Genomic DNA, 57,671 nt, shown 5'->3' with positions numbered 1-57,671 from the left:
CAGCTCAGCCCCCACCGCTCGGCGGGAACGCTCCGCGTCGACTCACCCGTACGAACCGCGTCTCCCTCATGGACACCCCGCCTCGTGGCCGTCTTACCCGCGCTCCAGAGATGAGCGTCACGCGGCGCCACCGGTAGGACTCGCCTTCACCGCGCCCCCGCGCTCCGGCCCCTCTCCGCAGGACGGTCACGCCGGCCGAGCCACACGCGGGCCGGGTCCTCCTCCCCGGACCGGCGGTCCGCCCACCCGCCATCACCCGCCGTTCCCTAGGAATCCACGCCCATGCTCGTCAGGCATTGCCTGACATCACCCCCCATAGGAGTCTTCCGTGCCCAGCAAGCGCCGATACGCGGCGAGCGCTCCGGCGATGTCCCGGCGGTCGAAGGCAGTCCCGCTCGCGACCGTCGGCATGCTGCTCAGCGCCGCCCTCGTTCCCGCGGGCGGTGTGGCCAGTGCCGCCACCGCGTGGTCGCCGAAGCCGTCGTACACCTCGACCGACAAGGGCGACGGCACCTACACCGTGCCGATCACCAACGCCGACGTGCCCGACATCAGCGTGGAGCGCGTCCCCGCCGCCGAGAACAAGGAGCACCGGGACGTCTACTACATGATCAGCACGACGATGCACCTGAGCCCGGGCGCGCCGATCATGAAGTCGTACGATCTCGTCAACTGGCAGATCGTCAACTACGTGTTCGACCGGGCGGACATCGGCGACGCGTTCTCGCTGCGCAACGGGCAGAACTCCTACGGCCAGGGCCAGTGGGCATCGTCCCTGCGCTACCACGACGGCAAGTTCTACGTGGTCTTCAACACCAACAACCTCGGCGGCGCCTACCTCTACAGCACCGACGACGTCGAGAACGGCACATGGAAGCGCACGCCCCTCGGCCGCGGCCTGCACGACCCGTCGCTGTTCTTCGACGACGACGGCACGGCGTACATCTTCTACGGCTCCGGCAGCACGAGCGCCGTACGCCTCAAGTCCGACATGTCGGGCATCGACAAGGACTTTCCGAGCATCTTCGCGGCGAGCGACTACGCCGGCAAGCCGTTCATCGGCGGCCTGTTCGAGGGCGCCCAGGTCTTCCACATCAACGGCTACTACTACGTGGTCATCATCACCTGGCCGTCCGGGCAGGGACGCCAGGTCGTCATGTTCCGGTCCAAGGACCTGCTCGGGCGCTACACCTCGGCGGACGGCACGAACACCTACGAGGCGCGCGGGGTGCTCAACTCCAACGGGTTCGCCCAGGGCAGCCTCGTGCCGATCTCGCGCGAGGGCGGCGCCACCGACTGGTACGGCATGTTCTTCCGCGACAACTTCCCGATCGGGCGCACTCCGGCGCTCATCCCCGCCACATGGCAGGACGGCTGGCCGACCTTCGGCACCAACGGAGTCGTGCCCGTGGGCGGCGCGTTCGCCAAGCCGATCACGCTGAGCCCGGCGGAGGAGACGTTCGAACAGCAGAAGAGCCTCGTCGCCTCCGACGACTTCGCCAACGACGCCCCGCACAGGCCGTACATGGACGAGCAGTGGACGATTCCGCAGCCGCCCAAGTACGACGACTCGCTCATCGGCGTCGAGCTGCTGCAGAACCCCGGGTTCGAGTCCGCCGATGTCTCGCCGTGGGGCACGCAGTACGGTGCGACGATCAGCCGCGACACGACCGGCCCGGCCGCGGGCTCGGCGGCGCTGAAGGTGAGCAACCGCACGCTCAACGGATCCGGGCCGAACCAGAACCTGAACGGGAAGGTGCAGCGCGGTCTGACCTACACCGTGTCGGCGAAGATCAAGTACACCTCCGGCCCGAGCAGCATCCGGTTCAACCTGGTGGCCGACTGGGGTGCGGGCGTCCAGACGATGGCGTCGGGGAACGTCCCCGCCGGGCAGTGGACGACGGTCACGGGCCAGTACACGATCCCGGCGACGGCGAACGTCGACAACTTCAAGTTCGCGGTGGAGACGCCGTGGGCCAACCCGCAGCCGGCGTCGTCGAGCGTGGAGTACCTGATCGACGACGTCTCGGTCGTCGGGCAGCCGGTGACGACCGAGAGCCCGGCCGAGGAGGAGATCGCCCCCAACGGGTCTCGCCTCGACCCGGTGTGGGAGTGGAACCACGCCCCCGACAACCGCTACTGGTCGCTCACGGACCGGGAGGGATGGCTGCGGCTGACGACCGGCAAGGTGGTCACCGGCAAGTACGTCTACGGCAAGCTCTCCGGCCGGGACGAGCTGACCTGGTTCGAGGAGGCGCGGAACACGCTGTCGCAGCGTACGTTCGGGCCGCGGCAGTCCGTCGAGACCAGGATGGACATCTCCGGCATGAAGAACGGCGACGTCGCCGGCCTTGCCGCCTACAACCGCGGGTTCTCCTACGTCGCGGTCAAGCGCGTCGACGGGCAGAACACGCTCGGCGTCGTCAACCGGGCACAGCCGTTCGCGGTCGACATCGACCAGGCGGCGGTGGAGAACTTCGTGCCGGGCACGACGGTGTCGCTGGGAGACGCGACCCAGGTGTACGTGAAGGCGGACCTCGACTTCGCGTCGCCGAGCGGGCAGCTGTGGACCACGTTCTACTACAGCCTCGACGGGCTGACGTGGACCAAGCTGGGCGACCGCGTCGGCCCGCAGACGCTGGACGGCAGCCTCTCGCACTTCATGGGGCACCGCGTCGGCCTGTTCGACTACGCGACGAAGGAGAAGGGCGGGCACGTCGACTTCGACTACTACTCGCTCAGCGACACGCTGACCGCGCAGAACAAGCCGCTCGACACGAGCGCGCTCGACGCGGCCGTCGCGTACGCGGAGACGCTCGACGAGCGCGACTACCCGGCCGGGGCCTGGACGGCGATGCGGGACGCGCTCGCCGACGCGAAGGCGGCGCGGGCCGGGCAGTTCGGCAGCCAGAACCAGATCGACGCGCCGGAGCGGGCGCTCAGCTACCAGCTGGCCCGGCTCGGCACGCTCAAGGCGGCCGCGCCGGAGGTCAAGCTGACCGTCACCGCCTCCTCCCGCTGCATCGGCACCTCGGCGTACGTCGCGGTGACGGCCGTCAACGACTCGGACGCGCCGGCGACGGTGACGCTGAACACCCCGTACGGCACCAAGACGGTGGCCGACGTGGCCCCGGGCAAGCAGGCCTACCAGTCCTTCAACACCCGGGCCGCCCAGATCGACGCCGGCACAGTCACCGTGAAGGGCACCGCCACGATCGACGGCAAGCAGGTCACCTCGACCTACGACGCCGCCTACCCCGCGGCCTCCTGCCGCTGAGCCGCACACACCGCGGCCGGCGGTGACCACGGTCCCCACCACGAGGACACCCGTTCAGCACAACCGGGGCCGGCCAGCCGGCCGGCCCCCCATGACACGTCGTTCGGATCGCCAGAGCGGGCGGCCGCCCATCCCCATCCGAGGGTGAGCCGACCCGCCCGGGACCGTCCGTTCATCCCCGGAAAAGTCTGAGGTCAAGGAGGATATTTCGTGTTGAAGCGCGTTGGAAGGGCGGCCCGGCGACGGGTCGCCGCCGCGGCCGTCGCCGGCGCCCTGCTGGCCGCGGCGGTCGCCGCGACGGCGGGGCCGGTCCAGGCCGCCGGCCCGAACATCATCGTGAACGGCGGGTTCGAGGACGGCCTCACCAGCTGGTTCGTCAACAACGGGAACTCGACCGACGGCGCCACGCTGTCGGCCACGACGGACGCCTACGCCGGATCGAGCGCCGTGCTCGTCACCGGCAGGAAGACGACCGGCTCCGGTCCGATGCAGGACCTGTCCGGCAAGGTGCAGGCCGGCAAGACGTACGCGATCACGGCGCGGGTCAAGTACGAGAACCCGAACAGCCCGGCGACCAAGCAGTTCTTCGCCACCATGCACTACGGCGGTTCGACGTACACGAACGTCGGCACGGTGACGGTGGCGCGCGGGCAGTGGGGGCTCATCCAGGGCACGTTCACGATCCCCGCGAGCCAGAGCGTCGCGACCGCCAGGCTCTTCATCGAGACGCCCTGGACGTCGAACCCGGCGAGTGACCCGAACACTCACCTGATGGACTTCAAGGTCGACGACGTGTCCGTCTCCGAGTTCGTGCCGTCGACGACCATCGAGGCGCTCGGCAAGAACCCCGGCGAGGGCAACCCGCTCATCTCGCACAAGTTCGGCGCGGACGGCAACGCCTTCGTCCACAACGGCCGCGTGTACATCTACATGACCAACGACACGCAGGAGTACAAGCCGGGTCCCACCGGGGTCTCCTCCACCAACACCTATGCCAGCATCAACACGATCACGGTCATCTCGTCCGACGACCTCGTGAACTGGGTCGACCACGGCGAGATCCCCGTCGCGGGCCCGAACGGGGTCGCCCGCTACGCGAACAACTCGTGGGCCCCCGCCATGGAGAGCAAGGTCGTCGGCGGCAAGGAGAAGTTCTTCCTCTACTTCGCCAACAACGGCGGCGGCTCGGGCGTCATCGTCGGCGACTCGCCGGTCGGCCCCTGGCACGACGAGCGCGGCAACCTGCTCATCACGAGCGCGACGCCGGGCGCGTCCAACGGCATCAACTGGTTGTTCGATCCGGGCGTGTTCATCGACGACGACGGTCAGGGCTACCTCGTCTTCGGCGGTGGCGGCGACGACGGGTCGCGCAGCGCCGAGAACACCAACCACCCGAAGTCCACCCGCGTGATCAGGCTCGGCGACGACATGATCAGCACGAAGGGCTCGGCGGAGGTCATCGACGCGCCGCTCGTGTTCGAGGCCGGCCACCTGTTCAAGCGCGAGGGCAAGTACTACTACTCGTACTCGTCGAACTTCGGGTTCGGCGGCCCCGTCGACCCCAACGGCCCGCCGACCGGCGCGATCGCCTACCTCATGGCCGACAGCCCGATGGGCCCCTGGACGCCCGAGACGTACAAGGGCATCATCTTCAAGAACCCCGGCACCTACTTCGGCGCCGGCGGCAACAACCACCAGTCGGTGTTCAAGCTCGGCGACCAGTACTACTTCACCTACCACGCCCAGACGCTCAACAGCCGCATCACGGGCGGCGCCACCCAGGGCTTCCGCAGCCCCCACCTCGCCAAGCTCGACTTCAACGCGGACGGCACGATCAAGGAGGTGAAGGGCGACTACAAGGGCGTCGAGCAGGTCCGCAACCTCAACCCCTACCGCGTGATCGAGGCCGAGACGATCGCCTGGCAGCAGGGCATCGCGACGAAGAAGGTCGACGGCGCCTCCGAGGAGTTCGGCGCGCAGGCTCCGAACCTCGTGGTGCACGACATCGACAACGGCGACTGGACTTCGCTCGCGAAGGTCGACTTCGGCACGGCCGGCGCCACCGGCGTCACCGCGAAGGTGCGCCCGCTCGTGGCCGGCGGCAAGATCCAGGTCCGCCTGGACGGCCGCACCTCGCCCGTGGTCGCGACCATCCCCGTCGACGCGCCGCTCGGCGAGTGGACGAAGCTGACCGCCGCGCTCGACGGCGTCACCGGCGTGCACGACGTGTACTTCACCTACGCCGGGCCCGAGGGCGCGGACCTCTTCGAGATCGACTCGTGGTCCTTCGCCACCACCTCGCAGGAGGTCAAGCTGACCGTGACGGCCGCGCCGCGCTGCATCGGCAGCTCGGTGTACCTCGCCGTGACGGCCGTCAACGACGGCGACGCGCCGGCCACGATCGAGCTGAACACCCCGTTCGGCAAGAAGACCGTGGCCGACGTTGCTCCGGGCAAGCAGGCCTACCAGTCCTTCAACACCCGGACCGCCCAGATCGACGCCGGCAAGGTCACCGTGACCGGCACCGCGACGATCGACGGCAAGCAGGTCACCACGTCCTACGACGCCAACTACACCGCGGCCTCCTGCCGCTGAGCCGCACACACCGCGGTCAGCTGACGCTGAGCTGCTCACACGGCGGTCGGCTGACGCTGACCGCGCCGGCGGTGACCACGGTCCCCACGACGAGGACACCGCCGAGGTGTGTCTGACAAATCAGCCCGCTGCTCGCGTGGCCGGCATTTCGCCAGACACGCGCCGCCACAACCGGGGCCGGCCGATGAGCCGGCCGGCCCCGCCCCCCATAAATGGAGCGAACATGAGGATCAACAGGACCACGCAGCTGCTCGCCGCGTCGGTGCTTGGCGTCACGCTCGTCGGCGCCGCCATGACGAGTCCGGCGCTGGCCGACGACAATCCCGGCAGCGGTATCGACGTGTCGGTGAAGATCGAGCCCACGACCACGCCCGGTCAGCTGTCGATGACGGTGGCCGACAACAACGGGGTGTCCCTGACGGAGAACGGCTCGGATGCCGCCGCCCGTCAGTTCACCGGCACCCTGCCGACGGTGACGGTGTCCGACACCCGCAACCCCGAGGACATCCCCGCCGGTGAGTTCTGGGCGGTCGTGGGCCAGTCGAGCCAGTTCGTCGCGGCCGACGACCCGGCCAAGACCATCGGCCCGCAGTACCTGGGATGGAAGCCGCGTCTGCTGAGCGACTCCTCCACCGGGGCGGTGTCGGCCGGTGAGCCGGTCTCCAGTGTCATCTCCGACGGCACCGGAGCCCCGGAGGTGGGTCTGCAGGGTCAGGAGCTGCTGGTGTCGACCGCCAACTCCTCCGACGAGATCGGCACCTCGAAGGTCAACGCCGACCTCGCCCTGCGCACCCCGGTCGACGTCGCCGCCGGCGAGTACCACTCGACCCTGACCCTCTCGCTGTTCAACCAGACCTGACCCGAAGGCAGGACGCCACCGCCTACTGTGGGCGTCCGGGACGCGTGCCAGACTCGCCCGTGTCCCGGACACCCACAATGAGACAGGAGACACCTTCGTTGACCAAGAGCCGTTCACGGGGCGCTCTCGTCCTGCTCGCCGTTCTTCAGGCTGTCGGCGCGACCGTACTGGTCGCCTTGGTCGCGTTAGCCACCCCCGCAAGCGCCGACGTCACCTGGTCGGTCGTGCCCGCCGACGCGAACGGCCCCGACGGCCGCCGCGTCATCGACGTCGAACTCGCCGCCGGGCAGCAGGCCGATGAGCACATCGCCGTCATCAACCGCTCCACCGAGCCGGTCGACTTCGCGATCGACGCCAACGACGGCTACCTGACCTCCAAGGGCTACTTCGACATGCGGCCCTCGGACGCCAAACCCGTCGACGGCGGCTCCTGGATCACCATCCCCGACAAGGTGACCATCGCCGCCGGAGCCACCGCCGTCGTGCCCGTGAAGGTCTCCATCCCGCAGAACGCGACGCCGGGCGACCACCCCGCGGGCGTGACCGCCTCCGTGGACACCGTCTCCGGGCAGGTGCGGGTCCAAAACCGGGTCGGCGTCCGCCTGAACATCCGGGTGAGCGGCGCTTATGCGGCCAAGGTCGCCGTGAGCGACGTGCACGCCGCCTACACCTGGTCGTGGAACCCCTTCGCGCCGGGATCGGTCGAGGTGACCTACACCCTCGCCAACGCCGGCAACGTCCGCCTGGCCCCCGACTCCCGGATCCTGACCTCCACCTTCGTCGGCGAAAGCGACTGGAACGACAAATCCGACGCCAAGGCCAGGGAGATCATGCCGGGCGGCAAACGCACGTTCACCGCACGGGTGAGCGGCGCCTGGCCGATGGGAGTGATCACCACCACGGTGATGGCGATCCCCGCGCCCGCGGGCCGGCCGCTCCCCGGCGTCACCGCCGAGCGGGTGTCGATCGACACCTCCGTCTGGGCACTGCCCTGGCCGCAACTGGCTGTCCTCGCGCTGCTCGTCCTCGCCTTCCTCGCCTTCCGGCTGACCGCTTCCCGCCGCCGCAAGCGCATCGAGAAACTCATCCTCAACAGCCGGGGCACACCCCTCGGGGCCTGAGCACGTCAGTGCTTGTCAGGAGCGGCTCTCCGGGTGCTCGTGGGTCGCGGCCCGGCTTGCGAGCATCCGCAGGGCGTCGTCGCTGCTGGAGCCCGCTTCTGCGGTGTGGGCCGGCAGCACGAGACCAGACTCTTCTGTCGTCCCGGGAAGCAGGCTCTCGGTGCGGAGCCCGTGCACCCGATTACTCCGCGGGCTCCGTCGCCGCGGAAGGCCTGGCCGTCCAGGCACTACGAGTGCACCCCGGGACCGCGTCGCTGCCGGCTCGCGCACCCACGACGCGGACCGGGAACGAGGCGGTCTTCGTCGTGTCCGCCACCGTGTAGGAGACGGTCACCGCCTGGGTCCCCGGTTTCGCCGGGTCGTATCCCGACACGGAGCAACCGCCGTACCCCTCGGCCAGGACCTCGTCCTTCACGCCGTCCGTGTAGTCGGCCGTGACCACGAGGCCCGACAGGTCGAGTGGCTCGCCGACGGCGTAGACGGTCCTGGCCGGAGGCGTCCTCACCGAGACCGACGACAGGTCCGCGCCGCGCAGGGCGGCGTGTTCCGCCTGGGTCAGCGCGAAGACGTTCCCGTGGCGGATGACGCCGTCGGCCAGGTCGTAGTCCGGCGTCTGCCAGGTGATGGGAGTCCATTCGCCCGACGCGAGGTCCCTGGCCCAGTAAGGGCTGAGCTGCTGCTCCATGGGGTTGCCCGCGGGTGCGCCGGCCCACTTCTGGTCCGCCCAGAGGTAGTAGCCCTTCCCGCGTACGTCGCCGGGGTTCGCCTTGACCACCATCGGCGCCTCGGCGTAGGTCGTGTTCATCGTGTCGTGGGTGATGCAGCCCCTGACGACCGTCCAGTCCTCGGGCGGCGCGAGCACGGACGTCGCCCGCTCCTGGTAGATGTCCTCCGAGGCGCACCCGGAGACGTACGTGGTGACCCCGACGCCGGTGGAGACGCGGTCGCTGACGAACCGGTGGTACGACCCGTCCTCGTCGTCCCTGATGATGACGGCGTCGAGCGTCCCGTGGCCGGGCCTGCCGCTCATCACCTTCGCCGGCGTGAACGTCACGAAGTCGCGCGTCGTGCTGTAAAGGGTCTGGTTCCTCGTCAGCGGATAGCGGCCGTTCGGGTCGTCGCGGTCGGGTGTGTAGTACGTCCCGGGGGGATACATGGACGACGTCCAGTAGACGACGTAGGCGCCGATCGCCTCGTCCCAGATCGCCTCCGGGGCGAACGCCATCCCCGCCTCGTCCGGGGCCACGCGGACGTGCCGCTGCTCCGACCAGGTCCGCAGGTCGTCGGACTCCCAGACCTCGATGTGGCGGCCGGCGCCGCTCTGCGCCCAGTCCCACCCCTTCCACCCGTACGCCGTGCCGTCGACGTTCAGATCGGTGGCGATGAGATAGAACCTGTCCCCCTCCGGGGACCGGACGACGGACGGATCGCGTACGGCGTGCATCCCCTTGGTGGACTGGAGCACCATCCGCCCGTCGTTCACGGCCACCCAGCGGGTCGGGTCGTCGCCGACGCTCGTGGCCATGTAGATCTGCTGTCCCGCCTGGCAGTTCGACCTGGCGAAGTTCGCCATGCCGTACCGCGTGAACGGGGCGAGACGCACCGCGGGCCGTACGGTCAGGACGAAGGCGCGGCACGCCTCGGCGCCGTCGACGGTGACGCGCGCCGTCAGGGTCACCTCGGCCGGGCCGGCGCCGGCCGGCGGGCGCGTCACCACGCCCGCCGCGATCGCGCCGTCCGCCTCGTCGGACACGATGTCCGGGTCCGACGACGTCCAGCTGACCACCGCGCCCGGCGCCGCCGCCACCGTGGTCGGCAGCGTCACACTCCCGCGCACGTCGTCGGCGTGAGGGATTGTGATCCCGGCCAGTGCCCGCTCAGCGGGCCCGGTGACCCTGGTCGCCCCAGTCGACGTGGTGCCTTCGGTGCCTGCCATCCGGCCTCCCGTCACCCGGCCACGCATCGCCCAATGCCCTGATCAGCGGTAGCCGGCGGCGACCACGTCGGCCTGGACCGCGTTGTCGGTGGCGTCGGAGGGGTAGCCCGAGACGATGGCTCCCTCGTAGAAGGTGCCCTGACTCAGGTTGGTGTTGGTGGCACAGCAGTCGCCGCCGCTGCCGAGGATGATCGCACCCTGCTTCTTCATCGGACTGTAACCGCGGGGAAGCGATCCGTCCCACAACGTGGTCATGCCGCCGGTCTGCGCGTTGCCGCCCTTGATGGCGAAGCGCGACGTGCCGTTGTTCTTCAGCATCGCGGTGACGAACTTGCTGGTGAAGGCCCTCTGGTTGGGGTTCCAGGAACTGCTGCCGCCGGGGTAGAGGCCGTATTCGAGGTCGGCCTGCACCCACGGACCGGAGCCCGAGCAGCCGCCGAACCAGCAGCTCGTGCCGAAGTAGATGGCGTCCATCGCGCCGGCCCCGTCGGCCTTGCGGGTGGTCTCGCTGTTGCCGTAGTCGAAGCAGCAGCCGCCGTTGACGTGGGTGCCGCTGGTCACCATGTACACACCCTCCGGCGCGCTGCCGGTCGGCACGCCGGTCGCATGACCATCACGCCAGTAGCTGTTGCCGGGCCTGATGTACAGCGAGTACGCCTTGCCGCCCCCGACCGTCAGCGACTCCGACGTCGCGGTCGCGGGGGTGTCCTTGCCGCCGGCCCCGCCCGGTCCCTGGTACCAGACGTCGTTGCCCCGCCCGGACTGGTCGTACACGACGGTGATTACACAGGTGGTGCCGGCGCAGAAGGAGTCCTGCGCCGCGGCGTTGGCGACACCGCCCGCGCTCAGCACGCCGATGTTCCTGGTCGCGTTGTCCGACGACCGCCTGACCTGGTAGAGGTTGCCGCTGTAGGACCGGTAGAGCGCGCGCGTGGTGCTGTGCGCGGCCACGCAGGGCGTGCCGCCCGAGGCGTAGATGTCACAGGGCTTGCTCGATGTGGCCGGGGAAGACGGGCTGGCCGAAGGACTCGGGGAAGGGCTCGTGGCCGGGCTGGGCGAAGCGGTGACGCCGCCGGTGCAGGCCGTGCCGTTGAGCGTGAAGCTCGCCGGCGCCGGGTTGGTGCCGCTGTAGGCGCCGTTGAAGCCGAAGGACGTGCTCGCGCCGGTGGCCAGTGTCCCGTTGTAGCCGGCGTCGGCGACCGTGACCTGGGCGCCCGACTGCGTCATCGTGCCGTTCCACAGCTGCGTGATCGTCTGCCCCGCGGAGAACGACCAGCTCAGCCGCCACCCGTTGATCGGGTCACCGAGGTTGGTGATGCTCACGTTCGCGCCGAAGCCGCCCGGCCACTGGTTCGTCACCGAGTAGTCCACGCGGCAGCCCGCGGCCGCGTGCGCGGCGGGCGCGGTCAGCGCACCGGCTGCGCCGGCCATGGCGACGAGCCCGGTGGCAAGCCACAGCCGCAGGCGAGGGATCTTCATCCGTACTCCCGGGGTTCGTTTCACGTCTGTATGCGGTCGGCGACAGCACGGGCGGCTCGGGGTTCTCGTGAGCCGACAAAGGTGATGGATCGTGCTGTTAGCGCTAACAATTCATCTACGAAACTGGCTTCTTCTCCGTCGGAGCATGTGTGGTGGTGGTGCGGCGGAGCAAACACGACGCGAGGGAGCCGCGTCAAGGTCCGGGCGCTTCTCCGCGCCTGCCCTCACCCGCCGGGGCCTGTCCCAGCTGCTCTCACCAGGTCGGAGTCCGGTCGCTCGCGAAGTGCGAGTGTTGGAAGTTTCATGGAAATCTTGTCGTAATGTTCTAAGCATTATCGCCCGGATATCGGCCGAAGTGGCGCCCCAGATCTTGGTGCGGAAACGTTCTCCAATCGCCTTGTTTACTGACGCAGGCCAGAGAGATGGGCTTCCAGGCGTCCGAGCGAAATATTTTCGAGATCCCCTTGACAGGTTTCTTCACCGTTTCCACACTGAGTGCCGAAGCGGCCTCCTGCCGGGGTCGGTGGTGCGCGGCAGGGGTTCCCGGTTGCGACGCGTGAACGTCGAAACCGCAGTCGGATCAGGTCGCGATTTCGCCGGATCTGGCTTCCACTTGCCCTCGTGAACGCCGATGGAGCGCCGGTCGGCCTGAGTTCCCCACAGCCGGCATCACCGCATGCGGCGGCGTAAGTCGCCGTGTTCTTCCCCTGGAGTGTGAATGAGCACGTCCGCACGATTTCGCACCGTGTTGTTCGCCGCCTCGGCTGCCGGGATGGTTCTCGCGGCCGCCCCGGCCGGCAGCGCGTCCGCCGGCACCGTCCTGAGCGCGCTTCCGGGCGCGGCCCCGGCGGTCGCCCTGCGGCTGGCCGCCTGGCCGTCCCCGGCCGGTCAGCAGGCGGTCGGCGCCACCATCAACGTCTCGGGCACCCTCGACGGAGGGATGAAGCGCTACTACGGCACCGGCGCCCTGGGCAGCGGCAGCCAGAGCGAAAGTCAGCCGCCCATCTTCAAACTGGCCAACGGCGCGGTGCTGAAGAACGTCGTCATCGGCGCTCCCGCGGCCGACGGCGTCCACTGCATGGGCACGTGCACCCTGCAGAACGTGTGGTGGGAGGACGTCGGCGAGGACGCGGCCACGTTCAAGGGCACCTCGTCGTCGCAGACGATGACCATCGACGGCGGCGGCGCCAGGGCGGCCAGCGACAAGGTCTTCCAGCACAACGGCCCCGGCACCATGGTCATCAAGAACTTCCAGGTGCAGAACTTCGGCAAGCTCTACCGCTCCTGCGGCAACTGCTCGACCCAGTACAAGCGCAACGTCGTCATCCAGAACGTCACGGCGACCACGCCCGGCAAGGTCCTGGCCGGTATCAACACCAACTACGGCGACACGGCGCGGTTCTCGCAGATCACGATCGTCAACGACCCGAGTAAGAAGGTCGTCGTCTGTGACAAGTACAAGGGCGTGACCAGCGGCGAGCCGACGAGGATCGGCAGCGGCGCCGACGGCGTCAACTGCGTCTACTCGTCGTCCGCCATCACCTATCGGTAGACCCGCACCCGGCGCTCACCCACAAGATCTCGCGCATGTCCCGTGTGCGGCGGCCAGAAGTGATCCCTCTCGGCCGCCGCACCGGACTCGCGACCCACACACATTCGTCTACTCACTTCAAGGAGGATCCTTGCGAAAGGTGAAAGCTCTCCTCGCGGCCGGAATTCTCGCGACCGTCCCGATCGCCCTGCAGGACCAGGCGGTCGCCCTGGAGAACGGCGTGGCGCGCACGCCTCCCATGGGCTGGAACAGCTGGAACACGTTCGGCTGCAACATCTCAGAGACGTTGATCAAGCAGATGGCCGACGCGATCGTCAACTCAGGCCTGCGCGACCTCGGCTACCAGTACGTCGTGGTCGACGACTGCTGGATGAATTCGACCCGCGACTCCGCCGGGAATCTGCAGGCCAACGCGTCGCGCTTCCCCAGCGGGATGAAGGCGCTCGGCGACTACCTGCACGGCAAGGGGCTGAAGTTCGGCATCTACCAGGCGCCGCTGGACAAGACCTGTGCCCAGTACTTCAACAGCTACCCCGGCGCGACCGGCGCCCAGGGACACGAGGCCCAGGACGCCCGGCAGTTCGCCGCCTGGGGCGTCGACTATCTCAAGTACGACTGGTGCTCCCCCAGCGGCACCATCGACGACCAGGTCCGGACGTTCGCGAAGATGCGCGACGCGCTGGCGGCGACCGGGCGGCCGATCGTCTACAGCATCAACTCGAACAGCGTCCACTCGAAAACGGGGCCGCAACGCAACTGGGGCGACGTCGCCAACATGTGGCGGACGACCGAGGACATCACCAACAAGTGGGACACCGGTCAGACCAACGGATACCCGATGGGCATCCAGAACATCGTCAACGTGACCGTCCCGCTCGCGTCGTACGCGAAACCGGGAGCGTTCAACGACCCGGACATGATGGAGGTCGGCCGGGGCGGCATGACCGACACCGAGATGCGCAGCCACTTCGCCCTCTGGGCGACGATGGCCTCGCCGCTGATCCTCGGTAACGACGTACGCAACATGGACGCGGCGACACAGACGATCCTGAAGAACCAGAACCTGGTCGCCATCAACCAGGACTCGCTCGGCCAGCAGGCACGCCAGATCAGCAACGACGGGACCCGGCGCGTTCTGGCCAAGAAGCTCAGCAACGGCGACGTCGCGGTCGCCCTGTTCAACCAGGGCGGCAGCACCACCACGATCAGCACCACCGCGTCCGCGATCGGGATGTCCGGCGGCTCGTTCATCCTGCGTGACGCATGGACGAACACCCTCAGCGGCACCAACGGCACCATCTCGGCCAGCGTGCCGGCCCACGGCACCGTCGTGTACCGGGTCAGCGGCGACACGACCCCGTCGCCGAGCCCCACGCCACCGCAGTCCCCCACGCCGTCACCGAGCCTCACGCCCTCCCCGAGCCCCACGCCGTCGCCGAGCGCGCGGCCGGGCGGCTGTACGGCGACGTACCGGCTGGTCAACGACTGGGGAACCGGCTTCCAGGGCGAGGTGACCGTCGCCAACGCCGGATCGTCGGCGATCAACGGCTGGACCGTCACGATGACCCTGGCCGGAGGCCAGACCATCTCGAGCCTCTGGAACGGCGTGAACACCGGCACAAGTGGCGCGATCACCGTCAAGAACGCCGCCTACAACGGCACCGTCGCCGGCAACGGGTCGACGACGTTCGGTTTCACCGCCAGCGGCAGCGGCTCGGCCGCCCCCACCGGCGTCACCTGCACGAGCCCGTGACACGGAACGCGGGCCGAGCGGTATCGGCCCCGCGTGTCCGCGAGCAGGAGGTCCCGCTCGCGGAGCACGCCCATCTCGAGGAAGGCAAGCACCTGTGCGACATGTGAGCTCTTCTCGCCGGCGGCTCAGACTGTCGGCTGCGGCCGTCGCCGCGCTGCTGGCGGCCGGCGCCGGCATGGCCGCGACGCACGCCGCGTCGGCGGCCGCGGCCGGATGCCAGGTCACCTATACGGTGGCCAGTGAATGGCCGGGCGGCTTCAACGCCAATGTGAGCGTTAACAACCTCGGGGATCCGATCAACGGCTGGAAGCTGACCTGGTCGTTCCCCGCCGGGCAGACCGTCACCCAGCTGTGGAACGGCACCTACACCCAGTCGGGCTCCCAGGTGACGGTGACCAACGTCTCCTACAACGGCAGCATCCCGACCGGCGGCAGCACCGGCTTCGGGTTCAACGGATCGTTCAACGGCTCCAACCCGATGCCGTCGAGCTTCGCGTTGAACGGCGTGACCTGCACGGGCGGAGTCACCTCCCCCTCCCCCGGTGTCTCGCCCACGGTGTCACCCAGCGTGTCGCCCTCCACGTCACCCTCACCGCCGCCGCCGTCCAGGCAGCCCTGTGACATCTACGCGGCGGGCGGCACGCCGTGCGTGGCGGCGCACAGCACGACCCGCGCCCTGTACGCGACCTACAACGGCCCGCTCTACCAGGTGCGCCGCTCCTCGGACAACACCACCCGCGACATCGGCGTGCTGAGCCCGGGCGGAGCCGCCAACGCCGCCGCGCAGGACTCGTTCTGCGCGAACACCACCTGCCTCATCACGATCATCTACGACCAGTCCGGCCGCAACAACCGCCTCACCCAGGCGCCTCCCGGCGGCTTCGCCGGGCCGGCCGCCGGCGGCTACGACAACCTGGCCACCGCGACCAAGGCACCGACCACGGTCTACGGCCACAAGGCCTACGGCGTCTACGTCGATCCCGGCGTCGGCTACCGCAACAACACCACCAACGGTGTGGCCAAGGGCGACCAGCCCGAGGGCATGTACGCCATCTTCGACGGCACCCACTACAACGGCGGCTGCTGCTTCGACTACGGCAATGCCGAGACCAACAGCCGTGACAACGGCAACGGCACGATGGAGGCCATCTACTTCGGCAACATCAAGGTCTGGGGCTACGGCGCGGGCAACGGCCCCTGGATCATGGCCGACCTGGAGAACGGCCTGTTCTCCGGCGTGAACCAGCACTACAACGCCAATGACCCGAGCATCAACCACCGCTACCTGACCGCCATCATCAAGGGTGAGCCCAACCACTGGGCCATCCGCGGCGGCAACGCCCAGTCGGGCGCCCTGTCGACCTTCTACAACGGGGTGCGGCCCAACGTCGCGGGCTACAACCCGATGAAGAAGGAAGGCGCCATCATCCTCGGCATCGGCGGCGACAACAGCCACGGTGCCGCCGGCACCTTCTACGAGGGCGTCATGACCTCCGGTTATCCGTCGGACGCCACCGAGAACGCCGTCCAGGCCAACATCGTCGCCGCCGGATACAAGTAGAGGCAGAAGGGAAACCGGGACGACCGAGCCGCCCCCGGCGTGGACCGGGGGCGGCCGGGTCGTTCATGACGTCGTCGCGGGCGCGAGGATTTCCGGCGGCCGGTCGCCGCGCTCGATCGCCCGCGCCAGGCCGACGACGTCGACGACGTCTCCGTCCGGCCCGGCGAGTTCCCGGTGGCGCAGCGCGTTGACGTACCTGTAGCCCCGCAGCCGCAATGCGCGGTGAAGCACCGGGAAGAGCGCGCAGACTCCGGGCGACGGGTGGGTGCACGACTCCTCCCTGTGCTCCCACTCGAGCTCCGCGCCGCGCCCGGCGGCCACGATCTCCATCAGGTCGGCGAGCGCAGGGTCGGGTCTGCCGGACAGGTGGGCGACGGCCCGCAGGACGCTGTCGTGGCCCTGTTCGATCACCGCGTCCCAGGCCGCGAAGGGGATCTCGGCGAACGTGACGTACCAGTGCACCGTCTGGCCTTCGGTGCGGGGACTGAGCAGCCAGCGGGCGAACCGATCTTCGACGGCCGGGTCGAGCGCCCGCACGATCGGGTCGTCCGCCGGTCGGAGCGGCTCCTGCGGAGCGACGCCGAGCTCGCCGATCCGGTCGATCACGAACCCGTATCCGGCCGGGTCGGCCGCGTACCGCTGCAGATAGGGGGACATTAGCCGGGCCGGCAGGTCGTCCTCGTACACCTTCCAGCGCCAGCCCTGGTAGAGATCCACGGCGAACAGCCCGCGGCCGGGCAGGTGTGCAGCGTGGCGGCGGGCGAACCAGTCCAGCGAATGGCTCAGGAGCGCACCGCGAAGAAGCGCGGTCGCCATGGTTCGCCGGTCGCCCACCCGGCAACTGGCCTCGTCGGCCTGCCGTACGAGAGCCCTGACGGCGGCGGCGACCTCGGGCCGGACGGCCTGCTTCCTTACCGCCCCCGCGGTCCATAGCTCCACCAGCGCGGCGAGGGACCATGCCCGGCACGCCTCCAGGAGGGCGAGTTCGAAGGCGATGACCCCGCGTAGCTCCGCCCGGTCGAAGCCCATGGCGTACGGCAGGCCGATCCACAGCGCGGTGCGCCGCGGGCCGAGCCGGGTGGCCCCCGACTCCGCGATGGGCGTGAAACACACCCGTGACGGACGCCGGACCCCCAGCGTCGCGGCCACCTCGTCGACCATCGCATGAAGCTCCGGGTGATCCGCTCGCCGGGCGACATGCGCCTGGCGCGCACGCCTCGGCCAGGCGAGGGGAATCACCCGTACGGCGATCATCACGACGACGGCGGTCACCACCGGCGCCGGCTCCCCGTGCCCGTGGCGCCAGGCGGCGGCCCCGGCGATCACGCCTGCCGCCACCGGGAGAGCCGCGTTGTTCAGCCACCACGGAAGGAGTGCCCAGCGCCACACTCTCCGCCGTGCCGGCAGGGGTGGCCACCAGCCGCTTCTGAACCACAAGGGGATGAACGCCCGGGGGCGATGAACCAGCACATGCCAGGCCACCCGTCTCCGGGTGATGCCTCCTGGTATCACGGACGATTTCCTCCCAAGGCCGGTCACCGCGCCCGGAGCGCCGTGGCTCGCCGCTGCGGCGGGGGCTCGCCGCTGCGACGGCGTGCCGGCGAGCGGTGTGATCCGGCGAAGGGCGGCCCGCCGCACCGGTTCGGCAGAAGCTTAGGGGCCGCCTCCCCCACTTTCATGGCGTCGTGCCGGATAAATCCGATGGCCCGGCCGAGGCCGCCTGTGGCACGGTGTGGACGTGTCCGAGCAGATCTTCCTGCCTCGCACCGTGGACGAGGCGATCGCCGCGGAGCAGGTGGGCCGTGCCCTTCGCTACCTGTACTTCTGGGGCCACCGGCCCGCCCGGGACGGAGGCGCCGGTCCCGGCTGCCTGTCGCAGTGGTGGCCGGCCGACTTCGCCGAGGACGGCCGGACCTTCGCCTCCGCCGAGCATTACATGATGGCGCATAAGGCCTGGCTGTTCGGCGACACCCAGACCGCCGAGCGGATTCTCGCCGCCGGTCACCCGGGTGAGGCCAAGAAGCTCGGCCGGGCCGTACGCGACTTCGACGAACAGGTCTGGGCCGACCGGCGGTTCGGCATCGTGGTCCGCGGCAGCATCGCCAAGTTCGGCCAGAACACCGAGTTGCGGCGTTTCCTGCTCTCGACCGCGAACCGGGTCCTCGTGGAGGCCAGCCCGTACGACCGCGTCTGGGGCATCGGCCTGGCCGCCGGGGACGAACGCGCCGCCTCCCCGGCCACCTGGCAGGGTCTCAACCTGCTCGGCTTCGCGCTGATGGCGGCCCGCGACGCCCTGGGGACCGGCTCGTGAGCGCCGGCGTTTCCGCCGCCCGGCCGTAGGAGAACCTGCCCGACGCCCACCACCGCTGGCGGCCCTGACCTGTTCGGCTTCGGGGGTCGGAGGAAGCGCCACCGGTGGTCGTCGGTGCCGTTGCCGGACCGCCGGATCACCAGGCCGCCGCCGGACGTGGACATGTTCTCCACGCCCAGCACCGGCCCGCCGGCCAGGTTCTAGCCGTTGGCCACCAATCGCCACCGGTTGTCGGCGGTTCCGTTGTCGGAGTCCTGGACGGCCTGGGCGCCGTTGGCGGTGGAGTTGTTCTGGATGGCGAGCAGCTTGCCGCTGTTCACGTTACGGATCTTGTAGGTTCCGTCGCCGTTGTCGACCAACGTCCACCGGTGGTCGGCGGTGCCGTTGTCGGCCCACTGCAGGACGCGGGCGCCGTCGGCGGTGGACATGTTCTCCACGCCCAGCACCTTGCCGCTGTTGACGTTGCGGAACCGTACGGCGTTGCCGTCGGTCACGATCACCCAGTTGTGGTCGGCGGTGCCGCTGTCGATCCACTGCAGCGCGAGACCGCCGTCGGCGGTGGACATGTTCTGGATGCCGAGGACCAGGCCGCTGGCCGCGTTGACCAGCCGGTAGCTTCCCGTCCCGCCGTTGCCCTGCCCACTGGCGTTCCAGTAGACGGTGTAGTTGTGGCCGTGCGCGTCGTAGAACGGGCCCAGGTTGACCGTCGAGCCGTTGGCCGTCGCCGTGAAGGCGAGCGCCGTGGTGCTGGTCCGGGTGATCGACCCGGTGTTCAGCGAGGGCGGCGCCGTCAGCGAGGTGTTGCCGTAGTTGCCCGACAGCACGACCGGCCCGTACGTGACCGCCGCGACGTTCGTGTTGTCGTTGGCCGCCTTCATGACCACGCGCATGGGCAGGCGCACCGTGACGGTGTCGCCGGACGTCCACGACCGGGTGACGACGGCGTACGTGCCGGGCGTGGTGCTCACGCTCTGCTGCGTGCCGTTCACGCTGATCGTGGCACCCGACGTCCAGGCGGGGATGCGGATCCGCATCGACCACGAGCCGCTCACGTTGCCGGTGACCTGCAACGTCGTGGTGTCGCTCGCGGGGTACGACGTCGTCTGGGTGACCGTGATGCCGCGCTGGGTCCAGTCCAGCGTCGACGGCATGAACAGGTTCACCGTCAGCGTGGTGCCGTTGTAGAAGTAGATGGAGTCCATCAGCCTCGTGTTGACCTCCACCCCCGTCCCCTGGCAGCACCAGAACGAGTTGTAGTCGGTGCTCCACGTGCCGCCGCCCCACGCGGGGCCCACCCCACGGCGGCCGCCCGGCTTGAGCGGGGTGAAGTAGGTGACGTGCCCGTGGCCGTCGGCCGGGTTCTGCGCGCCGATGACGTGGTTGAGCAGCGCCTGCTCGTAGAAGTCCACGTACGCGACCCGGTCGGGGTTGAGCGTCCACAGTTCGCGGGTCAGGTTGAGCATGTTGACGGTGTTGCAGTGCTCGCAGGTGTCGTTGGTGAGATATCCGGCGATCGCGTTGGGCGCCCGGAAGTGCTCGGCCTGGCTGTTGCCGCCGATCGCGTAGGTGTGCGCGCCGACGGTGATGTTCCAGGCGTTGGTGGCGATGTCCCGGTAGCGGGTCGTGCCGGTCGCCTTGTACTCCCGGGCCGCGCCGATCCACTTGGGCACCTGGGTGTTGGCGTGCAGGCCGTTCAGCTGGTCCTGGTTGGAAGCCAGTGGGTTGAACACGGCGGCGTGGTCGAACCGCTGCGCGGCGGTGAGCCACCGCGCGTCGCCCGTCTGCTGGTAGATGTCGGTCAGCACGGCGTTCATCCCGCCGAACTCGGTGCCCAGCATGTTCTGCATCTGGCTGCTACTCAGCCTGCTCGTCCGCCAGTCGACCCAGCCGGCGAGCGCCAGCAGCACGTCGCGCGCCTGGGTGCTGCCGATGAGGCGCCACACGTCGAGCAGGCCGGTCAGCGTCTTGTGGATGCAGTAGTACGGGACGTTGCCGTTGCTCAGCGTGCGGGCTTCGAGGGCGGTGAAGTCGGACTCGGGGAAGCCGGACAGGTATCCGGCGTTGAACCCGGCGGCGCCGTTGTTCGCCTGGCACTTGGCCAGTTCGGCGACCATGGACGTGGCCTTGTCCCGGCAGGTGGTGTCGCCGAGCACGGCGTACGCCTGGGCCCACGCGGTGAGGAAGTGGCCCTGCACGTGCGTGCGGAACGGGAACGACGGGGCGTCCCACCCTCCGTTGGAGGCGGCGCCGTTGGTGGACAGCCTGTGGTTGGCCCGGAAGTTGTACAGCAGCCGGTTGACGTCGACGTACTTGAGGTAGGAGAGCGTGCGGTTCTGGTTGTCCAGCCAGCGGCTCGTCGTCAGCCGCACCTGGCCCAGCTCGAACGGGTACGCCGAGACGCCGACGTCGGGCCGGGCCGGCGCGACCGCCGCTCCGGCCGCGGAGGCCCCGGCGACCTCCCCGACGGCGGAGGCCACGACGGCGACACCGGCGGCCTGGAACAGCCGGCGCCGGCTGAAGGATGAGGGGGACACGTCGCCTCCTGGGCATGCAACTTGTTAGCGTTAACAATTCCTGATGGTCCAGACGCCCGTATGGGATGACGTCGGACGTGGCACGCGGGACACCGCGCAGCCGGCGGCGCGGCCCCCCTGCCGGGGCCGCGTCACTGGCGGCGGCCCCGCCGCCCACCACCGCCCCGGCAGGAGGCCGCTCGGGGCTCAGTGTGAAAAACCGTCATCGAAAATGTCAAGACCATACCCGGAAAGTTTCCGCCGTCGCCTACAGGCCAGAACCCGTCACCTGCGCCAATGAGACAGCGGATCCGGCAACTTTCCGGAAATGGTTTGCCGCAACCATCCGCGATGAAACTTTCACCAAGGGCCGCCTCCCGGTTGCCGACCGTGCCCGGTAGTGGCAGGCGGCGGCGCGTCCGGTGGGTCAGTCGCGCCGCACACCCTTGACGGGCCGGGCAGCGTCGTATTTGCTCCGCCGCACCACCACCAAACACTCGACACGGAGGTCTGCGTCCGGCCGAATTGTTATCGCTATCAAATCGGTCCCGCTTTCGGTGGCGGTCTCCACCGGCGGTGCTCCGATCGAGGGGCGATGCGCCGGCACCACGGCGCCGGGCCCGCATGCGACCACGCGCAGGACACGGGCGGCACGCGCCGGCACTCCCCACGCACGAATTAGGAGTCAGATGCACAGGATCGGTCGATGGGCGATGGCGGCGGTGCTGGCCGCCGGGTCCCTGGTCGCGGCCGGCGGCATGACGTCGCCGGCCGCCGCGCTGGACAACGGGCTCGCCCGTACGCCCCAGATGGGGTGGAACGACTGGAACAGCTTCGGCTGCAACGTCAACGACAGCCTGATCCGGCAGACCGCGGACGCCATGGTCTCCAGCGGCATGGCCGCGGCGGGCTACCAGTACGTCAACATCGACGACTGCTGGTCGACCAAGAGCCGCAACTCCAACGGCGACCTGGTGCCGGACCCGCAGAAGTTCCCGAACGGCATCAAGGCCGTGGCCGACTACGTCCACTCCAAGGGCCTGAAGCTCGGCATCTACTCCTCGGCGGGTCTCACGACCTGCGCGGGCTACCCGGCCAGCCTCGGCAACGAGCGTCGGGACGCGGCGCTGTGGGCGTCCTGGGGAATCGACTACCTGAAGTACGACAACTGCGGCGACCACCAGGGCAAGAACGGGCAGCAGCGATACCAGGCGATGCGTGACGCGCTCGCCGCCACCGGCCGTCCGATCCTGTTCAGCCTGTGCAACTGGGGCCAGGAGAGCGTCTGGACCTGGGGCATGCAGACCGGCAACTCCTGGCGCAACACCGGCGACATCCAGGCGAACTGGAACTCGGTCATGGGCATCCTGGACCAGCAGGTCGGGCTGGAAGCGTACTCGGGGCCGGGCGGCTGGAACGACCCCGACATGCTGGAGGTCGGCAACGGCTCGATCACCGGGACCGAGGGCCGGGCGCACTTCAGCCTCTGGGCGTTGCTGAACGCCCCGCTCATCGCGGGCAACGACATCCGCACGATGAGCGCCGACACCCGGACGATCCTCACCAACACCGAGGTCATCGCCGTCAACCAGGACTGGGGCGGCCGGCAGGGAAGCAAGATCAGCGACAACGGCAACCTGGAGGTCTGGCGCAAGCCGATGTCGAACGGTTCGGTCGCGGTCGTGCTGCTGAACCGGGGCACCTCGACGGCGACGGTGTCCACCACCGCCTCCGCCCTGGGCCTCGGCGCCGCGTCCTCCTACTCGGTCCGCGACCTGTGGGCGCACAGCACCGGCTCCTCGACGGGCACGATCAGCGCGCAGGTGCCCGCGCACGGAGCCGCCATGTACGTCGTGAGCGGTGGGGGCCTGGTCACGCCGTCTCCCACGCCCACCCCGACCGGGACGGGCGCGATCAAGGGGGTGGGGTCGGGCCGATGCCTGGACGTCACCGGCGCCTCCCCGACCAACGGCGCGCAGGTGCAACTGTGGGACTGCAACGGCCAGGCCAACCAGCAGTGGGCGCCGACCGCCTCGGGTGAGCTGCGGATCTACGGCAGCAAGTGCCTGGACGTCAACAACCGCGGCACAGCGGACGGCACCAACGTGATCATCTGGGACTGCAACGGCCAGAGCAACCAGCAGTGGCGGTTCAACTCCGACGGCTCCATCACGGCCGTCGGCGCGAACAAGTGCCTGGACGCCTACAACGCGGGCACCGCCAACGGCACCAAGCTCATCATCTGGACCTGCAACGGCCAATCCAACCAGCGCTGGACCCGCGTCTGAGAACCCGTACCGGCGCCGGGCATTTCACCGCCCCGGCGCCGGTCCTTCCCGGGCTCCCCTTTCGGAGGTCTCGTGCACCTCACCCGACATCGGCGACGTACACCGTCAGCAGTGAATGGCCGGGTGGTTTCGGCGCTAATGTGAGCGTTAACAACCTGGGTGACCCGGTGAACGGCTGGAAGCTGACCTGGTCGTTCCCCGCCGGGCAGACCGTCACCCAGCTGTGGAACGGCACCTACACCCAGTCAGGCTCCCAGGTCACTGTCGGCAACGTCGACTACAACTCCGCCCTCTCGAGCGGCGGCAGCGCGAGTTCCGGCTTCAACGGCGTCTTCAGCGGCAGCAACCCGGTGCCGTCGAGCTTCGCTCTCAACGGCAGCGCAGGCCGGTGAGGCCAACCTGTTCAACATCGGCCAGGACACCCAGCCCTGGTACCCGGCCGGGTACTGGTTCTGGAACCTGCGGATGATGATCCAGGCCAACCTGCCGGCCGGGGCGTTCCCGCTGAACTCGCCGATGTTCACCCTCTATCGAACCAACCTGAGCAACATCACCGCCTGGACGAAGGCGCGCTATCCGGGGCACGACGGCATCTGCGTGCCGGAGACCATGCGCTTCAACGGCAACGGCTCCTGGTATTCGGGCAACGAGTCCTGCGACTCGACCATCGCGCCCTCGTACAACTCCCAGACCGTCACCTCCGGCGCCGAGATCGGCCTGTGGGTCTGGCAGACCTATCTGGCCACCGACGACCGGGCGTTCCTGTCGGCCAACTATCCGATCATGCGGGACTCGGCGAAGTTCCTGCTGTCGCACGCCAAGACCGGGGGCGACGGCCTGCTGCACACCCACTCCAACGCCCACGAGACGCAGTGGTCGGTCGACGACCCGATCACAGACGTGGCCGCGATGCAGGCGCTGTTCCCCGTGACCGTGCAGGCGGCGCAGACCCTGGGCGTCGACGCCGACCTCGTCAGCAGGCTCCAGGCGGCGATCCCGAAGATCCGGCCGTTGCCCAGGACCGACTTCAGGCAGACCCAGGTGCCCGGCCCGTCCTCCGTGGAGCAGATGGGCGTCACCGCCGCAGCGGTGACCGAGGGCTTCGTGCAGAGCTACGACGGCATCGTGCGCATCGCCCCGGGCTGGCCGACCGGCTGAGACGCCGACGCGACGTGTACATCCGGCACAAGGGCAAGGTCCACGTCCAGATCCGCAACGGCACCTTGGTCACCGTCGCGGTCGAGGCGGGCGCCGACCAGAACGTCACCGTCCGCAACCCCTGGCCGGGCCAGAACGTCACCGTCGTGGACGGCGGCGGCGCCACCGTGCTCGCGAACCAGACCGGCGCCACCATCACCGTCCCCGCGCAGGCCGGCACGTCGTACCTGATCCAGCGCGCCTCGGCGCCCACCACCTCCCTGCCCTTCTGGCCGGTCGGCGGCAGCCCCGCGACGGCCGCCAAGCATCTGGGCAACCGGAGCATCGGACTGTGACCGGCCCCGGTCCCCGGCACTGAGCCACTCCTCCTGCACCGACCTACTCCTCCTACGCAGGGCCGCCGCCTCCTGGCGGCGGCACCGGATCGGATAGACGCTGATCGCCCTGGCCGGGATCGCTTATACGGGGAGGGCGTCTCCGGGGAAGCCGTGGCACGGGTGAACCTCGCAGCGCAACATCCCGGCTCGAACGCAGGGATCCCCGGCCATGATCTCCGCGGCTTTCTCGGCCGGCACGGTCATGATCGCGACGCCGGCCACGGTGTCGGAGGTGACCGGGCACAGGATCGCGATCACCCCCTCAGCGCGCAGCGCTACCATGCGTCGCTGGTGTTCGAGCTCGATCGCGTCCGCGCCGTCCATGGTCCGCTCCGGCCCCCACTCAAGGAGCGCCAGGCTGTAGGGCTTCGCTGTCGCGGCCAGAGCCCGAATCTGTTCGTCGGTCACGGTCGTGCTCATGATGTCTCCTTACTTCTCGATGCGCTCGGCCAACGAGACGATGATTCCTTCGGGCCCGCGGACGTAGGCCATCCGCCACACGCCTTCGTATTCGCCGACGCCTCCCACCAGGCCGTAGCCGTCGGCTGCGGCGTGGTCGACCGCGGCTTGGAGGTCGTGCACCTCGAAGGCGACGTTCCGCAGGCCCAGCTCGTTGGCCGGCGCGGCAGGCGAACCCGGGAGGTGGTCCGGCCGCGTGAAGCTCGAGAGCTCCAGCGTCGTACCTCCGCCGGGCGCTCGCAGCATGACGATCTCGGTGCGGGCGCCGGTCATGCCGATCACCGTGTCCAGGAACTCGCCTTCGACGGCCATCTTCCGATCGGCCTCCAGACCGAGGCTGACGAAGAACGCCGTCACGGCATCGAGGTCGGCGACGGTGATGCCGACGTGGTCGAAGCGCCTAACGAATGTCATGGGATCCCTCTCGAGTTTCTTTAAGAGACTCCGAGAAAGGTAACACCCTGAGTTTCGTAAGGGAACCCCAATTGCCGGATTGCTGCCATGCAGCGAACGCGGTCCGGGGAGATGGCGTGTTCCATCGCGCGCACCTTAGACGTGATCGACGAGCCCTGGTCGGCGCTGATTCTGCGCGACGTGTGGGCCGGGTAACGGACCCCTGCAGTCCGCGCGCCGCCGCACGGGGCGAGGCTTCGGGCACCGGTGGACCGGCCCCATGCCCCAGCGTCCCGACATAAGAGGGCCTGCGCCGTGAGGGGCAGCATGCGCGCGGTGCTGCCGCCCTTTACGTCGTAGATTCCGAAATCTCCGCGCGGAGCGCTTTGTACCGCGCCCCCGGGCGCCGAGACAGCGGCGACCCGGCGTATAACAGGAAATTTCGGTGTGCCAGTCGATCTGCGCCGCGATCGCTACGCTCCCATGATCAACCGCGAGGCACGGAGAGCAACGTCATGGGCCAGCCCCCCCTACCCGCCCAACCAGCAGCCATACGGGCACCCTCAGCAGCCGTACCAGCCCCAACCCTACGGGCAGCAGCCGTATCCGCCCCAGCCGTACCCCCAGCCCCATCCGCCGATGCCACGCAAAAGCGTGACCAAGCACCGGGGCCTGTCGGCCAAGTCGCACGTGTTCCACCTCGCGCTGACCGTCTGCACCTGCGGCCTGTGGGGCTTTGTGTGGTTCGGCCTGTGGATCTACCGACTGATCGTGCGCCGCAGGGAGGTCACCCGTCACTACTACTGACCGGAGTCCCGCCTCCTGAGCCCCCGCTTACCGGGGGCTCACGCATATCCGGCCCGGCAGCCCTTTATCGTGGTCTCACGCGTCCTTCGCGGCGCGGTGGCGACTCCCTGCGGGCCGAGGATCCCAACGCTCTCGCCTCGCGTCCTGCCCGCCCCGGGCCGGGGGCTTCAGTGTCAATACTTGCGCAGCATTTTGGTCATCTCGGTGACCACCCGCTGGCGGGATTCGGCCTTGCCGCGGGTGGCCTCGGACACATGGTTGATCCACACGTGCCAGGCATCCTTGCCGATGATCCTGTAGAGGATGCCGTTCTCGCGCTCGTCACTGAAGATCCATTCTGGCAGCCTGTAATTGCCGTACTCCTTGGAGGAGCCGGCCATGTTCGGCACGGTCGTCACCCCGACGCCGTACAGGACCGCGGCGCAGACCTGGCAGACCGGGTTGGTTAGGGCGGTGAACTGGCCCGAGCCCAGGTCCTCATCGTTGTTGTATGCCTGGTTCAGGCAGTCCACCTCGCCATGGAAGGTCGACTGCGACCGGCCGTTGTAGGCGGTTCCGTTGAAGGTCATGGTGCAGGCCGTCGCCTGCCCGGGGTTCATCGGCTGGTTGAGCGAATGCATCTTGCCCGGCACCTCGGTCTTGATGTACTCGGCCCATCGGGCCGCGACGACCGGGGCCGCCTGCTCCAGCGGCGTTCTCGTACTCCACCCGTTCGTGGCCTCTCCTCCGCACGACATGACGCGCTCCTTTCGGCGGTGGGTTCCATCGAAACGTAACCACGCCATTGCGGCGAGTAAAGGGATTTGAATCCGGAAATCAGCATTTCCGATGCGCGAGAGCGACAGGAGGAAACATACGCGACCGACTACCTCGCTCACCGTTAGAGCATCCTTGTTACCTTGAGCAGGCAGAGATCATGCTCGGCGTCAGGGCGCGCCCGCCCCCACTACGAGTACCACCTCACCGCCAAGGACGCTGGTCTCGTCGAGATGCTCATGGTGATGACCCGGTGGGGTGACCGCCGGCTCGCCGGCGAGGCGGGCCTCCCCTCTGATGCCTCGCATGCCCGGAAAGGTTGCATGCCGAGGCAGAGTTGATGAGCGCGGCCCCCGGCGAGCGCGGAGCGCTCCCCGGGGGCCGTCGTCGCCGATGGGGTCAGGTCGATCGGGTCAGGGTGTGGTGAGGTCGAATCGGTTGACGGTGACGGCGCCGCCCAGGGATTGGGTGGCGTAGTTGAAGATGGCGAAGCGGTAGCCCATGAAGAACTGCCAGGCGTTGCCCATGGTGAAGGCCGGGCCGAGGGGGGTGAAGTTCACTCCGTCGGTGCTGTAGGAGAAGCGGGCCTGTCGTCCGGTGCCGGGCCGGATGTCGGCGTTGACCCGCAGCCAGATCCGCCCGCCGGACACGGCCGCGCCGGCGGCCTCGGTGCCGGTGGAGGTGGTCTGCCAGCTGCCGTTCATGGCCAGGCCGTTGGTCATGACCACCCGGGTCTGCCCGTTGTCGCGTCTGACGCCGATCCAGGCCGAGGAGTCGCGCAGCATCGCCAGACCGGCCCGGTCACCGTCGCGCATCGCCGAGTAGTCCAGCTGGATCGTGGCGGTCGAGGACGGGCCGAGGATGCGGTGGCTGAGGGTGTTGCGGGCCGAGTACAGGTCGTTGGTCACGGTGGCGGTCTGCAGCCGCAGCCCGTTGCCGACGCTGTATTTGGTGGTGTCGGGGTTGTGGTTCCACTCCCACTCGGGACCCAGCTGGGAGCCGGTGAAGGTGTCGGTGCCGGTCGGCGGCTTCACCTGCCGCGGCGGGCGCGGCACGTTCGGATAGGGGTAGGAGCCGCCCCAGGCGCCGTTCACGGTCTGCACGGTCGGCCAGCCGTCGGAGGTCCAGGTGACCGGCGCGAGCACGGGGATGCGGCCTCCGGGGTAGGCGTCCTGGAAGGCCATGTAGTACCAGGCGCCGTTTTGGGTCTGGACCAGCCCGCCCTGGTGCGGCACGCCGCCGCCGGAGACCGGGCCGCCCATGTTGAGCAGCACCTGGCGCATCTCATACGGGCCGAAGGGTCCGTTGGTGGACTTCAGCACGTACTGCCCGTTGGCCGGGCGGGTCAGGAAGATGTAGTAAGCACCGTTGCGCTTGTACATCCGCGACCCTTCCAGGGTGCCGACGCTGGAGGGGGTGGAGAACACCTGCTGGCTGCGGACCTCGCTTTTGCCGTCGGCCGACAGCTGGGCGACGCTGATCTGGGTGTTGCCGTAGGCGACGTACATGGTGTCGTTGTCGTCGACGAGCAGCCCGGCGTCGTAGTAGCACTTGTTGATCGTGGTGTGCCGGTTCCAGGGGCCTTCGACGCTGGTGGCGGTGTAGATGTAGGTCTTGCTGAAGTCGATGCAGCCGCCCCAGTAGAAGGTCTTGTTGCTCTTGCGGTAGTTCAGGAACGACGCCCAGATGCCGTTGACGTAGGCGCGTCCGCCGTTGAGGTCGTACTTGGAGCCGAAGTCGAGTTTGGGCACCGAGTGGCCGGCGTACTCCCAGTTGACCAGGTCGTAGGAACGCAGGATCGGCGCGCCGGGCGAGTAGTGCATCGTGGAGGCCGAGTAGTAATAGGTGTCGTCCACCCGGAAGATGTCGATATCGGCCAGGTCCTCCCACAACACCGGGTTGGAGTACGTCGACGACGGCGGCCACGGCCCACCCGACGGATCCCCCGACGGCGAGGCCGAAGGCGATGGTGACGGCGACGGTGAAGGCGACTGATCGGAGACGCTCCCGACGCGGACGAGCTGCCACTGCTGGTTGTTGCCGCCCCAGTCGGAGTACTGCACGATCTTGCCGCCGTCCGCGGTGGAGGCGTTCTGGACCTCGACGGCCTTGCCGCTGTTGCGGTTGATCAGCCGTATGTAGCCGCCGGACGAGTCCGCGAGCTGGAACTGCTGGTTGGTGCCGTTGTGGTCGGTCCACTGCACGACGTCCGCCGCGTCCGCGGTGGAGAGGTTGTAGACGTCGAGCACCTTGCCCGAGTGCCGCGACTGCAGGCGGTAGTAGCCGCCGCCGGAGTCGACGAAGCGCCACTGCTGGTTGTTCGCGTCGGTGCGCGACCACTGCACCAGCGACCCGCCGTCGGCGGTGGAGAAGCCGGAGACGTCGAGGGCCTTGCCGCTGTTGCGGTTCACGAGGACGTACCAGGCGTTGGTGTCGACGCTCGCCGCCGACGCCGGCGCCACCCAGGTGAGGGCGGTGGCGAGGACGGTCGCGAGCGCCGCCAGCAGACACGCGACGACGGTGGCCGGCGAACGTCGCCGGCGACCCGCCACCCGTGTGGGGGGTGAGTGCATCTTCTCTCCTGCGAAGGTGGGGGGACACGGCGGGCCGTTCCGTCCGGCGTCGCGGTGGATGCCCGCCTTCACACGGCGGACTCCCTGCATGGCGGGAATCTCCGCGGGTGGACGACCTCCGGGGTCCTGGGCGGATCCGAACGTGCGGCCTCGACGCACGACGAGCCAGGCCGGTCGCCCGATCCTGTGAGCGTTAACATCAGTCGCGAAACGTTCGCTCCTCTCTCAGGATGACCGGAGGTGGTGGTGCGCCGGAGCAAATACGACGTGTGAGCGCCTGTCAAGGCGGCGGCTTCCGCCTGTCGCCTCCGTGACGTCGATACGCCTCCTGTCACCCGGCGTGACGATCCCCGGAGACTTCGGCTGCGGTTCGCATGGCGATGAAACGTTCATCCGGACCGCGGTCGCGGCGGGCCGCCGGCCGCGGAGCCCGGAAAGTTACACCGGTTGTTGACACATCAGCGCAGCGTGGAAGAGCTCCTGCGATCCGATGAGGCGAAACTTCCCGGAAACACTCTTGACACGTTTCCGGATCATTTCCAGACTGACTCCCCAAGGCGGCCTCCTCCTGCCGGAGTCGGTGGTGTGCGGCAGGGGCCGCACTCTGTGACGCGAACAGAGCGCGTCGTCGTTCCGCGGGCAGCTCCTTCCCGCGTTTCCTCGTTCGATTCCGCAGTGGAGGCTCAGGCATGGGCGAAAATTCCTTATCCGCCGGCTCAGTCCCGGTCGGCCCAGTACCGGTCAACTCGGTGGCAGGGCGGCGACGGCTCGGCGGCGCCCGCCGGATGCTGGTCGCCGGCGCTGTCGGCGTGCTCGGCGCGGCCACCGCGCTGGCGGCGACCACTCCGGCGGATGCCGCGGCCGGCACGCTGGGCGCGGCCGCCGCCCAAAGCGGCCGCTACTTCGGCACCGCGATCGCGGCCGGTCACCTGAACGACTCGACCTACGTCGCCACCTGGGACCGGGAGTTCAACGCCGTCACCGCCGAGAACGAGATGAAGTGGGGCCCGATCGAGCCCTCCCGCAACTCGTTCAACTGGGGCTCGGCCGACCAGATCGTCAACCACGCCGTGAGCAAGGGCATGAAGGTCCGCGGTCACACGCTGGTGTGGCACGCCCAGCTGCCCAACTGGATCAACAGCGGCATGTCGGCCAGCGACCTGCGCTCGGCGATGACCAACCACATCACCCAGGTCATGAACCACTACAAGGGCAAGGTCTTCGCCTGGGACGTGGTCAACGAGGCCTTCGCCGACGGCGGCGCGGTCGGCTCGCTGCGCGACTCGATCTTCACCCAGAAGCTCGGCAACGGCTTCATCGAGGAGGCCTTCCGCGCCGCGCGGGCGGCCGACCCGAACGTCAAGCTGTGCTACAACGACTACAACATCGACGACGCCAACGCGAACAAGACCCGCGGCGTCTACAACATGGTCAAGGACTTCAAGGCCCGCGGCGTGCCGATCGACTGCGTGGGCCTGCAGTCGCACTTCGGCAACCCGCCGTCGAACTACCAGCAGAACATCGCCCAGTTCGCCGCGCTCGGCGTCGACGTCCAGATCACCGAGCTCGACGTCGGCGGCTCCGGCTCGACCCAGGCCGACGCCTACCGCCGCGTCACCCAGGCCTGCATGGCCGTGCCCCGCTGCACCGGCATCACCGTGTGGGGCATCACCGACAAATACTCCTGGCGCAGCGGCGACACCCCGCTGCTGTTCGACGGCAACTACAACAAGAAGCAGGCCTACACCTCCGTCCTCAACGCACTCAACGGCGGGACGTCGACCCCGGATCCCGGCTCCGGCGGCGCGATCAGGAACACGGGCTCGGGCCGGTGCCTGGACGTCAACGGCGCCTCCCAGACCAACGGCGCCCAGGCGCAGATCTGGGACTGCAACGGCCAGGCGAACCAGCAGTGGACCTCCACCAGCTCCGGTGAGCTGCGCGTCTACGGCAACAAGTGCCTCGACGTGAACGGTGCCGGCACCGCCGACGGCACCAGCGTGATCATCTGGGACTGCAACGGGCAGAACAACCAGAAGTGGCGCTTCAACTCCGACGGCACCCTCACGGCCGTCGGGGCGAACAAGTGTCTCGACGTACCCAACAATTCGACCGCCAACGGCGCCAAGCTCCAGATCTGGTCCTGCAGCGGCGCCGCCAACCAGCGCTGGACCCGCGGCTGACCTCGCGATGAAGGCCGATCGGAGCCGGTCCGCGCGGGTCCGCGCGGACCGGCTCGTTCCGCACGGCGGGCTCGGCGCACCGCCGCCCGCGAACGTGGCGCGCCTCTCGCACTTCCTCCTCCTCTACACTGCTAGACGTCCGATGTATGCGGTCTCGTCCGCAGGACGACAACAGTGGAGGCGGCGCGGTGGCGGTCACGGACGCGGCGATCGACAAGATCAAGCAGATGATCATGTCGGGTGAGCTCGCTCCGGGTGACCGGCTGCCGAAGGAGGCCGATCTGGCCGAACGGCTCGGCCTGTCCCGCAACTCCCTGCGGGAGGCCGTCCGCGCCCTCGCGCTGATCAACGTGCTCGACGTACGACAGGGCGACGGCACCTACGTCACAAGTCTCCAGCCTCACCTGCTTCTCGAGGCGATGTCGTTCGTCGTGGACTTCCACCGCGACGACACCGTGCTGCAGTTCCTGGAGGTGCGGCGGATCCTGGAACCCGCCGCCACCGCGAAGGCCGCGCTGAACATGCCGGACGAGGAGGTCAAGGAGTTGCGGGCCATCCTCGACGCGCTGCCCCGCGACCCGAGTGTGGAGGAGTTGGTCGCCAACGACCTGCTCTTCCACCGCCGCATCGCCGCGGCGTCGGGCAATCCCGTGCTGTGCTCGCTCATCGACAGCCTCTCGGGGCCGACGACGCGGGCCCGGGTCTGGCGGGGTCTCACTCAGGAGGGGGCACTCGACGACACCCGCGAGCAGCATGTGATGATCTGCGACGCGATCGCGGCCCGGAGCCCGGAGGTGGCCAGGGCGTGGGCCACGGTCCACGTGGCGGGCGTCGAGGAGTGGCTCCGCCGCGCGCTCTGAGACGGCCCGGGCACGGGTCACGCCTCGCCTGCGGTCGTGGAACGGCCCACCGGCCGGCGAGATGATCACGCCTCCCGGTGCGCCGCTGGGGCGGCAACGCGACAACCCGCTACAACTACAGGTACGACACCAGCAACCGCGCCTCCGACTGGTTCTTCGAGAACATCGCCGAGGACGACGCCGACCCGTCGCAACTGCCGGACGGCTCGACGGCCGACCGGTTCTCCGGTCTCGACCAGGAGACCTGCGGCCGGACCAACTGCTGGTCGAACCCGCCGGACAAGGAGGTCCGCGGCGGCCTTCCGTTCACCACCTGGTATCTGCGGCAGATGAAGAAGTACGAGGACGAGCACGGCCTGCGCGTCCTGGACTACTTCGACGAGCACTTCTACCCGCAGGCGTCCGGCATCTCCTTCGGCTCCGGCGGCGACCCGGCCACCGACGCCCTGCGGCTGCGCTCCACCCGGGCGCTGTGGGACCCGTCGTACACGGACGAGAGCTGGATCGGCACCCAGGTCCGGCTGATCCCGCGGATGAAGGAACTGGTGGCCGCCGAGTATCCCGGCACCAAAACCGCGATCACCGAGTACAACTGGGGCGCCCTCGACCACATCAACGGCGCCCTGGCACAGGCCGACATCCTGGGCCTCTTCGGCCGGGAGGGCCTCGACCTCGCCACGCTGTGGGGGCCGCCCACGGCCTCCCAGCCCGGCGCGTACGCCTTCCGCATGTACCTGAACTACGACGGCAAGGGCGGCAGGTTCGGCGAGACGGCGGTCGGCGCGGCCAGCGCCGACCAGGGCAAGCTGGCGGTGTATGCCGCCGAGCGGGCCTCCGACAAGGCGCTCACGCTCGTCGTGGTGAACAAGACCGGCGACGATCTGACCAGCAAGGTCGCCGTCAAGGGACGCGACGGCGGAGCGACCGCGCAGGTCTACCGGTACGGCGCGGCCGACACGTCGGCCGTCAGGCGCGACGCCGACGTGCAGGTCGGGGCCGAAGGCTTCACCGGCACGTTCCCGGCGAACTCGATCAGCACCGTCGTGATCCCCGCGGGCGCCGGCCCGTCGCCGTCCCCCTCGCCCTCCCCCTCGGCTTCTCCCTCGCCGTCCCCGAGCCCTCCCCCAGCCCGTCGCCCAGTCCCTCGCCCAGCCCGTCTCCGTCGCCCAGTTCCTCGCCGACGCCGGCCACCGCCTGCACGGTGACGTACACGGTCACCAACCAGTGGCCCGGCGGCTTCCAGGCCGGGGTCCGGATCGTCAACCGGGGGGCCACGGCCGTGAAGGACTGGCGGCTCGGCTGGACGTACGGCAAGGGGCAGGCCGTGACCCAGCTGTGGGGCGGCTCGTACACGCAGAGCGGGCCGACGGTCACGGTGACCAACGCCGGCTACAACGCCACGATCGCGGCGAACGGCGGCAGCGTGACCTTCGGTTTCCTCGGCCGCTTCGACAACGACGCCAACCCCGCGCCCAAGCAGTTCACACTCAACGGCTCGCCCTGCGCGACGAGCTGACCCGCTGATCCCGGTGCCGGCCCGCTCCGGCCGGCACCAACGGGAGTCACTCCACCATCGCGCCCTTGTCACGTCCGCACGCGGTGACGTCGTCGTGCCGGCCGCACGCTTTCACGAGGGTGAAGTCCCGCCAGACCGCCATCGGAGAGGTGACCGCCTGGCCGTCGCGCCCCACCGGGAAGGGGCCGCACCGATGCCACGGGCCGCCGCCCGGCGGCCAGACGGAGAGCCAGACCGCGTCACCCGGGCGCGTGCGGCCGGTGAGTGCCGCCCAGTAGTGCCACTCGCCGCGCGCGCCCGCGTCACCGCGCCAGAGCGTGACGTCCACTTCACCGCCCCACTTCTCGCTCGTCAGCGAATACACGGGCGTGGCGTTCTTCACGATGCCGGGGTCCGGCCGGAACCAGCCACGACAGTCGACCGGCCGATCACCGCCGGGTCCGGCCGAGCCGGAAGAGACTGGTCCGGAAGAGGGCGGGCCGGCGAAAGCCGCGCCCGAGGACGCGGGAACGGCAAGGAGCGCGGTCGCGGCCACAGCCGCCGTGGTGGTCCTGCCACGCCTGGTTCGAATCATCTGAACCTCCCCCGGTGTGGTGTCCACCGGATGAGTATCGGTGACGATACGCATCGACACAATCACATCCAGTGATCGTGCGGGGTCGGATCCGGCCACCACCCTTCACGGCTGCCGTGGTCCCGCGCCGCGATCCGCGGCTACCGCCGGCCGCTTCGGGGCCTCGCGGTGAGTCCGGAGGCCGGGGAGATCGGCCAGGAGGACCCGCCGCCGCGGCGGCGGGTCCTGGTGTGTCACCTGCGGTCAGGACAGGTGATCATGCGTACGGGTTCTGGGTGAGCAGGTGCGCCCTGTAGCCCTCACCGATGCCGGGCTCGGGCGTGCCGGCGTAGTCCTTGATGAGCACCGCGCCCGTGCTGCAGCCCCACGGGCTCCAGGTCCAGGCGAGGTACGACACGCCGTTCTTGTCCGCCCACTTCGTGAGCTGGTCCATGTAGTCGTAGCCGCAGTTGTCCGCGCCGAACTCACCGGTCACCACGGGGACCTTCGCGGCGAGCGGAGCGATCTGGCTGTCCCAGCAGGACGCCGTGGCGCAGGCGTTGAAGCTGTAGGAGTGCCAGGATGCGGCGATGTTGTTCAGCGGGTCGTTCGGCTTGTACGCCAGCCACTCCCGCATGTCGTTGGCCCACTCCAGGCCGCCCACCATGAGGACGTTGGTCGCGCCGGTCGCCCGGACCGCGTCGACGAGGTCCTGCATGCCGGCCACCTCATAGGGAATGCCGGTGCAGGTGCCGCCGTCTCGCAGGCACTGCCAGCCCAAGGTCTTGTTCCAGTCGCTGCCGACCTCCGGGTACGGCTCGTTGAACAGATCGAAGACCACCGCGTTGTCGCCCTTGAAGGTCTTCGCGACGCCGGTCCAGAACTGGGGAGCGTACTGCGCGTCCGGCATCGGCTTCTGGCACGTCGCGGTGGCGTCCTTGCAGTGCCAGTCCGGTCCGTTGCTGTAGGCGCCCGAGGTCCAGTGCAGGTCGAGGATCGGCGTGATGCCGTTGGCGACCAGCAGGTCCGCGTACTTCTTGACCTCCTGCTGGTAGGCGGTGCCGCTGGGCGAGCCGTTGAGGCCGAGCCAGCACTCCTCGTTGAGCGGGATGCGGACGGCGTGGATGTTCCAGCTCTTCATCGCGTCGACCGACGCCTGGTCCACCGGGCCGGAGTCCCACATCCCCTTGCCCTGGACGCAGGCGAACTCGCCGCTGGAACGGGAGACGCCCAGCAGCCGGTACGGCTTCCCGGCCGCCGTCACGATCTTGTTGCCGGAGACGTGCAACTGCGGCGCGGGTCCTCCCGGATCAGGGCTCGGACTCGGACTCGGACTCGGGCTCGGGCTCGGGCTCGGGCTCGGGCTCGGGCTCGGGCTCGGGCTCGGGCTCGGGCTCGGGCTCGGGCTCGGACTGGGACTGGGACTGGGGCTCGCACTGGGACTGGGACTGGGGCTCGCACTGGGACTGGGACTGGGGCTCGCACTGGGACTGGTGGTGGCGCCGCCGCAGGCGACACCGTTGATCTTGAAGGCGGCGGGCGCCGGGTTGCCGCCGCTCCACTTGCCGATGAAGCCGACCGACACCGAGCCGTTCGAGGCGACCGTGCCGTTCCAGCTCAGGTTCCTGGCCGTGACGTGCGAGCCGGACTGCGACCAGTCGGCGTTCCAGCCGTTGTTCACTCCCTGGCCGGCATTGGGGAAGTCGAATTCGAGGGTCCAGCCGGACCACGAGTCCCCCAGATTGGTGATCGACACGTCACCCTGGAACCCACCCTGCCATTCGCCGACGACCTTGTACTTCACCGAGCAGCCCGCGCCGGCGGCGGATGCGGGGCCGGTCATGACCGCCGCACCGGCGGCGGCGACGAGGCCGACCGCGGCTGCTGTCGCCCAGGCGACACGTAATTTCATCGATTTCCTCTCCTGCCGGGGCAGCCTGAATAAACAGTGCGAGATTCTTAAGTAGGCGACTTAAGTAAGTCAACGAAGGGTGAAACTTTCAGTCGGGCCCTGCCCGGCCCCGATCCGCGCGTGGCCTGTCCCGGCGCCGCCACAGGGGCGCGGCCAGGGCTTGTACGCTCACAGTGGCCGGGATGATCGGAGTCGAGACGAGACGGCAGTGAGCGCAGGAGTGAAGGCGAAGCCGCACGCGAGCAGCAAGGCCGCCGTCCTCGACGCCATCAGGGCCGCGGGCACGATCAGCCGCGTCGGCCTGGCCGCCGCCACCGGTTTCACCGGCCCCACGATCTCCGCACTGGTCCGCAGACTGATCGAGGAAGGCCTGGTGGTCGAGACCGGCCACGCCGAGTCGACCGGCGGGAAAAGGCGGGTCCTGCTCCAGCTCAACCACACCGCCCGCTACGCGGTCGGCGTGCACCTCGACCACGGCGGCGTGACACATGTCCTGACCGACCTCTCCGGGACCGTGGTGGCCCGCATCACCAGGCGCGGCGCGGGCGCGGACGAACCCCGGACGGTCGTGACGAGGACGGCGGCGGAGATCTCCGGTCTGATCGAGAGCGTCGGCGTGGAGCGCGAGCGCGTCCTGGGCGTCGGCCTGGTCTCCCCCGGCCCCCTCGGCCCCACGCGGGGCACCGGCCTCGCCCCTCCGACCATGCGGCACTGGCAGGGGTTCCCCCTGGCCCGGGCGCTCGAACAGGCGACAGGCCTGCCGGTGGTGCTCGACAACGACGCCACCGCCGCCGCCCTGGGCGAGCACTGGTCCGGCGGCCTGGGCACCACCACGTCGTCGGCGGTCGTCTACCTGGGCACCGGGATCGGCGCCGGCCTGGTCATCAACGGCATCACCTACCGCGGTCCCAGTGGCAACGCGGGCGAGTTCGGGCACGTCTGCGTCGACATCGACGGCCCCGAGTGCTGGTGCGGGGCCCGCGGCTGCGTGGAGGCGATGGCCGGCGCCGCCGCGGTCGTGCAGGCCGTGCGGGCCGACCCGGCCCTGACCAGGACCGTCGGCCTGGGGACCCGCGGGATACGAGCCTCGACCACGGCCGACTTCGCCGCAGTCAGCCGGGCCGCCCGCAGGGGGGAGCCGGGGGCGCTCGCGCTACTGGAGAGGTCGGCCCGCTACATCGCGGCGGCCGCCCGGACTCTGGCCAACATCATGGATCTCGAAGTCCTCGTGCTGACCGGGCCGGGATTCGCCGTCGCCGGCTCGGTCTACCTCCCCGTCGTCCAGCGGGAACTCCGGCGCACGGCCTTCTCCCGCGGCACGCACGTCGTGGACGTCCGGTTGTCGCGCTCGGCCGCCACGGCCTCCGCCGTCGGGGCCGCCGCACTCGTGCTGGAGTCGGAACTGGTGCCCCTCAGCCAGGGCACGCGCCTTTCCGAGAGACCCGGCGCCGAGTCCGCCGCTGTCTCGTGACGCCGCTGTCTCGTGACCCTGCCGCGGCCCGTCGTCCGCGGCCGTTCTCGGCGAGATCCGCCGCGGCCGGACGCGCCCCTCACTTCGGTAGGCTGATCAACCGGGCTGGGACCACCAGGTTTCCGTTCCCTGCCAAGGAGGAGACAGGGCGGATGATCCGCGAAACGTCGCACGGCGTACAGCGCATTCAGGCGGCGGGCGACCCGGGACAGGACGATGTCGCGGGCCGCGACGCGCGGGTGACGTGGTGAGCGCGGCCGCGGCCGTGGGCCTGGTGCTGGCGAGGCCGCCCCGGCTGCGGGGTGCGGAACCGTTCTTCATGGAGTTCATCGCGGGCATCGAAGAGCATCTGGCCGAGCACGGTCAGTCCGTGCTGCTGCACGTCGTCACCACCCATGACGCCGAGATCGCCGCGTACCGCCGGTGGGCGGCCAACCGGAGCGTCGACGCGGTCGTCCTCGTGAACCGGACGGTGGACGACGGCAGACCCGCCGTCCTGCGCGCGCTCGGCCTGCCGGCGGTGGTCGCGGGCGAGCCGGAGGGCGACGCCCCCGCCGTCCGCACCGACGACGCCGGCGCCGTACGGGACGCCGTCGCCCACCTGAGCGGGCTCGGGCACCGCCGAATCGCACGCGTCAGCGGGCCGGACACTCTGATCCACACGCGCATCCGCACCGAGGCCCTCGTGGACAGCATGCGTTCGGCAGGCGTGGAACCCGTCGTGGTGGAGGGGGACTACTCGGAGGAGTCCGGAGCGAAGCTCACGGCGACGCTGCTGGAACGGCCCGACCCGCCGACGGCGATCATCTACGACAACGACCTGATGGCGGTCGCGAGCCTCGACACCGTCAGGGAGCTCGGCTACGACGTTCCCCGCGATCTCAGCCTGATCGCCTGGGACGACTCCAGCCTGTGCAGGCTCGCGTCCCCTCCGCTCACCACGATGAGTCTCGACGTCCACCGGTTCGGGCAGCTGGTCGCCGAGTCCCTGCTGGAACTCATGGCGGGCGAGCCGGTCGCCGAACGCCGGTGCCCGACCGCCACCCTCGTCCACCGGGGCACCACCGCGCCCGCGAGCGGCCCGAACGGTTAGGCGATCGCCCCGAAGTTCGAGGACATCAGAGGTCGAGGACGAGGCGGGCGGATCGCGCCCGTGACACGCAGATGAACATGACGTCCCCGGCCGCGCGCTCCTCCTCGGTGAGCAGGTGGTCGCGGTGGTCGGGGACGCCGTCGAGGACCGCCGTCTCGCAGGTGCCGCAGGTGCCCTCGCGGCAGGAGGAGAGCACCTGGACGCCCGCCTCCTCGACCACCTCCAGGATCGAGCGGCCCTCCGGCACGGTCAGCGTCGCGCCCGTCAGGGCCAGCTCCACGTCGAACGTGCCCGACGGCGTGTCGTCCTCGCGGCCGGCGGGCGCGAAGCGTTCGACCCGCAACGCCCCCGCGGGCCACGGGGCGCACCGCTCCTGCGCCGCCGCCAGCAGCGGCTCGGGCCCGCAGCAGTAGACGAGGGTGTCCGTACGCGGGACCCCGAGCAGCGTGTCCAGGTCGAGCAGGCCGGTCTCGTCCTGCGGGCACAGCTGAACCCGGCCCGGATGGTCTCGCGCGAGCCGGTCGGCGAACGCCATCGAGGCCCGGGTGCGCCCGCCGTACACCAGCCGCCACTCGGCCTGGCGCCGCGCGGCTTCCTCGATCATGGGCAGGATCGGGGTGATGCCGATGCCGCCGGCGACGAACAGGTAGCGGGGCGACTCGGCCAGGCCGAAGCGGTTGCGGGGCCCGCGCACCCGGATGGTGTCGCCCTCGGCGACCCGGTCGTGCACGTACGCGGAGCCGCCCCGCCCGTCCGGCTCCCGGAGCACCGCCACCTGGAAGGCCGAGGAATCGCCCGGGTCGCCGCACAGCGAGTACTGCCTGACCAGTCCCTCGCCGAGCAGCAGGTCGACGTGGGCGCCCGGCGTCCAGGCGGGCAGCGGCCCCCCGTCGGGACGGACGAGACGCAGGAGGACGACGCCCTCGGCGACGGGCGTCCTGCCCGCCACCTTCAGATCGAGCTCCGGTTCCCCAAGGGGCATCGCGTGGTCATCCCTTTCTCGTGTGCTCGCCGTCTCGCTCGGCGCGTCTCCCGGCACGAATCAAGCGAGCGCGGTTCAGGCGAGCGCGGCGGCCGGGACCGGGGAGCCGTGCGCCGCCGCGGGGCGGGGCCGGTGGCCCTCGGGATGGCCGAGCAGCCAGTCCCAGATGACCACCGGGTCCTCGAACTCCTGCTCCGCCCCGCAGAAGCAGGAGGCGTGCAGCCGGTCCGTCCCCGGCAGCCAGTGGATGCGGTAGACGGTGCGGCCGGCCTGCGCCCCGGCGTCGTCCGCGTTCATCGGGCGGCGGCCTCCGGTCGTACGGCTCCGGCCCCGGCCATCCGGGCGAGGAGGCGGCGGGCGGCCAGCCCGCCGGTGTCGATGTTCACCGACAGCTCCTGGTATCGGTCCGGTTCCGCGGCGAGGACCCGCTCCAGCGTGTTGAGCGCGGCCACGTCCTGCAGCACGACGGTGCGGTTGCTGTCCCGCAGGAAGTCCGAGACCTTCTCGTCGTCGAGCGCGAAGTCGCGCGCCACCGCCCAGAAGTCGTAGGTGCTGCTGTCGGTCGACGGGGTGATGGCGTACACGACCTCGACGTGGAAGGCGTGCGGGTCCGTGCCGTCGGCGGCGGGCGGTGGCGACCCGACCGGGGCGATCCGGCTGTGCAGCAGGTACAGGCACGGCGGGTGATACTCGATGTCCTGCCAGCGGGTGATCCGGCCCTTGATGCCGGTCGACTCGGAGTAGAACGGCGGGCAGGCCGCGTCGTCCATGTGCCTGCTGACGTAGACGACAGCCGCCTCCTCGTCGACCTCCGTGGTGATCGGCGTCTCGGCCACCTCGGGAGTGCCGATGTACCCGCCGTGCAGGTACGTCTCGTGGGACAGGTCGAGCAGGTTGTCCACGAGCAGGCCGTACCTCGCGTTCAGCGGCTCCATCCCGCTCACCGTGGTGTAGCCGGGCGCGACCAGCCAGGGGGCGCGCGGCGGCAGCGTGTCACCCGGCTCGCGGTCGCCGATCCACACCCAGACGAACGAGTCCTGCTCGACCACCGGGTAGGTGCGCAGCCGCGCGGTGCGCGGGATGCGCTGCTGCGCGGGCACGGCGACGCAGACGCCGTCCGGGCCGTAGGTGAACCCGTGGTAGCCGCACACCACGCGGTCGCCGACGAGATGGCTGGGCGATTCCGACAGGGGGAACCTGCGGTGCACGCATCGGTCGGCCATCGCCACGGCTCGCCCGTCCTCGGTGCGGTAGAGCAGGATCGGCTCGTTCAGGATGGTACGGCCGAGCTGCCGCCGCCCCACCTCGTTCCCGTAGGCGGCCACGTACCACTGGTTGCGCGCGAATTCCGTGACGATCACAGGGTCACTCCTCGGGGCCGGCGGGCAGCGGCCGCCGGCGCAGGTCGGGTTTGCGGATCTTGCCGGAGCCGGTCTTGGGCAGCTCGCCGACGATGTCGACGTAGACCGGGATCTTGTACTTCGCGAGCCGGGGGCGGAGGAAGTCCGTCAGCTCGCCGGGGGTGACGTCGGCGCCGGGACGCGGCACGACGAAGGCGCGGCCGACCTCGCCCCACTTCTCGTCGGGCACCCCGACCACGGCGGCCTCCGCCACGGCCGGGTGCTCGAAGAGCACGCCCTCGACCTCGGCCGGGTAGACGTTCTCTCCGCCGGAGATGTACATGTCCTTCACCCGGTCGACGATGTGGAGGTGTCCCTCGTCGTCCATCGTGCCGATGTCGCCGGAGCGGAACCAGCCGCCCTCGGTCAGCGCGGCGGCGGTCGCCTCCGGGTCGCGCCAGTAGCCCGGTGTGACGTTCGGCCCCTGGATGAGCACCTCGCCCGGCTCGCCGGGCGCCGCGGGGGCGAGGTCGGGCCGCACCACGCGCACGTCGGCGAAGAACACCGGCACCCCGGCGGAGCCCACCTTGCGCACGCTCTCGCCCGCCTCCAGGAACGTCGCGCCCGGCGATGTCTCGGTCAGCCCGTAGCCCTGGCAGAAGACCAGTCCCCGCTCCTGGTAGGTGCGGATCAGCGCGACCGGGATCGCCGCTCCCCCGGACATTAGGGTGCGCAGCGAGGACAGGTCGGCGCGCGGCCACCGCGGCGATTGCGCGAACGCGGCGAACATCGCGGTGACCCCGAACATCCAGGTGATCCGGTGCTTCTCGATGAGGTCGTAGCACTGGTCGACGTCCCACGACGGCATGATCACCGAGGTGCCGCCCTTGAGGAAGGTCGGCAGCAGCGTCTGGTTCAGGGCTGCCACGTGGAACAGCGGCGCGCTGATCAGCGTCACCTCGGTGCTCGTCACGTCCACGCCGATGAGCATGTGGAAGCAGTTCCACACCAGGTTGGCGTGGCTGAGCATGGCGCCCTTGGGCCGGCCGGTGGTGCCCGAGGTGTAGAGGATGAGGGCGATGTCGTCGAGCGCCACCCGGGTGTCGATCGGCGCCGGGTCGCCCTGCGACAGCCAGGTCTCGTAGTGCCGCTCCCCTTCCAGCGGCGACTCCAGCGCCACGACCGTGCGCAGCCCCGGCAGCCCGCGCACCGCCGCGGCAGACCGGTCCGCGCATTCCGGCGCGTAGACGAGGACCGACGCGCCCGAGTCCTCCAGCATGTACGCGATCTCGGGTGCGGCCAGCCGGAAGTTCAGCGGGACGAAGATCCCCCCGAGCATGTGGGTGGCGAACATGGTCTCGGCGAAGGCCACGTGGTTGGGGCCGAGGTAGGCGACCCGGTCCCCCGCCCGCACCCCGGCGTCACGCAGCCGCGACGCGAGTCTCGCCGTCCGCTCGTGGACCTCCGCGTAGCTGAACGACCGGTCCGCGAAGACGAACGCGGTGCGGTCCGGGCTCATCTGGGCCCGGCGGGCCGGCCAGCCTCCCAGTCCTGCGTTGCGCATCGGTCGCACCCCTCGTCAGGCGGAGGACGGTTTCGCCGTGTCGGCCACGTGCCCGGACGCCGGCTCCGCGGTCGTGACCGAGGTCAGGTCGCGCCGGCTGGTCTCGCGCAACGCCAGGACGCAGACCACGGTCAGCAGGCAGCAGGCGGCGATGATCACCGAGATGGTCGTCGACCCGCCGCCGGTCGACGCGTCGAGCTGGGCGAACAACAGCGGTGCCAGACCGGCGCCGAGCCCGGCGAGCTGGTAGCCGAGCGAGGCTCCGGTGTAGCGGCTCCCGGTGGAGAACAGCTCGGTGTACAACGCTCCGAGCGGACCGTACATCAGCGGGTGGACGACCGCCTGGCCGAGCACGAGCGCGACGGCTAGCACGGCCGTGCTGCCGGAGTCCACCATCGGGAAGAGCACGAAGCCGTACGCCGCCATGAGCACCGCGCCCGCCAGCACGACCGGGCGGCGCCCGACCCGGTCGGACAACGCCGACCAGCCGACGATGCCGATGACGGCCAGCGCGGATGAGAGCGTGAGCGCGTTCAGCACCGCCTGCCTGGCGAAGCCGGCGCGCACGCCGTACGCGATGAGGTAGGTCGTGAGGGTGCCCTGGGCCACGAAGGCGGACAGCCCGACGCCGACCCCGAGCAGCAGAGCCTTCGGGTGGTCGCGGAACACGTCCAGCAGCGGCGCCCGGGACGTGCGCTCCCTTGCGGCCTCGAACACCGGCGTCTCCCGGACCCGCGCCCGGACGAACAGGCCGATCGCCAGCAGCACGATGCTGATCAGGAACGGCACCCGCCAGCCCCAGCTCAGGAACGCCTGTTCGTCCAGGAGCGCGCCGGTGCCGGTGAGCACCGCCGTCGACAGCACCATGCCGAAGGGCGCCCCGGCGTTGGTGAAGCTCGCCCACAGGCCGCGCCGGCTGGTCGCGTGCTCGGCGGACATCAGCACCGCGCCGCCCCATTCGCCGCCGACGGCCACGCCCTGCAGGACCCGGAGCACGATGAGCGCGATGGGCGCGAGGCCGCCGATCTGCGCGTAGGTGGGGAGCAGGCCGATGAGGAAGCTGGCGACGCCCATCAGGGTCATGGTCAGCACGAGCATGCGCTTGCGTCCCAGCCGGTCGCCGTAGTGACCGAAGATCACGCCGCCGAGTGGCCTGGCCAGGTAGCCCGTGGCGAACGTGCCGAAGCTGGCGACCGTCGCCGTGAGCGAGTCGAGCGAGGAGAAGAAGACCTTGTTGAAGACCACGGCCGAGGCCGTGGCGTACAGCAGGAAGTCGTAGTACTCGATGACACTGCCCAGGAAACTGGAGGTCACCGCGCGTCGGAGCTGAATCGGGCTGGGGGGCGTGGCTGACGGTTTCGGCATGACCGAGCTCCTCGTCCGGAAGCGAGCTGGGACTCTCGCCTTCTCCGGAGGTTAGGCAGATTACTAACGAAGGTCAACAGTTTGCCGAATATAGACACCGCCGGAACCCTGCCCGCTCCCCGACACGCCCACGGCGACCACGAGCCGCGGGCGTACCGTGCCACCAGTACCGGGAGAGACGCAGGTCACACTCGGCTGCTGTCATATCCGTGCCGGGTTGTGTGTCTAGGGGGTGAAGCAGCAGACAACCGCAGAAAGAACGGGAAGACATTATGAGCAAGGTCTGGTTCGTCACCGGTTCGTCCCGCGGCCTGGGCCGCAACTTCGTCGAGGCCGCACTGTCCCGCGGTGACAAGGTCGCCGCGACCGCGCGGACCACCGCGAGCCTTGAGGAACTGGTCGCCGCCTACGGCGAGGCGGTGCTTCCGCTGGAGCTGGACGTGACCGACAAGGCGGCCGTCTTCGAGGGCGTGAAGCGGGCCAAGGAGCATTTCGGCCGTCTCGACGTCATCGTGAACAACGCCGGCTATGCCCAGATCGGCGCGATCGAGGAGCTGACCGAGCAGCACCTGCGCGACCAGTTCGAGACCAACCTGTTCGGCGCGGTGTGGGTGATCCAGGCCGCGCTGCCCTACTTGCGCGAGCAGCGCTCGGGGCACGTCATCCAGATGTCCTCGGCCGCCGGGCTCATCGCGATGCCGCTCGGCGGCGCGTACCAGGCCTCCAGGTGGGCCCTGGAAGCCCTGGCCGAGACCCTCGCCCACGAGGTCGCGGACTTCGGCATCAAGGTGACCGCGATCGAGCCCGGCGGCTTCGCCACCCGGTCCGGCAAGAACCCCGATCCCCTCGACAACGGCCACGTGGCCGAGCCCGACCCGATCTACGACGGTCTCCGCCGGCGCCTCGCCGCGTTCGCGGGAAAGCAGCCCGCCGGCGACCCCGCCGCCGCGGCCCGGGCACTTCTCAAGATCGTCGACTCCGACAACCCTCCCCTGCGAGTACTCTTCGGCCTCGGCTTCTACCCGTTGCTCCAGCAGGTCTACGCCGACCGGCTCAAGACCTGGGCCGACTGGCAGGACCTGTCGCGGGAGGCGCACGGCAACCTCGATCAGGAAGATCGATGACAGGGCCGGCCTCGTCCCTCAACCGCCCGCGCAGCACGAGGCACCGCAGGGATGCGTACCTCTATAACCCGCAGACGCTGACCCGGATCGGACCCGAGACCCCGCTCACCCTGCGGTGAACGCCGGTGGCGGAACAGCCACGGCTGACCGGGCACCTCTGGCGTGGACCACGACGGCTGCCGCCCGCCCGTCGAGCGGGACCGGGCGGCAGCCGTACCGCGGTCACGCCGGCGGCGCGCTCACGCGGCCGTCTTACGCGCCTGCAGCAGTTCGCGGGCCTGCAGGAACGGCGCCCGCAGGAAGGCCAGGTGGTCCTCCTGACCGTGCCGATGGCAGACCTGACCGGGCCACAGACGCCGGCTGCGCTCGTCGATGTAGGCGAGGGAGCCGTCGATGAGGTTCAGCATGTGGTCGACGGTGGCCGCGTCGTAACGGGCGTACTCCTCGCCCGTGCGCAGGTAGACCGGGGACGTGTGCGCCATGATCGGTCTGGCCCACACGTCGTGGTGCCGGGCGACGCCCGCGCCCGGCCCGTAGCAGCGCGCGGCGATCCAGCTGTCCTCGGTCACGGGCACGTCCGCGGTGAGTTCGAGCGTCCGGCCGGGGGCGTCGAGCCTGCGCTCGGCGACGACGTGACCGTTGACCACGATCTCGAGCCGGTCGACGTCGAAGATCGATTGGACGCGGGCGTCGACGCGTACGGTGCCGCCCGCGGGCACCCGCGCCTCCTGGCCCGGCTCACGGCCGTCGACGCCCAACCACAGGAGCGGGCCGCTGGTGGCGAAGGTCGCTCCCCGCCGGACGGCCCCGCACCAGGTCCAGTAGTCGAACTCCTCGTCCGCCGGCACGTGCGCGTACGTGCGGATGAGGCCGATCGGAACCTCGCTGCTCATCTTGTCGGTGCCGCCCACCAGGGTGACGCGGTAGCCGGCGTTGAGGTAGCGGTAGTACTCCCGGATGTTGTAGTCGTCGTAGGCGATCATCTCGACGGCGTCGAGCCTGCCGGTGGCGAGCAGGGCCGCGGCCTCGCCGTTGGGCACGGGGAAGTGCGCCAGCACGACGGTGCCGCCCTGCTCGTGGCATTCGTCGGCCCAGTGGGACAGGGTGGTCTCCAGGCCGCCGCCGAGCTCCGCCTCCTCGGCGCCGCCGGTGCACCACGGCATGATCGGGCGCCGCAGCCCGAGCAGGTTGATGTGGCCGAGCATGCCGCTGCGGTTCTCCTGCCCGGCGAACACGTGGGTGTGCCCGTCGTGGGAGGTGTGCGGGCGCCCGGTGAACTCCTCGGTGTTGGTGAACAGGTGTCCCCACTGGCTGAGCAGCAGGTTGGTGACCCGGACGTCCTCGCCGCGGGCCTCCAGCTCCGCGCCCAGCGTCGAGACGAAGTGCACGTGGGTGTCGCCGCTGTGCCAGCCTTCGGCGGCCAGGTCCGTCACCCTGGCCAGCGTCAGGTCGAGCTCGCTCTGGCCGGGCCGGATCGTGACCGTGGTGTGCAGCGGCTCGTACTCGAACCCGCGGGCCGCCTCGACCGTGACCTCGCCCAGCGGCAGCCAGCCCTCGCAGGAGCCGTCGATGTAGGAGTAGGTCGTGGTGCCGAGGCGGACGTCGCCGCCGATGTCGAGGTTCCAGGTGTTGCCGTCGGAGTTGATGTGCCCGTGATGGCCGTGCGGCGGGTAGGGCACCCCGTCGGCCGAGCGGAAGTGGATCCGGCACGGGACCGGCTCACCGGTGGCCGCGTCCCTGACCGTGGTGCGCACCCAGGCCCGCCCGGCGTCGGGGACGCGCCAGGTGACCCCGCCGTCGTCGTGCCGCCCGGCGGTGAGCAGTTCCCCCCACTCGCAGGCGCTGATCGTCGTCTCCCCGCGGGTGAGCGTCAGCCGGGCCGACGGGGTGGCGGCGACGCGTACGTAGCCCTGGTGGTGCTCCCCCACCGGCGTCCCCCAGGCCGGCGTGCCGCCGGCCGCCGCGTCGCCGGAGCCGGACCCGACCGTGCGGTAGACGTAGGTCGCCGAGCCCCGGTCGACGGTCACCGCCAGGTCCTCCGAGATCGGCCCCGCCGACGGGCCGAGATCGAGCAGGACGTCGCGCCACACCGTACGGCCGAAGGGGTCCTCGTCGAGCTCGCTCGTGGTCACCGCGCCGACGAGGATGGCCGGGCCCGCGGAGTGGATCTCCAGGGCGCGGAGCGTCCGCTCGGGCCGGGGGTTGCGGCAGGGCCACAGGTAGAACCGGTAGGGCAGGACGTACGGCGACCGCGCCTGCGGGTCGTCGATGTCGACGAGCCGCGCCCCGGCGGCGTCGAAACGCCCGTGGGTGCGGGGCATCAGCCGGTGCTGGGCGTCGGGGACGGCCAGGAACGGGGTCTGGCCCCAGTCGAGCGGGATGGCGCGGTCGCTCCACAGCCGGGGCGTGGGCCCGATCTCCAGGCGCTGGCGCACCGGCAGCCGCTCGGTGGTCCCGTCGTCGTAGACCAGGGTGTAGTGACCGCAGAGCTGACCGGCCGTCTGCCCGTCGAACAGGTCCGGGGACTCCAGGGCGTGGGCGACCATCAGCCACGTGACCCTGCGGCCCACGGCGACGGTGACGGTCGCCGGGCCGGGCCCGCCGACGCGCAGCAGCGCCGCCTCGGCGTCCCGTTCGTCGCCGAACAGGAACGGCAGACCGTAGAGCGTACGCGGCCCGAGCGGATAGGAGTCTCCGTCGTCGAGCAGCGAACGGGGCGCGTTGAGCACACCGGCCAGGTCGAGCGGGAGGTAGCCCCGGCCGCCACCGGCCGATGACATGTCATGATCAGGCATTTCCGGCAGCCGCCTCCCGCCGCCCGGCGGGCGGCTCGTCGACGGACGTCTGGGCCAGCCCGGCGTAGAGCCGGGGCGCGCGGGTCCGCAGGTAAAGGGCCCTGGCGACGCCGGCGACGAGGGCGACCACACCGAGACCGATGATCACGACGTTGGTCGCGGCGCCGGCGCCGGTCAGCAGCGGCAGGTTGGTCAGGACGAGGACGAGCACCACGGTCAGGGCGACGAGACTGAGCCCGGGGGCGATCGTGGTCCTGAAGATCCCGGCGCCGGGCGCCTCCCGCCGCAGGAAGCGGATGATCGCCAGGGAGCACAGCGCCCACAGGCAGATGATCCCGAGGAACCCGAGCGCGCTGCCCCACAACAGCAGCCCGAGGTAGGGGTCGATCCCGAGGACCGCGAACACGACGACGGCCACGGCCGCCAGCACGGTCTGGACGAGGCCGGCCGTCCAGGGGGCCCTGGTCCGCGGGTGCGTACGGCCGAGCGCGCGGGGCAGCAGGCCCTCGCGGCCCATGGCGAAGAAGTAGCGGTTGGCCGCGTTGTGCAGCGCGAGCAGCGCGGCGAACGCGCTGGTCAGCAGCAGGATGTGCATCACCTCGGTGATCGGGGCGGGCACATACCTGTCGAAGACGGCGACGACGAGGTTGACCGGGTCGGCCTCGGCCGCGGCGCCGATCTTGCCGACGCCGTAGGCCATCACGATGACCCAGGTGATGAAGGCGTAGAAGACGGCGATGAACCCGACCGCGATGTAGGTCGCCCGGCGGACCGTGCGGATGCCGCCCCGCGCCTCCTCACTGAAGATCGCGGTGGCCTCGAAGCCCATGAACGCCCCGGCGACCAGGGCGAACATCGCGCTGTTGCCCGGGTCGAAGACCCTGCTCGGCGCGAACGACGCGGCGGACCATTCGCCGGAGCCGCCCTTCAGCAGCACGTAGGCCGCCAGCACGACGAGCACGGCCGTCTCCAGCACCAGCAGCGCCCCGAGGATCCGGGCGCTGGTGTGGATGCCCCGATACCCGAGCCACCCCACGAAGACCAGGCCGACGAGCGCGAACACCCACCACGGCACGTCGCGGTCGAAGTAGTTCCTGAACGTCTCGTTGGCGTACACGCCGAGCGCGCCGTACGTGCTGATCTGCAGGGCGTTGTAGGCGACGACGGCGAGCATCGCCGCGCCCGAGCCCGCCGGCTTGCCCAGGCCGCGCGAGATGGTGGCGTAGAAGGCTCCCGCGTTGCGCACATACCGGCTCATGGTCATGAAACCGACGGCGAACAGCGCCATGACCACCCCGGCGACCAGGTAGCCGCCGGGGACGGCGGCGCCGCCCTTGAGGAAGTGCAGCGGGGCGACGGCGACGATGAGCGTCAGGGGGGCCAGCGCGGCCAGGACCGTGAAGACGAGGTCCTTGGTCCCCATGGCGTCGCCGGCGAGGGAGCCGGGCGCGGCCGCGGCGTTCCCGGGGGGATGACCTGGCATGGTGAGTTCCTTACTGCGGGGTCGGCACTGCGGAGTCGGCACTGCGGAGTCGGCACGGCGGGCAGGCGACCGCCCGCCCTCGGGCTCGGGGCTGAAGGAGGATGGGCGGGTCACTCGGGGCTGAAGGAGGATGGGCGGGTCAACGGGTGACCGCGACGAAGACCTTCTCGCTCGGCTCCAGGGTGATCCAGTCGCCGCGCAAGCCCTGCGGGATGTGGAACGACTCCCCCGGGCCGAACTCCTTGCGCCGCCCGGAGTCGTCCTGCACGGCGACGCGGCCCTTGAGGATGAAGCAGATCTCGTCGTAGGGCCAGGAGTCGAACCGCACGGCGCCGGGCTCGCCCGTCCAGTAACCGCCGGTGAAGGAGCTCGCCGCGCCGCCGAACACGCGGAACTCCGCCTCCGTCCAGTCGGCGGACAGCAGGTGGTAGTCGCTCAGCGGCGGCACGAACCGCTCGCCGTTCGCGGCGGAGACGGCGCGGACGGCGTCGATGCCCGCCGGGGAGTGCCGGTCGTTCACGATGCGGCTCCGAAGCGGCGCAGGACGTTGTGGGTGATGCGCTCGACGAAGGGGTCGCCGAGGCTGAGCACGTGGGACCACTCGGTGGTGCCGCCGTTGAAGACCTCGCCGTCGCCGCGGGTGAAGGCCGCGATCATCCCGGCCCCCCGCATCTCGCCCTCGTGCACGTAGCCGGGCAGGTCGTCGCCGAGGTCGGCGTTGTAGTTGTAGACCTCCTCCTCCGGCCCGCCGATCGGCACCCGGCCGCCGAAGCGGTCCTCCTCGCCCCGTACGGCCGGCGCGAGGGCCAGGATCTCCAGCGTCTCCGGGGCGCCGTCCTCGAACGTCGGGTACGGCAGGCCGCGCCGGAAGGTGTACTCGACCGAGTCGAGCTCGAAGGCCGCCAGGAAGTACGGGGGCCCGCCGAGCAGGTCGCCGTAGTAGAGGTCGGTCCCCCCGAACGCCCAGTGGTGGGGCCGGTAGACCGTGAAGCCGCCCGACGAGCGGGGCGTGGCGACGCCGTAGCGGTTGTAGATCCCGCCGAGGCCGTTGAGCCCGATGGTGGTGGCGCCGGGACGGCCGACCGACTTGGCCTCCCACACCGTGGTCGCCAGGTGCGGCGTGGTGGCCGCCTCGGGGTCCAGCGACGGCAGGCGGTAGCAGTACTGCGTCGTTCCGTCGTCGCTGAGCCGCACCTGCCACTGGTAGTTGCCGCCGAACCTGGCCAGGTTGCCGCCGGCGTCGACGAACGCGTCGACGGTGTCGCGCATCCGCCACGACCAGTACTCGTCGTGCCCGACCACGACGACGCAGGAGTAGCCGTCCAGCGCGTGGGGGTCGAAGTGCAGGTCGTGCTGGGTCAGGTAGTCGATGTCGTAGCCGTTGCGCTCGGCCCACACCACGAAGTGCCGCTCGTACGTCGCCCAGAACGCGTCGGCGTGGTGGCGGCTGTACCCGAACAGCCGCGCCCACTCGTAGGAGGGATAGCGGGGGGCGCCGTGCATCGGCAGCGTGCCGGGGTTGGCCTCGCGCGGCGCGCTCAGCGGCTTGCGGATCATCCCGCGGGCGATGGGGCGCTGGGTCGAGGCCAGCGGCGACCCGTTGTCCGACCGCGGGTCGTCGCCCAGGCCGCGGTAGTGATTGGCGCCGCCCCAGTCGTTGTAGGCCAGCATGGTGCCGGTGGTCAGCACGAGCGCGGCCCGGGAACGCCGCTCGGCCGGGGCCTTGACGACGAAGAAGTGCTCGCGCTCCCACAGTTCCCCGGACGGCGTGACCGCGCGCACGGTGACGATGTGGAAGCCGCTGCGCCAGTCGTCCGGGATCTCCAGCTCCAGCCCCACCGGCCAGCCGCAGCCGGCGGCGTGGGCGTCGGCCGGCGCCTCGAACCGCTCCGCCGACAGCCCCGTGCGCGACCAGACGACGCGCGGCTCCAGCCCGTCGCGGACAACCTCCAGGTCGAAGGACGGGACACTCGCGCTGAGATGGAAGCGGACGGTCTCCCCCGGGAAGTACGAGAACCGGTCGGTGTAGCACCACACCTCGGCCGCGTCCGGCGTGCGGAACGCACGCTCCGAGGGCCAGTCCTTCGGTGACCAGGCGAAGGCGGCGGGCAGTCCCGTCGTGGTGTTCGTGTCGCTCACGGCTCCTCCTTGAGTGCGAGCAGGCTGATCAGGTCGTAGGCCACGTGGGAGGCGGCGACCGAGGTGATCTCGGCGTGGTCGTAGGCGGGCGAGACCTCGACGACGTCGGCGCCGACGAGGTTGGCGCCCGCGAGGCCGCGGAGGATCTCCAGCAGTTCCCGGCTGGTCAGGCCCCCGGCCTCGGGGGTGCCGGTGCCGGGCGCGTGCGCCGGGTCGAGCACGTCGATGTCGACGGAGAGGTAGAGCGGCCGGTCGCCGATGCGCTGCCGCAGTGCGCCGGCGACCTCGTCGACGCCCCGGCGCATGACATCCGCGCTGGTCACGATACCGAAGCCCAGCCGCCGGTCGTCCTCCAGGTCCTTCTTGCCGTACAGCGGGCCGCGGGTGCCGACGTGGCATACCGCCTCGGTGTCGAGGATGCCCTCCTCGACCGCACGGCGGAACGGCGTGCCGTGGGTGTACTCGGCCCCGAAGTAGGTGTCCCAGGTGTCGAGGTGCGCGTCGAAGTGCAGCAGCGCGACCGGCCCGTGCCGCCGCGCGGCGGCCCGCAGCAGCGGCAGCGCGATGGTGTGGTCGCCGCCGATCGTGACCAGGCGGGTGCCGCCCTCCATCAGGCCGGAGGCGGCCTCCTCCACGGTCTCGACCGCCTCGCGGATGTCGAACGGGTTGCACGCGATGTCCCCGGCGTCCGCCACCTGCACCGTGGCGAACGGCGAGACGTCCAGACCCGGGTGGTAGGGCCGGAGCAGGCGGCTGGCCTCACGGACGGCCGAGGGGCCGAACCGCGTGCCGGGACGGTAGGAGACCCCGCTGTCGAACGGCACGCCCACCACCGCGACGTCCGCGTGCCCGACCTCGTCCAGTCGCGGCAGTCGCGCGAAGGTGGCAGGTCCGGCGAAGCGCGGAACCCGCGAGGAGTCGACGGGCCCTCGAGGCACGGTCATGCCCGATCCTTTCTCTCCGCCGAGAAGCCCCAGGTCAGGGGCTTATGGATCGGCAAGTCTGCACGCAACCGGACCTGACCGGCAATTGGTGCATCAACGGAGAATCGGGCGATGGTTTGTGTATGACGACAAACCCGGCCGAGAGGGAGACAGCGGCGAACGTACGGCACCTATATGACGACGGTCCAAGATGTGCATGACGTCGGGGACGGTCTACCCTTCTGCTGTGATCCTCGGCGGCGAAGACGACCCGGCGGCGCCATCCCTGCGCCCGCAGTCCCTGATGTTCAGCTTCCTCGGCATCTACGTGCTGCATCGCGACGTCGCCGTCTACTCGGGGAGCGCCATCGACGTCTTCGCCCGCCTCGGCCTCTCCGAGGAGGCCGTACGGTCGACGCTCGCGCGCATGGTGAAGCGGAACCTGCTGGCACGGCACCGGCAGGGACGGAAGGTGTATTTCGGGCTCACCCCGCATGCCGTGGAGGTCCTGGAGGACGGACGCAGGCGGGTGTGGGAGACCGGCGCGGTGAACCGCGACTGGGACGGCACCTGGACGCTCGTCGGGTTCTCCATCCCGGACAGCCGCCGCAGCACCCGGCACGACCTGCGCTCCCGGCTCATCTGGCAGGGCTTCGGCCTGCTGCAGAGCGGGCTGTGGATCGCGCCGGGCGCCAAGGACGTCACCGACGTCCTCACCTCTCTCGACCTGGGCGACCACGTGACGGTGCTGACGGCCAAGGCGTTCAAGCCGACCGAGACGGCCGACCTGGTCGGCAAGGCGTTCGACATCGAGGAGATCGCCGGGCGCTACCGGGCGTTCCTCGCCCGCTGGGACGTCCCCCGGCCGCTTCCCGGCGCACCGGACGACCTCGCGCGGCAGCTGCTGCTGCACACCGACTGGTTGCACCTCGTCCGCCGAGATCCGCACCTGCCGGCCGAGCACCTGCCCCGGAACTGGCCGGCGATCGAGGCCGAGCAGACCTTCCAGACGCTCGCCCAGCGGTACGAGCCGCCCGCCGCCGAGCTGGCCGCGACCCTCCTGGACACGCTGGCCGTCTGACGCCCGGCCGCGCCCGCCCCCGATCGGCGAGGCCCGGCCGGGTCTCGGCCGGCTCAGCCTGCCCGGCGGGCGCGGCCGGGGCGGGTCAGGCGGTGGTGCAGGCCGCGCCGTTGAGGGCGAAACCGGCCGGTGTGGCGTTGCTGCCGCTGTAGGCACCCTGGAAGCCGAAGCTCGTGCTGCCTCCGGCGGAGATGGCGGCGTTGTAGGAGACGTTGCGCGCCGTGACCTGGGTGCCGGACTGGGTGATGCCGGCGTTCCACGCGCCGACGATCTGCTGGTTGCCCGGCCACGCCCAGGTGACGGTCCAGCCGTTGACGGGAGCCGTGCCGGTGTTCGTGATCGTGACGTCCGCCGTGAAGCCGTTGTTCCAGGTATTGGCCCTGTAGGTGATCCGGCAGGAGGCGCCCTGCTGGGGATTCGACGGGCTCGCGGACGGACTGACAGACGGGCTCGCGGACGGACTGACGGCGGCGCTCGGGCTCGGGCTCTGGCTCGGGCCGCTACCGGTGAGGCCGAAGAACTGGATGGCGACGGCGGCCATGCCGCCCGCCGGGAGGCTGTGGCCCGCGCCCTGGATCGTGTACGCCTCGACCTGCACGGTGCCGGAGGCGTCCGCGTAGCGGCGGCGGTTCCAGCCGGACTGCGGCGAGTCCGTGGAGGTCGGGGTCTGACTCAGGCCGTGCACGTTCGTCCACTGCTTGATCTCCTCCTCCAGCTCGGCGTAGTTGACCACCGTGTCGCTGGTGCCGTGCCACAGCTGCATCCGCGGCCACGGCCCCCGGTAGCCCGGGTTCGCGTTGCGGGCCGCGTCCCCCCACTGCTGCGCGGTCTTGCCCACGCACGGGGAGGAATTGCCCGCCGGGTTGTAGGCCGCCTCGTTGGGGAAGCACGTGAACGGCACGCCCATGAACGCCGCGCCCGCCTTGAACACCTCCGGATAGAGGGCGAGCATCGCGTTGGTCATCATGGCGCCCGAGGAGCTGCCGGTCGCGTACACCCGGTTGGGGTCGCCGTGGTACTGCTGCTCGACGTAGGTCACCATCGACATGAGCGACACCGGGTCGGTCTGGCCGCCGCGCACCTTGGACGCCTCGGACCAGTTGTCGAAGCAGTTCGACTTCTTCGAGGCCGACGGATAGATCACGATGAAGCCGTACCGGTCGGCGAGCGACGCGAACTCGGTGGACGAGTAGAAGCCCGGTCCCGTGCCTCCGCAGGTGTGCATGGCCAGCACGATCGCCGGGTTCTGCTGGACGTTGTTCGGCACGTACAGGTGCATGCGCAGGTTGCCGGGATTGCTCCCGAAGTTCGTCACCTCGGTCAGCGTGGCCGCGACGGCGGGGGGCGCGGCCACCAGGGCCGCGAGGGCGCACAGCACCGCCGCGCAGACGCCGGCGAACGCCGCGAGTAATCGCTTCATTCGCTCCTCCTCGTTTTTCTCGCGGCGCCTGTCCTCGTGAGCGGGAGCGCCGCCGACAACGGAATCCTGATGTCAGCCGGTATAAAAGCGCGCCCGGCCGGCGGTCAAGAAGCGACCGGAAGTGGCCCGTAGATCAAGTAGGCGTTTTCACTGCTTATCAAGCAACTTGCTATCAAGTCACTTGATATGAAATCGCGAAACTTACATCTGTGTGATCGCGCGGTATCGTCGTCCGGTGACCGCCCCCCGCACCCGTCCCGCCGCCCAGCCGGCCGGGCCCGCACCGCGCCTGAGTTATCTGGTGTTCCGCCTGGAGCGCCGCATCCGCGCCCGCCTGGACGACGCGCTCGCCCGGCACGGGGTCACCACGACGGAGTACATGGCGCTCAGCGAGCTACGCTCCCGCGACGGGCTGTCGTCGGCGGAGCTGGCCCGCATCGCCTTCGTCACACCGCAGGCGATGAACCTCGTCATCCGCGACCTGGAACGGCGCGGCCTGATCCGCCGCGACCCCCACCCGGACGGCGGCCGGGTGCTGTGCGCCCGCCTCACCGCCGAGGGGACGTCCGTGCTCGGGCGCTGCGACACCTCCCTCGACGGCATCGAGACGGTCATGCTCGCGAAGGTCGACGACGCGATGCGCGAGACCCTCAGGGACGGCCTCAGCGTGTGCGCGCGATCCCTGCGCCCCGACGCGTACTGACGGGCAGGTCAGAGCAGCCTGGTCATGAACACGCTGAGGGGATCGGGCCGGTAGCCGGCGAAGGGCTCGCAGTAGCCGAACCCGAACTTCTCATACAGCCTTCTGGCGGGCAGGAAGAAGTCGGCCGAGCCGGTCTCCAGGCTCAGCCGCCCGAAGCCCATCCGCCTGGCCTCATTGATGATGTGCTCCAGCAGCAGGGACGCGATGCCGCTGCGCTTGCGTCCCGCCGCGGTGCGCATCGACTTCAGCTCGGCGTGCGCCGGGTCGAGCCTCTTGATCGCGCCGCACCCCACGACGGCGTCGCCGTCCAGCACCGACCAGAACGTGACCTCGGGCGAGCGCAGGCCGTCGAGATCGAGGGCGTGCTTGCTCTCCGGCGGCGTGATGGACCGCATCTCCCGCACGTGTTCCCGCAGGAACTCGGCGATCTGCGGGCCTGACAGGTCGTCCTCGACGATTCTCATCGCGCTCGTCAATCCATCGATTCTCACGGAAACCACAACAGGACGCCACTTTAGCCGCCGCCGTGTCAGCCGGGCTGTCAGCCGAATCCGAAGCCCGGGGGCAGCGGCTCTCGCAGGAACAGCCCGGCGGGCACGGCGTCGGCGAGCGCCTGGTATCCCGCCGGGCTCAGGTGCAGGTGGTCGCCCACGTCGTAGGCCGCGAGCAGCCGCCGGGGGTCGGCCGGGTCGCGGGCGGCGCGGTCGAAGTCGATCACGGCGTCGAACCGGCCACCGGTCCTGATCCACTGGTTGACCGCCTGCCGGGCCGCCTCCCTGTGCCCCCGGGCGTCGTCGTAGGGCGTGTTGCCGCCGAACGGCGTCAGCGTCGCGCCGTACACCCGGATGCCCCGGGCGTGCGCCCGCGTGACGATCTGGTCGTAGGCGAAGATCAGGTCGTCGGCCACCTGCTTCTGCGCCGCCTCGGTCGCCTCGGCCGTGCCGATGTCGTTCACGCCCTCGAACACGACCAGCCACGCCACCCCGCTGTGCGCGAGCACGTCGCGGTCGAGCCGGGCCAGCAGGTTGGGGCCCAGACCGTCGTCGAGCACGCGGTTGCCCCCGGCCGCCTGGTTGATCACAGCAACGTCGGACGTGCCGCGCAGTGACTGCAGGCGGTCGGCCAGCCGGTCAGGCCAGCGGTCGTTGCCGTTGGTGGTCGAGCCCCGGCCGTCGCTGAGCGAGTCGCCCACCACCGCCACCGCGGCGGCCGGCGGCCCTGCCCACACCTCCAGAGCGCCGAGGACGTACCAGTGGTCGACGGGGGTCGCGCCGGGCAGGTCCGCCGCGCCGACGTGATCGCCCGCCAGCAGGTGGGACGTGGTCCGCGAGCCCGGGTGTGAGGTGATGGAGGTGGAGCGCTGCCCGTCGGCCAGGTAGAGCGTCACGGTCAGGTC

46 protein-coding genes (1 of these 46 cut by a window edge) are annotated in these 57,671 nt (G+C 70.0%); 22 read left to right on the top strand and 24 right to left on the bottom strand.

The features are described 5' to 3' along the window. Nucleotides 1–328 precede the first annotated feature (328 nt). From ACQPZZ_RS17945 to ACQPZZ_RS17930, 4 genes are all read left to right on the top strand, one after another. Nucleotides 329–3,277, top strand: a complete 2,949-nt coding sequence (locus tag ACQPZZ_RS17945; protein ID WP_432933465.1) for a family 43 glycosylhydrolase — start codon at nucleotides 329–331, stop codon at nucleotides 3,275–3,277. A 210-nt stretch (nucleotides 3,278–3,487) separates the two neighbouring features. Beyond that, entirely contained in the window at nucleotides 3,488–5,872 is a 2,385-nt protein-coding gene (locus tag ACQPZZ_RS17940) for a family 43 glycosylhydrolase (RefSeq protein WP_432933463.1), read from the top strand. A gap of 223 nt (nucleotides 5,873–6,095) precedes the next feature. Further along, nucleotides 6,096–6,731 carry a hypothetical protein gene (locus tag ACQPZZ_RS17935; RefSeq protein ID WP_432933461.1) on the top strand — a complete coding sequence of 212 codons (636 nt, stop codon included), beginning with the start codon at nucleotides 6,096–6,098 and terminating at the stop codon, nucleotides 6,729–6,731. A 98-nt stretch (nucleotides 6,732–6,829) separates the two neighbouring features. After that, nucleotides 6,830–7,852: a COG1470 family protein gene (locus ACQPZZ_RS17930; RefSeq protein ID WP_432933459.1), complete on the top strand. Its 1,023-nt coding sequence runs from the start codon at nucleotides 6,830–6,832 to the stop codon at nucleotides 7,850–7,852. 15 nt (nucleotides 7,853–7,867) lie between these two features. On the opposite strand, the gene ACQPZZ_RS17925 is transcribed toward ACQPZZ_RS17930, so the two are convergent. From ACQPZZ_RS17925 to ACQPZZ_RS17915, 3 genes are read right to left on the bottom strand one after another with little or no spacing between them, the layout of a single operon-like run. After that, nucleotides 7,868–8,029, bottom strand: a complete 162-nt coding sequence (locus ACQPZZ_RS17925; RefSeq protein WP_432933457.1) for a hypothetical protein — start codon at nucleotides 8,027–8,029, stop codon at nucleotides 7,868–7,870. A gap of 4 nt (nucleotides 8,030–8,033) precedes the next feature. Beyond that, a complete protein-coding gene (locus ACQPZZ_RS17920) occupies nucleotides 8,034–9,788 on the bottom strand; it encodes an immunoglobulin-like domain-containing protein (RefSeq protein WP_432933455.1) in 1,755 nt (584 codons plus the stop codon). A 42-nt stretch (nucleotides 9,789–9,830) separates the two neighbouring features. Continuing rightward, entirely contained in the window at nucleotides 9,831–11,267 is a 1,437-nt protein-coding gene (locus ACQPZZ_RS17915; RefSeq protein WP_432933453.1) for an arabinofuranosidase catalytic domain-containing protein, read from the bottom strand. A 718-nt stretch (nucleotides 11,268–11,985) separates the two neighbouring features. Between ACQPZZ_RS17915 and ACQPZZ_RS17910 the strand changes: the two genes are divergently transcribed. From ACQPZZ_RS17910 to ACQPZZ_RS17900, 3 genes are all read left to right on the top strand, one after another. Then, the gene (locus ACQPZZ_RS17910) at nucleotides 11,986–12,819 is read left to right on the top strand and encodes a pectate lyase (RefSeq protein WP_432933451.1); all 834 of its coding nucleotides are present in this window, start codon (nucleotides 11,986–11,988) and stop codon (nucleotides 12,817–12,819) included. Between the two features lie 139 nt (nucleotides 12,820–12,958). Then, a complete protein-coding gene (locus ACQPZZ_RS17905) occupies nucleotides 12,959–14,572 on the top strand; it encodes a cellulose binding domain-containing protein (RefSeq protein ID WP_432934430.1) in 1,614 nt (537 codons plus the stop codon). Nucleotides 14,573–14,675: 103 nt separating this feature from the next. Further along, nucleotides 14,676–16,133 (top strand): arabinofuranosidase catalytic domain-containing protein, encoded by a 1,458-nt coding sequence (locus ACQPZZ_RS17900; RefSeq protein WP_432933449.1) that lies wholly within the window; start codon nucleotides 14,676–14,678, stop codon nucleotides 16,131–16,133. 63 nt (nucleotides 16,134–16,196) lie between these two features. Here the strand turns inward: ACQPZZ_RS17900 and ACQPZZ_RS17895 are convergent, their stop codons facing one another. Further along, nucleotides 16,197–17,471 carry a hypothetical protein gene (locus ACQPZZ_RS17895; RefSeq protein ID WP_432933447.1) on the bottom strand — a complete coding sequence of 425 codons (1,275 nt, stop codon included), beginning with the start codon at nucleotides 17,469–17,471 and terminating at the stop codon, nucleotides 16,197–16,199. Between the two features lie 394 nt (nucleotides 17,472–17,865). Here ACQPZZ_RS17895 and ACQPZZ_RS17890 point away from each other — a divergent pair, with 394 nt between their 5' ends. Next, nucleotides 17,866–18,444 carry an NADAR family protein gene (locus ACQPZZ_RS17890; protein ID WP_432933445.1) on the top strand — a complete coding sequence of 193 codons (579 nt, stop codon included), beginning with the start codon at nucleotides 17,866–17,868 and terminating at the stop codon, nucleotides 18,442–18,444. A gap of 200 nt (nucleotides 18,445–18,644) precedes the next feature. On the opposite strand, the gene ACQPZZ_RS17885 is transcribed toward ACQPZZ_RS17890, so the two are convergent. Then, nucleotides 18,645–20,978 carry a beta-L-arabinofuranosidase domain-containing protein gene (locus ACQPZZ_RS17885; RefSeq protein WP_432933443.1) on the bottom strand — a complete coding sequence of 778 codons (2,334 nt, stop codon included), beginning with the start codon at nucleotides 20,976–20,978 and terminating at the stop codon, nucleotides 18,645–18,647. Nucleotides 20,979–21,646: 668 nt separating this feature from the next. Between ACQPZZ_RS17885 and ACQPZZ_RS17880 the strand changes: the two genes are divergently transcribed. The 4 genes from ACQPZZ_RS17880 (at nucleotide 21,647) to ACQPZZ_RS17865 (ending at nucleotide 24,738) form a co-directional block, all read left to right on the top strand. Then, nucleotides 21,647–23,245 carry a lectin gene (locus ACQPZZ_RS17880; RefSeq protein ID WP_432933441.1) on the top strand — a complete coding sequence of 533 codons (1,599 nt, stop codon included), beginning with the start codon at nucleotides 21,647–21,649 and terminating at the stop codon, nucleotides 23,243–23,245. After that, nucleotides 23,149–23,637 carry a cellulose-binding domain-containing protein gene (locus ACQPZZ_RS17875; protein ID WP_432933439.1) on the top strand — a complete coding sequence of 163 codons (489 nt, stop codon included), beginning with the start codon at nucleotides 23,149–23,151 and terminating at the stop codon, nucleotides 23,635–23,637. Before ACQPZZ_RS17880 ends, ACQPZZ_RS17875 begins: the two co-directional genes overlap by 97 nt. Nucleotides 23,638–23,713: 76 nt before the next feature. Beyond that, nucleotides 23,714–24,403, top strand: a complete 690-nt coding sequence (locus ACQPZZ_RS17870) for a glycosyl hydrolase family 95 catalytic domain-containing protein (RefSeq protein WP_432933437.1) — start codon at nucleotides 23,714–23,716, stop codon at nucleotides 24,401–24,403. A 14-nt stretch (nucleotides 24,404–24,417) separates the two neighbouring features. After that, the gene (locus ACQPZZ_RS17865; RefSeq protein ID WP_432933434.1) at nucleotides 24,418–24,738 is read left to right on the top strand and encodes a hypothetical protein; all 321 of its coding nucleotides are present in this window, start codon (nucleotides 24,418–24,420) and stop codon (nucleotides 24,736–24,738) included. Between the two features lie 123 nt (nucleotides 24,739–24,861). Here ACQPZZ_RS17865 and ACQPZZ_RS17860 read toward each other — a convergent pair whose 3' ends face one another. Together ACQPZZ_RS17860 and ACQPZZ_RS17855 are read right to left on the bottom strand one after the other, a co-directional pair. Beyond that, nucleotides 24,862–25,200, bottom strand: a complete 339-nt coding sequence (locus ACQPZZ_RS17860) for a hypothetical protein (RefSeq protein WP_363648134.1) — start codon at nucleotides 25,198–25,200, stop codon at nucleotides 24,862–24,864. Nucleotides 25,201–25,209: 9 nt separating this feature from the next. Further along, nucleotides 25,210–25,653 carry a VOC family protein gene (locus ACQPZZ_RS17855; RefSeq protein WP_432933432.1) on the bottom strand — a complete coding sequence of 148 codons (444 nt, stop codon included), beginning with the start codon at nucleotides 25,651–25,653 and terminating at the stop codon, nucleotides 25,210–25,212. 618 nt (nucleotides 25,654–26,271) lie between these two features. On the opposite strand from ACQPZZ_RS17855, the gene ACQPZZ_RS17850 reads away from it, so the two are divergent. Then, a complete protein-coding gene (locus ACQPZZ_RS17850) occupies nucleotides 26,272–26,439 on the top strand; it encodes a hypothetical protein (protein ID WP_432933430.1) in 168 nt (55 codons plus the stop codon). A 173-nt stretch (nucleotides 26,440–26,612) separates the two neighbouring features. Here the strand turns inward: ACQPZZ_RS17850 and ACQPZZ_RS17845 are convergent, their stop codons facing one another. Together ACQPZZ_RS17845 and ACQPZZ_RS17840 are read right to left on the bottom strand one after the other, a co-directional pair. Further along, entirely contained in the window at nucleotides 26,613–27,317 is a 705-nt protein-coding gene (locus ACQPZZ_RS17845) for a hypothetical protein (RefSeq protein WP_432933428.1), read from the bottom strand. A 291-nt stretch (nucleotides 27,318–27,608) separates the two neighbouring features. Next, nucleotides 27,609–29,768 carry a family 43 glycosylhydrolase gene (locus tag ACQPZZ_RS17840; protein WP_432933426.1) on the bottom strand — a complete coding sequence of 720 codons (2,160 nt, stop codon included), beginning with the start codon at nucleotides 29,766–29,768 and terminating at the stop codon, nucleotides 27,609–27,611. A gap of 749 nt (nucleotides 29,769–30,517) precedes the next feature. Here ACQPZZ_RS17840 and ACQPZZ_RS17835 point away from each other — a divergent pair. The 4 genes from ACQPZZ_RS17835 to ACQPZZ_RS17820 all read left to right on the top strand — a co-directional run bounded on the left by ACQPZZ_RS17835 (nucleotide 30,518) and on the right by ACQPZZ_RS17820 (nucleotide 34,327). Continuing rightward, nucleotides 30,518–31,951, top strand: coding sequence for a lectin (locus ACQPZZ_RS17835; RefSeq protein WP_432933424.1), 1,434 nt, complete (start codon nucleotides 30,518–30,520; stop codon nucleotides 31,949–31,951). 188 nt (nucleotides 31,952–32,139) lie between these two features. Continuing rightward, complete coding sequence (locus tag ACQPZZ_RS17830; protein WP_432933422.1) at nucleotides 32,140–32,811, top strand: FadR/GntR family transcriptional regulator; 672 nt, start codon at nucleotides 32,140–32,142, stop codon at nucleotides 32,809–32,811. 77 nt (nucleotides 32,812–32,888) lie between these two features. After that, nucleotides 32,889–34,016 (top strand): glycoside hydrolase family 44 protein, encoded by a 1,128-nt coding sequence (locus ACQPZZ_RS17825; protein WP_432933420.1) that lies wholly within the window; start codon nucleotides 32,889–32,891, stop codon nucleotides 34,014–34,016. Continuing rightward, nucleotides 34,013–34,327 (top strand): cellulose binding domain-containing protein, encoded by a 315-nt coding sequence (locus ACQPZZ_RS17820; RefSeq protein ID WP_432933418.1) that lies wholly within the window; start codon nucleotides 34,013–34,015, stop codon nucleotides 34,325–34,327. The genes ACQPZZ_RS17825 and ACQPZZ_RS17820 overlap by 4 nt, the downstream gene beginning before the upstream one ends. A 46-nt stretch (nucleotides 34,328–34,373) precedes the next feature. Here ACQPZZ_RS17820 and ACQPZZ_RS17815 read toward each other — a convergent pair whose 3' ends face one another. Both ACQPZZ_RS17815 and ACQPZZ_RS17810 read right to left on the bottom strand, forming a co-directional pair. Then, nucleotides 34,374–34,901: a hypothetical protein gene (locus tag ACQPZZ_RS17815; protein ID WP_432933416.1), complete on the bottom strand. Its 528-nt coding sequence runs from the start codon at nucleotides 34,899–34,901 to the stop codon at nucleotides 34,374–34,376. 256 nt (nucleotides 34,902–35,157) lie between these two features. Beyond that, complete coding sequence (locus tag ACQPZZ_RS17810; protein ID WP_432933414.1) at nucleotides 35,158–36,792, bottom strand: cellulase family glycosylhydrolase; 1,635 nt, start codon at nucleotides 36,790–36,792, stop codon at nucleotides 35,158–35,160. Between the two features lie 208 nt (nucleotides 36,793–37,000). On the opposite strand from ACQPZZ_RS17810, the gene ACQPZZ_RS17805 reads away from it, so the two are divergent. Continuing rightward, nucleotides 37,001–38,263, top strand: a complete 1,263-nt coding sequence (locus tag ACQPZZ_RS17805; protein ID WP_432933412.1) for an ROK family protein — start codon at nucleotides 37,001–37,003, stop codon at nucleotides 38,261–38,263. A gap of 247 nt (nucleotides 38,264–38,510) precedes the next feature. Beyond that, nucleotides 38,511–39,356, top strand: a complete 846-nt coding sequence (locus tag ACQPZZ_RS17800) for a LacI family DNA-binding transcriptional regulator (protein WP_432933410.1) — start codon at nucleotides 38,511–38,513, stop codon at nucleotides 39,354–39,356. A 25-nt stretch (nucleotides 39,357–39,381) separates the two neighbouring features. Here ACQPZZ_RS17800 and ACQPZZ_RS17795 read toward each other — a convergent pair whose 3' ends face one another. The 5 genes from ACQPZZ_RS17795 to ACQPZZ_RS17775 all read right to left on the bottom strand — a co-directional run bounded on the left by ACQPZZ_RS17795 (nucleotide 39,382) and on the right by ACQPZZ_RS17775 (nucleotide 44,607). Then, entirely contained in the window at nucleotides 39,382–40,338 is a 957-nt protein-coding gene (locus ACQPZZ_RS17795; RefSeq protein ID WP_432933408.1) for a PDR/VanB family oxidoreductase, read from the bottom strand. A 75-nt stretch (nucleotides 40,339–40,413) separates the two neighbouring features. Continuing rightward, nucleotides 40,414–40,635, bottom strand: coding sequence for a hypothetical protein (locus tag ACQPZZ_RS17790; RefSeq protein WP_432933406.1), 222 nt, complete (start codon nucleotides 40,633–40,635; stop codon nucleotides 40,414–40,416). Further along, entirely contained in the window at nucleotides 40,632–41,699 is a 1,068-nt protein-coding gene (locus tag ACQPZZ_RS17785) for an aromatic ring-hydroxylating dioxygenase subunit alpha (protein WP_363642599.1), read from the bottom strand. The genes ACQPZZ_RS17790 and ACQPZZ_RS17785 overlap by 4 nt, the downstream gene beginning before the upstream one ends. A gap of 4 nt (nucleotides 41,700–41,703) precedes the next feature. Further along, nucleotides 41,704–43,242 (bottom strand): acyl-CoA synthetase, encoded by a 1,539-nt coding sequence (locus tag ACQPZZ_RS17780; protein WP_432933404.1) that lies wholly within the window; start codon nucleotides 43,240–43,242, stop codon nucleotides 41,704–41,706. Between the two features lie 15 nt (nucleotides 43,243–43,257). After that, complete coding sequence (locus ACQPZZ_RS17775) at nucleotides 43,258–44,607, bottom strand: MFS transporter (RefSeq protein ID WP_432933401.1); 1,350 nt, start codon at nucleotides 44,605–44,607, stop codon at nucleotides 43,258–43,260. Between the two features lie 272 nt (nucleotides 44,608–44,879). Here ACQPZZ_RS17775 and ACQPZZ_RS17770 point away from each other — a divergent pair, with 272 nt between their 5' ends. After that, nucleotides 44,880–45,731: an SDR family NAD(P)-dependent oxidoreductase gene (locus tag ACQPZZ_RS17770; protein WP_432933399.1), complete on the top strand. Its 852-nt coding sequence runs from the start codon at nucleotides 44,880–44,882 to the stop codon at nucleotides 45,729–45,731. A 239-nt stretch (nucleotides 45,732–45,970) separates the two neighbouring features. Here the strand turns inward: ACQPZZ_RS17770 and ACQPZZ_RS17765 are convergent, their stop codons facing one another. The 5 genes from ACQPZZ_RS17765 to speB form a co-directional block, all read right to left on the bottom strand. Next, nucleotides 45,971–48,511 carry a CehA/McbA family metallohydrolase gene (locus ACQPZZ_RS17765; RefSeq protein WP_432933397.1) on the bottom strand — a complete coding sequence of 847 codons (2,541 nt, stop codon included), beginning with the start codon at nucleotides 48,509–48,511 and terminating at the stop codon, nucleotides 45,971–45,973. A 7-nt stretch (nucleotides 48,512–48,518) separates the two neighbouring features. Beyond that, nucleotides 48,519–50,009, bottom strand: a complete 1,491-nt coding sequence (locus tag ACQPZZ_RS17760; protein WP_432933395.1) for an APC family permease — start codon at nucleotides 50,007–50,009, stop codon at nucleotides 48,519–48,521. A 139-nt stretch (nucleotides 50,010–50,148) separates the two neighbouring features. Continuing rightward, the gene (locus tag ACQPZZ_RS17755; RefSeq protein WP_432933393.1) at nucleotides 50,149–50,529 is read right to left on the bottom strand and encodes a cupin domain-containing protein; all 381 of its coding nucleotides are present in this window, start codon (nucleotides 50,527–50,529) and stop codon (nucleotides 50,149–50,151) included. Then, complete coding sequence (locus ACQPZZ_RS17750) at nucleotides 50,526–52,148, bottom strand: N,N-dimethylformamidase beta subunit family domain-containing protein (RefSeq protein ID WP_432933391.1); 1,623 nt, start codon at nucleotides 52,146–52,148, stop codon at nucleotides 50,526–50,528. Before ACQPZZ_RS17750 ends, ACQPZZ_RS17755 begins: the two co-directional genes overlap by 4 nt. Next, nucleotides 52,145–53,092: an agmatinase gene (gene speB / locus ACQPZZ_RS17745; RefSeq protein WP_432933389.1), complete on the bottom strand. Its 948-nt coding sequence runs from the start codon at nucleotides 53,090–53,092 to the stop codon at nucleotides 52,145–52,147. The genes ACQPZZ_RS17750 and speB overlap by 4 nt, the downstream gene beginning before the upstream one ends. Before the next feature lie 226 nt (nucleotides 53,093–53,318). On the opposite strand from speB, the gene ACQPZZ_RS17740 reads away from it, so the two are divergent. Further along, nucleotides 53,319–54,152: a PaaX family transcriptional regulator gene (locus ACQPZZ_RS17740; RefSeq protein WP_432933387.1), complete on the top strand. Its 834-nt coding sequence runs from the start codon at nucleotides 53,319–53,321 to the stop codon at nucleotides 54,150–54,152. Nucleotides 54,153–54,237: 85 nt separating this feature from the next. On the opposite strand, the gene ACQPZZ_RS17735 is transcribed toward ACQPZZ_RS17740, so the two are convergent. After that, nucleotides 54,238–55,572: an extracellular catalytic domain type 1 short-chain-length polyhydroxyalkanoate depolymerase gene (locus ACQPZZ_RS17735; RefSeq protein ID WP_432933385.1), complete on the bottom strand. Its 1,335-nt coding sequence runs from the start codon at nucleotides 55,570–55,572 to the stop codon at nucleotides 54,238–54,240. A gap of 235 nt (nucleotides 55,573–55,807) precedes the next feature. Here ACQPZZ_RS17735 and ACQPZZ_RS17730 point away from each other — a divergent pair, with 235 nt between their 5' ends. Beyond that, the gene (locus tag ACQPZZ_RS17730) at nucleotides 55,808–56,275 is read left to right on the top strand and encodes a MarR family winged helix-turn-helix transcriptional regulator (protein WP_363642621.1); all 468 of its coding nucleotides are present in this window, start codon (nucleotides 55,808–55,810) and stop codon (nucleotides 56,273–56,275) included. Nucleotides 56,276–56,283: 8 nt separating this feature from the next. On the opposite strand, the gene ACQPZZ_RS17725 is transcribed toward ACQPZZ_RS17730, so the two are convergent. Both ACQPZZ_RS17725 and ACQPZZ_RS17720 read right to left on the bottom strand, forming a co-directional pair. Further along, nucleotides 56,284–56,739, bottom strand: coding sequence for a GNAT family N-acetyltransferase (locus ACQPZZ_RS17725; RefSeq protein WP_363642623.1), 456 nt, complete (start codon nucleotides 56,737–56,739; stop codon nucleotides 56,284–56,286). A 77-nt stretch (nucleotides 56,740–56,816) separates the two neighbouring features. After that, nucleotides 56,817–57,671 carry the 3' portion of a GDSL-type esterase/lipase family protein gene (locus tag ACQPZZ_RS17720; RefSeq protein WP_432933382.1) on the bottom strand. The gene runs 432 nt beyond the window's last position, so 855 of the gene's 1,287 nt are visible here — the last part of the coding sequence; its start codon lies off the right edge, out of view — the gene reads right to left on this strand; the stop codon is at nucleotides 56,817–56,819.

The sequence above is a fragment of the Microbispora sp. CA-135349 genome (assembly GCF_050947365.1).
Classification (GTDB): Bacteria; Actinomycetota; Actinomycetes; order Streptosporangiales; family Streptosporangiaceae; genus Microbispora.
Note: the sequence above shows the minus strand (reverse complement) of the source record. Positions and strands in the feature narration are given on the sequence as shown.

What these genes read in the sequence shown, in the direction of transcription:
- ACQPZZ_RS17935 (WP_432933461.1), top strand. Translation starts at nt 6,096, where the DNA reads ATGAGGATCAACAGGACCACGCAGCTGCTCGCCGCGTCGGTGCTTGGC.
- ACQPZZ_RS17920 (WP_432933455.1), bottom strand. Translation starts at nt 9,788, where the DNA reads ATGGCAGGCACCGAAGGCACCACGTCGACTGGGGCGACCAGGGTCACC.
- ACQPZZ_RS17915 (WP_432933453.1), bottom strand. Translation starts at nt 11,267, where the DNA reads ATGAAGATCCCTCGCCTGCGGCTGTGGCTTGCCACCGGGCTCGTCGCC.
- ACQPZZ_RS17910 (WP_432933451.1), top strand. Translation starts at nt 11,986, where the DNA reads ATGAGCACGTCCGCACGATTTCGCACCGTGTTGTTCGCCGCCTCGGCT.
- ACQPZZ_RS17880 (WP_432933441.1), top strand. Translation starts at nt 21,647, where the DNA reads ATGCACAGGATCGGTCGATGGGCGATGGCGGCGGTGCTGGCCGCCGGG.
- ACQPZZ_RS17870 (WP_432933437.1), top strand. Translation starts at nt 23,714, where the DNA reads ATGATCCAGGCCAACCTGCCGGCCGGGGCGTTCCCGCTGAACTCGCCG.
- ACQPZZ_RS17860 (WP_363648134.1), bottom strand. Translation starts at nt 25,200, where the DNA reads ATGAGCACGACCGTGACCGACGAACAGATTCGGGCTCTGGCCGCGACA.
- ACQPZZ_RS17855 (WP_432933432.1), bottom strand. Translation starts at nt 25,653, where the DNA reads ATGACATTCGTTAGGCGCTTCGACCACGTCGGCATCACCGTCGCCGAC.
- ACQPZZ_RS17850 (WP_432933430.1), top strand. Translation starts at nt 26,272, where the DNA reads ATGCCACGCAAAAGCGTGACCAAGCACCGGGGCCTGTCGGCCAAGTCG.
- ACQPZZ_RS17840 (WP_432933426.1), bottom strand. Translation starts at nt 29,768, where the DNA reads ATGCACTCACCCCCCACACGGGTGGCGGGTCGCCGGCGACGTTCGCCG.
- ACQPZZ_RS17815 (WP_432933416.1), bottom strand. Translation starts at nt 34,901, where the DNA reads ATGATTCGAACCAGGCGTGGCAGGACCACCACGGCGGCTGTGGCCGCG.
- ACQPZZ_RS17810 (WP_432933414.1), bottom strand. Translation starts at nt 36,792, where the DNA reads ATGAAATTACGTGTCGCCTGGGCGACAGCAGCCGCGGTCGGCCTCGTC.
- ACQPZZ_RS17795 (WP_432933408.1), bottom strand. Translation starts at nt 40,338, where the DNA reads ATGCCCCTTGGGGAACCGGAGCTCGATCTGAAGGTGGCGGGCAGGACG.
- ACQPZZ_RS17790 (WP_432933406.1), bottom strand. Translation starts at nt 40,635, where the DNA reads ATGAACGCGGACGACGCCGGGGCGCAGGCCGGCCGCACCGTCTACCGC.
- ACQPZZ_RS17780 (WP_432933404.1), bottom strand. Translation starts at nt 43,242, where the DNA reads ATGCGCAACGCAGGACTGGGAGGCTGGCCGGCCCGCCGGGCCCAGATG.
- ACQPZZ_RS17775 (WP_432933401.1), bottom strand. Translation starts at nt 44,607, where the DNA reads ATGCCGAAACCGTCAGCCACGCCCCCCAGCCCGATTCAGCTCCGACGC.
- ACQPZZ_RS17770 (WP_432933399.1), top strand. Translation starts at nt 44,880, where the DNA reads ATGAGCAAGGTCTGGTTCGTCACCGGTTCGTCCCGCGGCCTGGGCCGC.
- ACQPZZ_RS17765 (WP_432933397.1), bottom strand. Translation starts at nt 48,511, where the DNA reads ATGTCATCGGCCGGTGGCGGCCGGGGCTACCTCCCGCTCGACCTGGCC.
- ACQPZZ_RS17760 (WP_432933395.1), bottom strand. Translation starts at nt 50,009, where the DNA reads ATGCCAGGTCATCCCCCCGGGAACGCCGCGGCCGCGCCCGGCTCCCTC.
- speB (WP_432933389.1), bottom strand. Translation starts at nt 53,092, where the DNA reads ATGACCGTGCCTCGAGGGCCCGTCGACTCCTCGCGGGTTCCGCGCTTC.
- ACQPZZ_RS17735 (WP_432933385.1), bottom strand. Translation starts at nt 55,572, where the DNA reads ATGAAGCGATTACTCGCGGCGTTCGCCGGCGTCTGCGCGGCGGTGCTG.
- ACQPZZ_RS17725 (WP_363642623.1), bottom strand. Translation starts at nt 56,739, where the DNA reads ATGAGAATCGTCGAGGACGACCTGTCAGGCCCGCAGATCGCCGAGTTC.